Annotated in this window: 36 protein-coding genes and 3 pseudogenes (2 of these 39 only partly in view); 24 read left to right on the top strand and 15 right to left on the bottom strand. The window is 42.6% G+C overall.

Annotated features, from left to right (window positions below):
• Both SWP_RS13415 and SWP_RS13410 read left to right on the top strand, forming a co-directional pair.
• A protein-coding gene (locus SWP_RS13415; RefSeq protein ID WP_020913067.1) for a hypothetical protein crosses the window boundary here: on the top strand, positions 1-190 show its 3' portion. The gene continues 155 nt to the left of window position 1, outside the view; 190 of the gene's 345 nt are visible here — the last part of the coding sequence; the start codon falls outside the window, past its left edge; the stop codon is at positions 188-190.
• A gap of 146 nt (positions 191-336) precedes the next feature.
• Positions 337-1,875: a winged helix-turn-helix domain-containing protein gene (locus tag SWP_RS13410; protein ID WP_020913066.1), complete on the top strand. Its 1,539-nt coding sequence runs from the start codon at positions 337-339 to the stop codon at positions 1,873-1,875.
• A 24-nt stretch (positions 1,876-1,899) separates the two neighbouring features.
• Here the strand turns inward: SWP_RS13410 and SWP_RS23220 are convergent, their stop codons facing one another.
• Positions 1,900-5,847, bottom strand: coding sequence for a PKD domain-containing protein (locus SWP_RS23220; protein WP_020913065.1), 3,948 nt, complete (start codon positions 5,845-5,847; stop codon positions 1,900-1,902).
• Positions 5,848-6,253: 406 nt separating this feature from the next.
• Here SWP_RS23220 and SWP_RS13400 point away from each other — a divergent pair, with 406 nt between their 5' ends.
• From SWP_RS13400 to SWP_RS13390, 3 genes are all read left to right on the top strand, one after another.
• Positions 6,254-8,101 (top strand): hypothetical protein, encoded by a 1,848-nt coding sequence (locus tag SWP_RS13400; RefSeq protein ID WP_020913064.1) that lies wholly within the window; start codon positions 6,254-6,256, stop codon positions 8,099-8,101.
• Positions 8,102-8,391: 290 nt separating this feature from the next.
• Positions 8,392-9,069 carry a potassium channel family protein gene (locus SWP_RS13395; RefSeq protein WP_228371064.1) on the top strand — a complete coding sequence of 226 codons (678 nt, stop codon included), beginning with the start codon at positions 8,392-8,394 and terminating at the stop codon, positions 9,067-9,069.
• Position 9,070: 1 nt separating this feature from the next.
• Complete coding sequence (locus tag SWP_RS13390; protein ID WP_020913062.1) at positions 9,071-10,231, top strand: AI-2E family transporter; 1,161 nt, start codon at positions 9,071-9,073, stop codon at positions 10,229-10,231.
• Between the two features lie 78 nt (positions 10,232-10,309).
• Here SWP_RS13390 and SWP_RS13385 read toward each other — a convergent pair whose 3' ends face one another.
• From SWP_RS13385 to SWP_RS13370, 4 genes are all read right to left on the bottom strand, one after another.
• Positions 10,310-10,630 (bottom strand): YdbL family probable chaperone protein, encoded by a 321-nt coding sequence (locus SWP_RS13385; RefSeq protein WP_020913061.1) that lies wholly within the window; start codon positions 10,628-10,630, stop codon positions 10,310-10,312.
• 24 nt (positions 10,631-10,654) lie between these two features.
• Positions 10,655-10,819, bottom strand: a complete 165-nt coding sequence (locus SWP_RS13380) for a YnbE family lipoprotein (protein WP_143711249.1) — start codon at positions 10,817-10,819, stop codon at positions 10,655-10,657.
• A 116-nt stretch (positions 10,820-10,935) separates the two neighbouring features.
• Positions 10,936-14,082 carry an intermembrane phospholipid transport YdbH family protein gene (locus SWP_RS13375; protein ID WP_020913059.1) on the bottom strand — a complete coding sequence of 1,049 codons (3,147 nt, stop codon included), beginning with the start codon at positions 14,080-14,082 and terminating at the stop codon, positions 10,936-10,938.
• Positions 14,083-14,914: 832 nt separating this feature from the next.
• Positions 14,915-15,760, bottom strand: coding sequence for a D-hexose-6-phosphate mutarotase (locus SWP_RS13370; protein WP_020913057.1), 846 nt, complete (start codon positions 15,758-15,760; stop codon positions 14,915-14,917).
• A 206-nt stretch (positions 15,761-15,966) separates the two neighbouring features.
• Here SWP_RS13370 and SWP_RS13365 point away from each other — a divergent pair, with 206 nt between their 5' ends.
• Complete coding sequence (locus SWP_RS13365; protein ID WP_020913056.1) at positions 15,967-17,757, top strand: acyl-CoA dehydrogenase C-terminal domain-containing protein; 1,791 nt, start codon at positions 15,967-15,969, stop codon at positions 17,755-17,757.
• Positions 17,758-17,864: 107 nt separating this feature from the next.
• Here SWP_RS13365 and SWP_RS13360 read toward each other — a convergent pair whose 3' ends face one another.
• Complete coding sequence (locus tag SWP_RS13360) at positions 17,865-20,423, bottom strand: hypothetical protein (protein ID WP_044555917.1); 2,559 nt, start codon at positions 20,421-20,423, stop codon at positions 17,865-17,867.
• A gap of 709 nt (positions 20,424-21,132) precedes the next feature.
• On the opposite strand from SWP_RS13360, the gene SWP_RS13355 reads away from it, so the two are divergent.
• On the top strand, positions 21,133-23,142 hold the full coding sequence (locus SWP_RS13355) for a methyl-accepting chemotaxis protein (RefSeq protein ID WP_044555916.1): 2,010 nt from the start codon (positions 21,133-21,135) through the stop codon (positions 23,140-23,142).
• A gap of 128 nt (positions 23,143-23,270) precedes the next feature.
• Positions 23,271-23,948 (top strand): pyrimidine 5'-nucleotidase, encoded by a 678-nt coding sequence (gene yjjG, locus SWP_RS13350; protein WP_020913052.1) that lies wholly within the window; start codon positions 23,271-23,273, stop codon positions 23,946-23,948.
• Here the strand turns inward: yjjG and SWP_RS13345 are convergent.
• Positions 23,945-24,556, bottom strand: coding sequence for a DUF938 domain-containing protein (locus tag SWP_RS13345; RefSeq protein ID WP_020913051.1), 612 nt, complete (start codon positions 24,554-24,556; stop codon positions 23,945-23,947). The two genes, yjjG and SWP_RS13345, sit on opposite strands and share 4 nt — an antisense overlap.
• 234 nt (positions 24,557-24,790) lie before the next feature.
• On the opposite strand from SWP_RS13345, the gene SWP_RS13340 reads away from it, so the two are divergent.
• The 3 genes from SWP_RS13340 (at position 24,791) to SWP_RS13330 (ending at position 25,941) form a co-directional block, all read left to right on the top strand.
• A complete protein-coding gene (locus tag SWP_RS13340; RefSeq protein WP_044555915.1) occupies positions 24,791-25,156 on the top strand; it encodes a hypothetical protein in 366 nt (121 codons plus the stop codon).
• Positions 25,157-25,238: 82 nt separating this feature from the next.
• Positions 25,239-25,544, top strand: coding sequence for a hypothetical protein (locus tag SWP_RS23215; protein WP_020913048.1), 306 nt, complete (start codon positions 25,239-25,241; stop codon positions 25,542-25,544).
• 211 nt (positions 25,545-25,755) lie between these two features.
• Positions 25,756-25,941 (top strand): hypothetical protein, encoded by a 186-nt coding sequence (locus tag SWP_RS13330; RefSeq protein ID WP_020913047.1) that lies wholly within the window; start codon positions 25,756-25,758, stop codon positions 25,939-25,941.
• A gap of 70 nt (positions 25,942-26,011) precedes the next feature.
• Here SWP_RS13330 and SWP_RS13325 read toward each other — a convergent pair.
• From SWP_RS13325 to SWP_RS13305, 5 genes and pseudogenes are all read right to left on the bottom strand, one after another.
• A pseudogene (locus SWP_RS13325) lies at positions 26,012-28,100 on the bottom strand (bifunctional 2',3'-cyclic-nucleotide 2'-phosphodiesterase/3'-nucleotidase).
• Between the two features lie 663 nt (positions 28,101-28,763).
• Positions 28,764-31,835 (bottom strand): efflux RND transporter permease subunit, encoded by a 3,072-nt coding sequence (locus SWP_RS13320; RefSeq protein ID WP_020913044.1) that lies wholly within the window; start codon positions 31,833-31,835, stop codon positions 28,764-28,766.
• On the bottom strand, positions 31,832-35,125 hold the full coding sequence (locus SWP_RS13315; RefSeq protein ID WP_020913043.1) for an efflux RND transporter permease subunit: 3,294 nt from the start codon (positions 35,123-35,125) through the stop codon (positions 31,832-31,834). Before SWP_RS13315 ends, SWP_RS13320 begins: the two co-directional genes overlap by 4 nt.
• 13 nt (positions 35,126-35,138) lie before the next feature.
• The gene (locus SWP_RS13310) at positions 35,139-36,200 is read right to left on the bottom strand and encodes an efflux RND transporter periplasmic adaptor subunit (RefSeq protein WP_020913042.1); all 1,062 of its coding nucleotides are present in this window, start codon (positions 36,198-36,200) and stop codon (positions 35,139-35,141) included.
• A 445-nt stretch (positions 36,201-36,645) separates the two neighbouring features.
• Entirely contained in the window at positions 36,646-38,580 is a 1,935-nt protein-coding gene (locus SWP_RS13305) for a B12-binding domain-containing radical SAM protein (RefSeq protein WP_020913040.1), read from the bottom strand.
• Between the two features lie 552 nt (positions 38,581-39,132).
• Between SWP_RS13305 and SWP_RS13300 the strand changes: the two genes are divergently transcribed.
• Positions 39,133-39,519 carry a VOC family protein gene (locus SWP_RS13300; protein ID WP_044556445.1) on the top strand — a complete coding sequence of 129 codons (387 nt, stop codon included), beginning with the start codon at positions 39,133-39,135 and terminating at the stop codon, positions 39,517-39,519.
• Between the two features lie 112 nt (positions 39,520-39,631).
• On the top strand, positions 39,632-40,036 hold the full coding sequence (locus tag SWP_RS13295; protein ID WP_020913038.1) for a helix-turn-helix transcriptional regulator: 405 nt from the start codon (positions 39,632-39,634) through the stop codon (positions 40,034-40,036).
• A 374-nt stretch (positions 40,037-40,410) separates the two neighbouring features.
• Here the strand turns inward: SWP_RS13295 and SWP_RS13290 are convergent.
• Positions 40,411-40,572, bottom strand: a pseudogene (locus SWP_RS13290) (citrate/2-methylcitrate synthase); the annotation flags it as partial.
• A gap of 263 nt (positions 40,573-40,835) precedes the next feature.
• The gene (locus tag SWP_RS13285; protein ID WP_020913034.1) at positions 40,836-42,125 is read right to left on the bottom strand and encodes a citrate synthase; all 1,290 of its coding nucleotides are present in this window, start codon (positions 42,123-42,125) and stop codon (positions 40,836-40,838) included.
• A gap of 410 nt (positions 42,126-42,535) precedes the next feature.
• On the opposite strand from SWP_RS13285, the gene sdhC reads away from it, so the two are divergent.
• The 11 genes and pseudogenes from sdhC (at position 42,536) to SWP_RS13230 (ending at position 56,771) form a co-directional block, all read left to right on the top strand.
• Positions 42,536-42,931, top strand: a complete 396-nt coding sequence (gene sdhC, locus SWP_RS13280) for a succinate dehydrogenase cytochrome b556 subunit (RefSeq protein WP_143711248.1) — start codon at positions 42,536-42,538, stop codon at positions 42,929-42,931.
• Positions 42,925-43,272 (top strand): succinate dehydrogenase, hydrophobic membrane anchor protein, encoded by a 348-nt coding sequence (gene sdhD / locus SWP_RS13275; protein ID WP_020913031.1) that lies wholly within the window; start codon positions 42,925-42,927, stop codon positions 43,270-43,272. Before sdhC ends, sdhD begins: the two co-directional genes overlap by 7 nt.
• A pseudogene (gene sdhA / locus SWP_RS13270) lies at positions 43,273-45,040 on the top strand (succinate dehydrogenase flavoprotein subunit).
• Between the two features lie 12 nt (positions 45,041-45,052).
• Positions 45,053-45,760, top strand: a complete 708-nt coding sequence (locus SWP_RS13265) for a succinate dehydrogenase iron-sulfur subunit (RefSeq protein ID WP_020913029.1) — start codon at positions 45,053-45,055, stop codon at positions 45,758-45,760.
• Between the two features lie 204 nt (positions 45,761-45,964).
• On the top strand, positions 45,965-48,787 hold the full coding sequence (sucA, locus tag SWP_RS13260; RefSeq protein WP_020913028.1) for a 2-oxoglutarate dehydrogenase E1 component: 2,823 nt from the start codon (positions 45,965-45,967) through the stop codon (positions 48,785-48,787).
• Between the two features lie 32 nt (positions 48,788-48,819).
• A complete protein-coding gene (gene odhB, locus SWP_RS13255; protein ID WP_020913027.1) occupies positions 48,820-50,010 on the top strand; it encodes a 2-oxoglutarate dehydrogenase complex dihydrolipoyllysine-residue succinyltransferase in 1,191 nt (396 codons plus the stop codon).
• A gap of 81 nt (positions 50,011-50,091) precedes the next feature.
• On the top strand, positions 50,092-51,258 hold the full coding sequence (gene sucC, locus SWP_RS13250) for an ADP-forming succinate--CoA ligase subunit beta (RefSeq protein ID WP_020913026.1): 1,167 nt from the start codon (positions 50,092-50,094) through the stop codon (positions 51,256-51,258).
• Complete coding sequence (gene sucD / locus SWP_RS13245; protein WP_020913025.1) at positions 51,258-52,130, top strand: succinate--CoA ligase subunit alpha; 873 nt, start codon at positions 51,258-51,260, stop codon at positions 52,128-52,130. Before sucC ends, sucD begins: the two co-directional genes overlap by 1 nt.
• Before the next feature lie 663 nt (positions 52,131-52,793).
• Positions 52,794-54,809 (top strand): methyl-accepting chemotaxis protein, encoded by a 2,016-nt coding sequence (locus SWP_RS13240; protein ID WP_044555914.1) that lies wholly within the window; start codon positions 52,794-52,796, stop codon positions 54,807-54,809.
• Between the two features lie 495 nt (positions 54,810-55,304).
• Positions 55,305-55,613: a hypothetical protein gene (locus tag SWP_RS13235; protein WP_020913022.1), complete on the top strand. Its 309-nt coding sequence runs from the start codon at positions 55,305-55,307 to the stop codon at positions 55,611-55,613.
• A gap of 234 nt (positions 55,614-55,847) precedes the next feature.
• Positions 55,848-56,771, top strand: a complete 924-nt coding sequence (locus SWP_RS13230) for an AEC family transporter (protein WP_020913021.1) — start codon at positions 55,848-55,850, stop codon at positions 56,769-56,771.
• Positions 56,772-56,783: 12 nt separating this feature from the next.
• On the opposite strand, the gene SWP_RS13225 is transcribed toward SWP_RS13230, so the two are convergent.
• Positions 56,784-57,671: the 3' portion of an FMN-binding glutamate synthase family protein gene (locus SWP_RS13225; protein ID WP_020913020.1), read on the bottom strand. The gene runs 783 nt beyond the window's last position; 888 of the gene's 1,671 nt are visible here — the last part of the coding sequence; the start codon falls outside the window, past its right edge — the gene reads right to left on this strand; its stop codon occupies positions 56,784-56,786.

Genomic DNA, 57,671 nt, shown 5'->3' with positions numbered 1-57,671 from the left:
TTACCAAGCTAACCCGTGGGCTGCGTTTGGGGCGGTAGTCGGCGCTGCAATTGTAATTGACGCTGCAACAGGACAGCCTAAAGTTGAGGGTAAAGAGTCTATTGTGGTTGAAACTAAACTGATTGAAGCTGGCAAAGTCGATGTGGTTGATAAAGGCAATGAAGTGGTTTTCATTAAAGGGATTGGTTAATCGGTAACGTTTAATAGCGAGCATGCAGACTATGAGTTCCCAGGAAAGGTTTGAATACTCTATCTTCCTGGGGCTTAGATAGGTTATTGATTTTTCCTCAAAACCGCCTAGTATAACCCTAAAGAGACAGGACGTTAGGGCATTAGATGCACAAGCAAAGTTATAGAATCGATAATTGGTTTTTTGTGCCTCATGAAAATAGGCTTGTTCTCGATGAGCAAGAGATCCTAATCGACAATCGTTTATCCAACCTGCTACTTTTTCTTTGTGACAATCCTAGAACAACACTGAGTCGTGATGAAATAATCGATCATGTATGGAAAGGTTCTATCCTTACAGATCAAGTCATTACCCAAGCTATTTTTGAACTTCGAAAAATACTTAAGACTAATAATCAGCATTTACAAGGGTACATCATCACGGTCCCTAAGCGTGGCTATAAACTTGATACTGACGTGGAGGTAGTCAACGAAGTTAAAACTGCACCAACAGTCCTTAATGCGGCGCATAAAATAGTAGAGAGCAATGCCGAACAAAAGAGCAACTTTGCTGCTAAAGAAGCGACTAAACACAAGAAAGCTACTGAAAATGAGGAGCCTACTACTGCAGTAGAATCTGCAAAAAGTGTACGATTTTCTAGTTCATTGGCAATAGTAGGCGCTTTGATTGCTGTGGCGGTTTTGGTGGTTTTTTTCAATCGGGCTGATATTGGCAAGCAACCATCAGTAGAGCATGTTGTTTATGCTGATTTAGAGCCTAGAGTGATAGAAGCATCAATCGATAATTCACTCGCTAATGCCTCATTGCAGAATGGAGTTATCTTCAAAGTAATTGAATATCTTAAGTATAATGTTAATTATAGGGTATCATTTAACCCGAAAGATCATTTGATAGCAGCTAAAAAACTCTCTTTTATCGTCACTCGGGAAAACGGTATCGATTATGTGAATATTGAATACTTTAACAAAATCTCTAATTATCAACATTTAGATAGAAAGTACCCTATCAGTGAAAAGCACTTAAAACACAGTATAAAATTGATGATAGATGATGTGCTCGATGCTTTTAATATTGATATTGCTAAATCTGAAATAGATTTGGTTTTACGTGACATGCCCGAAGAGCCAGCAGCATTAGCGTTGTCACTTGAAGCTATTGGAACTTTACATAGTTATGATAAGCAGTTTGATGCGATTGATTTACTTGCGAAAGCGTTAGAAATCGACCCCACGAGCCATTACCTGTTATCAATGAATTATATATACAACATGACGATAGCCTATTTAGGTAAGTCAAATTTATCAATTGATAGTATTAATTCACTTAACAGTGATTTTGAACAGATTTTACCGCAGATATCTGAATCACCTGAATCTTTTAAGGTCTATGAAGCTATGGCCTTACATGCATTATCTAAAGATCTGCCCATCGAAGCGGTGCAGCATCTGAATCAAATCCCTCATACTCACAATACAATCATGACATATATTTTGAGGGCTAAATTGGCGGAGTCCTTTGGTAATCCTGCATCGGCAGAGGAGTTTTACTATCAAGCCTTGCATGAATCAGGTACACCTAGAGTGTTAGATTTCGCAGAAAGTCTGTTGTTCTATAGTGATTTGAGCAAAATGAGACTCAAGCTGCTAAGCCAGCTTGAGTCTGTCGTAGAAGATCAAAATAAATGACCCATTTATTTTTGTTGGTAACGATTACTGAGGATCAAGCCCCATTGCTTTGAGGGCTTTGACAAAATTCTCTTTACGTTTAGCTAACCCATCAACCGCACCACTGACGGGGCAAGTGGAGTCGGGACAACCACGATTAACAATGCCTGATACATCATCAATAAACTTGCTGCCCTTAAGTCCACCATCAACATACGCCTTAAGCTGTTCATGATAGTTCCATGATGCATAAGGGCCGCCAGTATTATCGTAGCCTTGAACCTCATTCATCCAGAAAAACAAACCTGCTATCCACTTAATCTCTTTGTGCTCTTGTGTACTGCAAATCAGTTGAGGGTTTGAACATAAATCAAGATCGGCATACAGTGGGTTACTAGGTGCTGCTTTAACTACCGTACCGTCAATGACACGACCAACTTTGTCCGCCGCGACATGACTTCGACCAATAAAGTGATTGAGCTTACCAAAATTAAGTCGTCCAGTGGTTTGAATAACGCCGCGGCCCCACCAGCCACAACCCTGTACAGATTTTTCTGCGCTGCCATCCCAAACAAATTTCCCCGCTTTTTGGCCGACGTAGGCTTTACACTCTTCACGTTGGTAGACTTGGGCATTAACATCTATCTCGGTAGGTGAAACATTACAATGCGTTTGATAGTCCCACCTACCAACATAGCCATTGACCAGCAGTCCTTGCTCTTGCAATACCGCATCTGGAGCGGTAAATAGTGGTGCAGGGGCTCCATACCACTTGGCGTGAGTGAGTGCGGAGATCTCCATTTTGTCGTTGCGTGGACAGGAGTAGGGGTTATCAATACCTTGGGCATTTGTGCCGTAGTCGGCGTAAACCTGACCTAGCTGGCCGCAAGAGGAAGAGAGAGGATAGTTAACAGGGTCACCAGTATTAATAGACCAGTTATTCTCATCACAAGCATTATATTGAATCGTCTCCTTCATGCTTTGCGCCAGAAATGCAGCAATTGCGACTTTTGCGTATTGGATATTAGTCGCGTCGTCGGCTGCAGGATCTGTAAGCCAAAACTTAACGTCGCCTATGCCGACGTTATGCATAGGGTTTAGTGCGGCTAAAAAGTCAGCCCATTTGTAAATAGTCGATGGAATCCAAGTACTTTCTGGCGTTTCATACAAGAACACTTCGTTATTCATTTTCGAAGATATTGCACTTAAATCAGCATTCAATTGCGCAATGGCAGTCAAAGGCTGTGAACTACTTGTTGACTGAGTATGATACAACGGAATTTTTCCTTCAGTTTTATAACTGATGATTTTGTCCCGTAGCCAGTTGTTGTCTCCATTACCATTGGTATTGATCGGTACGACCGCCGTTGTTGAGCCACCGCCCCATAAGATGGAGAACACATTGCTATAGGCACTTTGGCGTAATTGGTTTTGACTCCAGTCATAGTTTGCAGATTGATTAAGTAATGCCTCTACAGAAACGGCTCCCTCATATACCGCTGGATTCAAGGTTATGTTGAGTATTTCAGGTCGGATATTACTGACCTGGCTTCCAATCTGTGCATCGCCCATAAAAAAGCTTCCTGCACTTGATGCGCTGTTTTGAAGGTCATAATTGCCAATATCTTCGCCATTGGTTGGCATATGTCCACCGGGGATTTGCCATAGCATCGCGGGTGTATCTAAGTGATCTGTGATCTGCTTTACGTTGGTGAGCAGGTTTTGCCACTCTTTGGCGCCGAAGGCATAGTTTGCTCGGCCAATAGGTGAGAAGCCGTCTCGTTCATATTTATCAAAAGTGAGATAATCCGGTTGATAAGCGTTGTTGTCATATGCACCGATCCAATCAACAAATTTGGCTACGCTCATTGCTGCAGCATTCCAGACTGCTTGTTGACCAGAGTAGTCCTTATGCACCCAATTGGCGCTTCCTGGATTCCATAGGTTAACTAGCCAACTAAAGGATACATCGGGGCTAAAGCGCTTAATAATAAAGTTCTGTGATTGCACCCAGCCTTTAATATTATCCTCCATAGCAGTGTCTATTTCAGTTTTGAGTTGTTGTAGGTCATATAATGTATTTAGCGAGACAGTACCGCCGTTATTGTGATTGAGTTGATAATTGCTTTCTTTGGTTATTGCTTCTTTTAATGCTTGTTTAACGGCAATGTTTGTCCAGCCAGTGCTATCACCAAAGGCTTCCTTAAATTGTGTCGTTTGGCTTTTTTGCCATTCTCCAAAGAGATCGGCATTAAGGATGAGTGAAGCTGGGTAAGGGTGCTCATTATCTTTTTGGGCTTGGATCACCGCCGCTAGGCGAATAAGGTTCTGATAGTGCATGACTAGGTTGGCATAATCAGTAATATCTTCGGTTGCGACTCCGCCGCCACTAGCATTGGCAGTATAAACCACCATAGTGGGCATGACCTTACTACCGTTTAGTGCTTCAATTTGCCGAGCTTGCTTGATGGTCTGTAAGGTCACTGTAGGCTCAATAACTCTGCCTCGGTCACCCATACCATCACCACTATATTTAAAGATTGCATCCAAGTTAGCGCTAGAGAATGGTTGATTTAACGCTAAATTGTTATCGGTTATTGATCCCATCGCAAGGTAGTTGGGCCAGCCCTTAACCGCGAGAGCAACAGGGTCGGCTCTATTGGGAAGGCATGGATCTGAATCTTCGATATTATTACAAGCTGATGGCGCGGTGCCTCCGCCACTACCTGTGACCGTGACCACCAATGGATTACTCTGGCTACATATTTTTTCGGTGCTAACGCCATTGCAAAGGCTGACCACATAGCGATAGCTACCAGCTTTGGTGACGGTTACTTGAGTCGAGGCTGTTTGTAGGTTATTGCCATTAGGACTAATGCTGGCGTTGTAAACATTAGCGTCATTTTGCGACAAGCTCCAAGATGTGCCACTGATCCCCGAATACTTATTCCAAGTGATGGCGATTTCTGCTTTGCCGTTTGTAAGAGCGACTTCTGGTGTCCTCCATGCAATTTCTACCACATCTGGTTTTTCAATATTGTTTGTGTTTTCAACTGTAATTGAAACTTGATCAGAAGAGGTTAACTCTCCATCGTTAACCGTATATTCAAGTACATAACTGCCCAGAGTTGCCACATTAAAGCTTGGGTTCGCTGCAGTGTGATCACTGAAATTAACTGTTTCTGGGCCCGATATTTGGCTCCACAGGTGAGTGATCGGAGCTGATTTTCCATCATCGGTAAAACTTGATTGTAGATTTACAGCGCTCGCTACCGTAACTGTTTGATCTAAACCAGCATTTGCAACAGGGGGTTGGTTGGGTTGCTCTGGACTGACCGTTACCGTGACTTCATCGCTACTAGAAAACTCTGAATCATTTACGCTAAAGCGTAATGTGTAACTGCCTTGGGTATCAAAAGTCACTTTGGTAGTGGCTGCGCTACTATCTGTGAAGCTTGCCAAGCCTGGCCCTGAAACCATAGACCAAATTTGAGTTATAGGCGTTGATAAGCCATCGTCGCTAAAGCTTGCTGTTAATGTCGCTGATGCTGTGAGCTCAATGGATTGATCCGCACCAGCATTGACCACTGGGGCTTGATTGATAGCATCACCTGTAATGGTGATTGTTTTGATACTGCTAACACTGCATGATTCCGGTGTCACACTTGAATCACAGAGTTTTACTTGGTAGTCATATTGTCCTGCTGAAGAGTTTTGGACATTAAACAGGGCATTTTGAGCATTTTGCCCGTTAGCAGTAATAGTGGCACTATGGATCACACTATTATTTTCTAATAGATACCATGAGTTACCGTTAGTACCCCACCACATATCCCATTTTATGGCGTAGTTTGCAGGGGCTGCATAATTGGTTTCCATCCATGCGATGGTCGGTGTGCCCGGGGTTGCATGACTCGAGTGGCTAAACAGGCTACTGCATAGGACCACGCTACACGTTAATAAAGGGTAACGAATTAATGTTATAGATCTCATCTTGAATCACCAGTTCCATTTGATTATTCGATTAATTTGAGAACGTAATTACCTCGTTATCAGTTTTTCTAAATCCTTATTTACCTCATAAAGAAAATAATACAACAACAAAAACCGACATAGACTACGCCAGATTATTTGCGCTAATTTGTATACAATTTTGAATTGACAGCGCTGTCACAATTGTGCAACAGTTTAATAGAGAGTACAAGGGATTGTTGGGATCTCTTTATTAACCTTTAAATATTAAGGGGTTGTATTCAAAATAATGATTTAGCTATTGCTTAAGTGTTATTTTGTCAGTTTTTGTCTTGCTGTTATTTAAAGTGAAACTCTACCAGAACGGTTGATTGTTTTATGAGCAGTTTACGTTTGAGCGTTACTCACAAATAAGAGGAAGGACAAAATGAATCTATTGAAATCTAAAGTGGCCCAGGCAGTTATATTGTCGCTATGTTGTCAATCGGCAATGGCGGTACAGTTTATCACCGAAGAGGATTATCAAGCGCTATTACCAACCTTAAATGCCATTAACTCTGCAGCCCCCGATTACCAGATTCGATTAGCCGATAATGTAACCGTCAATTACCACTGTGAGATTATTGAAACTGCAGACGGTGGCTTCGATATTGACAGGGCTGGGTGTAATAATTCAGGTCAGTTTTATGAAATCAATTGGAAAGCTGAACACGCCGGTACGATTAACCTAAGTGTGCTTAACAACAGCAGTAGTGCCACCATAGAAGAACATAAGCTTTGGGCACTTGCTTTCGCGCACGCGAGTGCATCTAGTCGGGTGCAGATGCAACACGGTTTGAAAAAGGGCGTCAATGGTACGTTTGATTTAACCCGCAATTTTGCGACAGGTGAATCGTTTGGTAATTATTTTGAACGGCAGATGAACCCCAATTACTTTGTTTCTAAGGGCCTACAAGAAAGCTCGTTAGGTAATGACTTACCTGATGTACCGATGAGTAATGAAGCTGAAGACGATGGCGTATTACAGATAGAGTACCCAGGTTCTGCTTGGGCGGAATTACAGGGAGTCGTCGGTGGTGGTTTTCCAACCCCATACGCCGACATGGATCCTAAAGAGGTGCTTAGCTCAAACAATGGTCCTGCTAGCAATATACTTGGCTCTGCGATTAGTAGTGGATTTTATAATGGTTCTGCATTAGCAATCGTTAGTGGCTCGCTGCCGTGGAATCAAGGCTCAGACGCTTCGCAAGATTCTATGCACCTTTTTCTACAAGCTTCGCAAGATCCTGATGCTCTTTCAATGATCATGTCTTTTATGTATAACCGTGGCCCATACGCCGCTAAAGATCAGCTATTGAGAACTCAAGCTATTTTCGATCATTGTGTCACCATTACGGAAGATCTAGAAGATGATTGGACTTGTTTCCAAAAGCAGAATGATTTTGGTGCGCGCTATATTAGGCAGATCCCAGATGTCACCAATAAATTAACTGAAAAAGCGACATCGTTATCGACAAGTTATGACACGCAGCTCTCTTTAGCTGATATCAGCAATTATCTCTCGCTATTAGAAACCTATGGTTTTTACCCCGCTGGGATCATTGAGTTGGCTAAGCAAGCCGCGAGTAGCGAATTCGCCAAATTATCGACTAACGGTACGATTTCCTATCGAGATCAGTTTGGTAGAGTACTTGAAAAGGTAATTGTGCAATTACCTGTTTATGAGCTAGGTGAGGGCGGTCCTTACGATAACAGCAGCAAAAAAGAGCTCTACTTCTATAATTTTTATAATAAGACAAGCTTAGTGGTCACGAAAAATGCGTCGTCTCAGTCAGATGTCAATGAATATCTATTGCCACAAAACAGCTTGAAAATCGATCTTAATGGCAGTTTCGTTACATTAGACACCAGTGATGGTAACGCAAGTTGTGCTAATGAAGCGACGGCGGCACTGCAGGCGTTAGCCGCAGCTAAAGATAACACTTATATATCCCTGAGTGCACAAATGATCTTTACGGTTGATGCTAATGGTCAATGTCGCTTCACCACTGGAGAACACACTCCCCCAGTTGCCCCTTTAGAAGGGTATTGGGATAGTGCAAAACTTTACAGTAATCCAGGAGAGGTGGTTATTGATGGCCTAGATTGCAAGCAATATCGCAATGAATGGTATATTGCGGGAGGTCGTACACCGAGTATCGTCTTTGCGGCTGAGCCCTGGGGAGTGTGGCGACAAGTATCCGATGAACTCGCTGTTGGCTGCACTGTTAATTAATAAGAAGGTTGCTTGCGGCCCTAGTGGTGACTAGGGCTCGAGCAATAGCTTTCCATTTAAATTTATATGGTTTTCACACGGACTCATACTCAACTCGTTGTTTATCTTAAACTTAAAAGCTGATCCCATGTTAAATGGGGGAGGCTAACCCACCTATCTCTGCCATCGAGTTTGTTTTGATTATTCTTACATAAAAGTTTATTAAACATTGACCTATAAGATATTTGTGCGATGTTTAATGGTAAGCCAATAGTAGGCTCTTTTGCTCTAATCTTTAAGGACCGTTTAGCTTGATTGAACGAAAAATAAATAAAGATAACAATTTTTACTATATGACCGCTGCGCTGGTGATCATGCTGCTGAGCGCTTCGCTAATTAAAAGTGTGGCAGCGGGGATGGTGGAGTCTATCCTTGAGGGGATCATTGCGGTGACTTTTTTAGTCTGTGTGGTGAGTTTAGGGGTTGATAAGAGCTGGAAGCGCTTTATGCAGATGTTGATCGTCATATGGATTGCTTTGGTTATACTTAAAAAATTAGTGTTCATTCCTCACCTTAACTTAATGATGTTACTGCTAATGTTTGCTTTTTTTTGGGGTACATTTAGCTCTATTTGCAGACAAATTTTGTTTTCTGGCTCAGTCGATAGTAACAAGGTGGTAGGGTCGATAGCGTTATTTCTATTACTTGGATTACAGTGGGCTTTAGCCTATTTGTTGATACTAGCCTTTTCTCCAAGTGCATTTGGCGGAATAGAGCAAGTACCTTGGGGGCAAAACTTTTCACAGATGGTTTATTTTAGTTTTGTAACACTAACGACGTTGGGCTATGGCGATATTAGCCCAGATAAGCCTTTTGCACAGGTTGTTGTATATTTAGAAGCAATTGCAGGTGTGTTTTATATGGCAATTGTGGTGGCAAGTTTGGTGAGCGCTGGACTGGCTCAAAAAGTCTCAGAACAGGACCGTTAATATGGAAAATCCAATGCAGCACAGTCAAAGCAAGCTTTTTATAACTAATATGATGGAGTCAGCCATTCGTATCGGTTTGTTATTTATTTTAATCGTTTGGACTTATGACATTATTAAACCTTTCGTTATTCCAGTTTTATGGGGAGCGATTATAGCGGTAGCATTAATGCCGTTGACTCAAAAGCTCGAGCGGGCGTTAAAAGGGCGGCGGGGACTCGCAGCGACCATTTTGGCATTGGGCAGTATTATACTGCTTATAACGCCGTTTATATTAGTATCTAGTTCAATATTTGATGGCGTTAGTCATACTATTGCTGTTTTGCAATCTGGTGAAATTAGAATCCCTGGCCCAACTCAAAAAATTGCTGATATCCCTTTGATTGGCGATAAGCTGTTTGATGCCTGGGCACTTTTTTCAACCAATCTTGAAAAAGCAGTCATCCACTTTTTACCACAAATTAAATCAGCAGTTGGTACTATGGCCGGAGTTTTAGGCAGCGGTGTTGGCACACTAGTGATGTTTATTGTTTCGTTAGCAATTGCTGGTGGGTTTATGGCACATGCTGAGAAGTCTGCTGCTGCAGTGAGCACCGTGGCGGTTAAAGTCGTTGGCAAGCATGGCGAAGAGTGGACAACATTAACTGCAGCGACAATCCGGAGTGTGTTATTAGGTGTTGTTGGGGTGGCGTTTATCCAAGCGATATTAATTGGTTCGGCACTATTTACCTTTAGTATTCCTGCCGCGGGTTTATTTACCTTTATTGTTTTTATCTTGGGCATTGCGCAACTGCCACCGTTATTGGTCGTCTTACCATTAATATTTTTTGTTTTCTCAACACATGACTCTACCCCTGCGACAATATTTACCGTTTGGGTCATTATTGCAGGTGTCTCTGATAGCTTCTTAAAGCCAATGTTAATGGGGCGCGGTGTCGATGTACCTATGCCTGTAATTTTGATTGGTGCTATAGGCGGTATGATCACCGCTGGGATAATCGGCTTATTTCTAGGCGCAGTGGTGCTTGCTATTTGGTATGAGCTGTTTATTACTTGGCTTAAAAGCGAAGACGGTCGAGATAAGGACGCCTTAAGTAGTGATGAAACTAACAGCGAAACGAAACCTATGGTGAGTGCACCTGCTCATAGCGGTGCTGACGAGTAGTCTTCAAAATAGATGCATTAAAAAGCCCGTATTTAACGGGCTTTTTAATGACGGTATATGATAACCGAAGTCATTCGGTTACTTCTTGACCCACTTACCACTGGTTGTTTGAATGTATTGGCCTTTTTTGGTCCCCTTAATCGCTTTCTCAGCAGCTAGTTTCGCAACATCATTCAGTGAAATATTGTTTTTCTTCGCTATTTTCTGATAGTGAGATTTACGCTTAGCGTTAACCGAAATGATCAGCGTCTTTGCCTCCGCTGAAGCTTGAACAAGACCAAGATAACCATTGGTCTGCTCTCCCACTAACCCTTGTGCTTTGGCATCTTGCAGAGAAATAGCCAAGGCATTGAAGCTAAGTAACAGGCTAGCAAATAGAACTAGTATTTTAGATTTCATTAATCACTCCTTCTTATCCTTGGGTTAAAACAACTCATCATCGGCGAGAAGTTCGTCGAGCTCTTTGTCTACTTTAATCTTGATTTCATGCTCAATTTTTACATTGAGGTTTATCACTATAGGCTTATCTGGTGGCTCTATTTTAACAGTAGGGCTACAGCCAATTAGGGCATATATTGCAATGAGCATGCTCAGAGTTTTTTTCGGGATATTAAATATCTTCAATGACTTATCCTTACTTCGTGGTAATGGCAGCGTATTATAGAAGCCTAGAGTAAACAGGTTTAGCTATTTCGCCAATCAATTTATTGCTGTTGTATAGAGTTTTCAATTTGGTTTTGTAAGTTGTCACCAATCTGTAGGCTTCTTAGAAGTTGCAGCATGTTTTCCTCTTGAGAATAGTTTAGATGAATTGGACGCTCAATGCCTCGGCTACGACCTTTTACATTGACCTTAAGTATGGCATCACCGAGCGTGTTCATATCAAAACTACTGGAAAGTTGAGAATACTCTAAATGCTCCAACGCAGAGAAGGCGAATTCCAAGTAAGGCTGGCTCAAGCGCATTTGATCAACGGCGGGGTTACCTGAGACTGCAATCAATCCACCTGGCTGTCTCGCTGCTAATTGGCCTCCTTTTACCTCAGCTTTCCCATTTTCAATTGTTATGGGTAAAACGCCATCAAAGATTCCATCCGCGTATATGCCTACTTGTGGTTGAATTTCGAGTAGCTTTTCCAAGTTGATGTGTTGCAGAACGAAGTACGCCGAAGAGGGCTTTTTCAAACTTAATTTAAACTGTGGGATCAGTAATTGTCCGTCAAGTAGATCACCTTTGGCTGTCAGTCTCACTGAGGCTTGTTTAACTCCAAAAATTTCAGCTGGTAAGGCTAAATGATTGGCTTCATCAGTGCTGATAGAAGCCGTTGATAAACTCGAATCAGTACTAAATGATAATGTGGCTTCAGCTGCAATGTCGGTGATTAACACCCCAGGATTAAACGCCTGTAAAATCAGCTCTATATTGTCGCACTTAAAGCTGCTGCTATTTTTATTCAGCTCACGCTGCCATTGATAGCTACATTGAGTATTTAGAGAGCCGCCTTCAAAGGGTAAGTTGGCAAAGCTACCTTCTATATTGGTAACATTTGGCTCGAATGTTAGCAAAAATTGCGTATCGTTATCTTGTTTAAGCTGATAGTGCACATCAAGAGCAGTATTGCCATTAAGAACAATCGAGTCTGGGAGTGACTTCGTCTGGCTTAAGAAAGCGATGATCGGTTCAAATTCATTGTTAAATTGCCAATCTCCCTCGAGGTTAAAGCGATTAAGCTGACTATTTTTTGGTGAATAAGTGTGTTGGCTGGAAAGGTTTATATCATTAATCCACCAATCCTCCTCAGTGTAGAGTTTTGCTGTTTTAAGTTGTATAGATTGCGTCAAGTTCACTTGCGCTAAGTGCAACAGTTTTTTATCTACCTTTCGTTTCTTTTTAGCTGAGAAGATTACCGTAGACTTATCGAGTTCGACTTGATCTAGTGACCAATTGAGCTGGTTTGACAGTGTTTGATGCAATAATTGGTTGGCTAAAGTTTGTGACTTAGCAGGCGTCATTGTCAAGGTAGTAGGATTTTGTAACGCCACGAGGGCTGAGCCTACTTTCATTTGATAATGAGTTTTCTGCGAGTCTCTATATTGCTGCGTCAGAAGAGCATCCTCAAGCTTGTAGCGAATTTCAGGAATGGTTAGTGTCGTTTCTCCTTTCTCGAAATGGTACTCGGCTGCAGTCACTAGCTCCAATTCCGTTTTCTTTATGCTGGCGTTAACGCGAGGCATTGCAGCTGGTATGTTGTAGGCATTGTTAGACAGGCTGACTCCCTGAGTCAACTGCAATGCTTGTGGACCAATATTGACACTGTAGCTTGGTTTTCCATCGGTAACTGCAGCGGTAAATATCCCGTGAAGTTTAATTGCGGCATTATCAATAGCGATGTCGTAGGGCAGTGCCGTTAATGTTGGCCATAGGGAATTAAGCAGAATATTTTGCTGGTGGTTTGCCTGTATTTTCCAATTAAAGGCGGCTTGAAAATCATTTTTGTGTTGGGTGTCTTGGGGGAGAACAGAGTAATTGATATTTGATATATCCACATTTATAGCAAGTTTACTCTGCAATAAATTAATCGACATGAGTTTGGTCGATATAGACTTGTCCTGTAGCTTATAATCTATTGGGCTGTTTACTGCGATACGTAATTGCGGTGTGATGACGTTTGCTTGTTCATCTTTAAAGGACATCACTTTATAAAGGTTGCTCAGCGCATTTTCGAATGGTGAATCATTAAGCCGGTGCAATATTTCTGTCATTTGCTGCTGAGAAGGTGCGACGACGAGCTCAAAAGGTTGAACCCTTAGCTGCAGATCAGCGATGTGACCGTTTACAGCAAAAACCAGCGATTGAATTGAGTCATTGGGTATTGGTTTAAGGGGGAGCGGCTTAGGTTTGTTATTTATCTGCGAAGATTTATCTATCAAAGTGGAAGGTGCTAAAGTTAGCGCAGCAAGGCTTTTGAGCTCAACACTAAATTGACTCAACTTATGTGTAGATTGTAATTGCCCTGATTTTAATGCCAAACTCACCGTTGAGTCCAAGTGTCCGCTGAGGTTAATCTGCTGTGAGCGCAGCGTCTCTTGAAGTTGATATAAAGGAGCTAATAAACTGTTGGTATGAGGAGCATTTTCTGCCGCTATGCTACTATTTGTTGGAAACAGCTGAGACTCCGCGCTGTAGATATTTGCCGTTAATGCTTGTAATTCGTTAAAATTAATTTGGGTTTTAGCTTGCCAAAGGCTTGACGAAAGTTGCGCATCTAAACTGAACACTGAAGCATTGTTATGATCAATTTCGCTGTTAAAGTGGCCACTTTTATCAAGTGTTAGCTTGGATAATGACATGGTTAGCTTTTCGGCTGCTATTCCTTTTAGTGTGAATTGGGTTTGTTCTATTTCAATTTCAGGTAGTGCGGCAAAATCAAGTGCTATTGTCGGGTTTGAAACATCACTACTGGCCGTTGATTGGCGCAGTATATTTGGGCTTAGTTGCACGTCGACATTTTTGGCCGACAAGGATTGCAGATCATCAATACCCAAAGCTAATAGCTTTGTTTCTGGTAAAAGTGCTACCTCTAGCTCAGTTATCTTAATATCGCTGCCGTTGACTGTTAATGATACCTGTGGCGCCAGCCAGTGAGTCAACGAAAGTGGCTTAATATTCAGTTGTTTAAGCTCTATTTGATAGGGTTGCAGAAAGTGATTTGCCAGCGAAAGAGTTAACCGTTGGTAATTGAAGCTAATGTAGAACGCTGAGATGATAAGTACGCACAATATCATACCAAAGAAAATCAGTAATAAGCGTCGGGCTTTATGGTTAAATGTTTTTGTGGCGGCCTGCTGCACTTATTGCACTCTCTTAGGTTGATTTAATTGGAATTGTTATATGGTTTGTATCGTTGGTTTATTGGGCTGATTCTAGCACCTTATCTTAAGCTATGAACAGTTTATCAATGACTTAAGCGGCTACTTATTGAAATGACAGCTTTTGCTTTGTGAGTTATTTTAGCTTGTTAACAGCGATATGACTCGATAGAACAACTGAATGTAGCAGCTTCAGAAGTAGCGACATAGAGTCTTAGGCTTGTGCTAGAAGACGCAAAAAATCTTGCGTGTTAACTTCTTCTAGTTGGATAGATACAATTTAAGGATGATAGATAAGAGAATAAAGCGTTAATGGTGGCTGGTATATTAAATGTGACAGCCGCGATATTACATCTCTGATGTATGTTTGGTACCGCTTTTTCAGTGCAGGTGAGCAGATTGCCGTGATGGCGAGCTTGGCCGCACTATTGAATTTTGGTTTTGGAGTTCTGCAATTTGTTTAGTATTCGCTTTAAGGCAGGTTTGGTCTCGGTTGCCATTGTCTAGAGGGCGTTGATCTTTCTTAGTTGTTTTTACCGCTGTTTATTGGCTATTTTAACAAGGCAAAGGTTATACGGTTTAGTCATTCCCCACAAATAACTTGTAACGCAGTATAAATAGCCAAGCACCGTGGACACTCGGGTTCGTTTCAATGCTTTTATCATGGCGTTACGAGCTTTCACTTAGCTCGCTATGGGTCATCGCTCAAGACTTGCCCTAAAGGCATTGAATTCGAACAAAAACTAAGCTCAAAAGCCCTGATGTTATCGACATCGATAAGTCTAATTACTTTCGATGTCGATACTCATATTTGCTATTTCCAGCGAATGTGTGTTGTTAATGTATGACTTTCTTTTGGCGCAAGTGTCACTTTGTCTTCAAGCACATTCGCAGCCTCAAGGCAGACCATAGACAAGTAATCATCATCATTAAAGCGCGATAATCGTTGTGATTTATCTATCCATGGGTTCCATAATACCGCGCTATGACTATTCTCGCGGCTGACTTCTATAATCCCTTTACGGGTATGAAGTTGTTGTACTGGGCCTAGGTTGGTATAAACTCGGTCTGTTTCACGGTTAAAATCAACGTCATCCTGCGCTTGATTAAAAGGGCCTTTGCCAAATTCGATGTATTTTGAATCTGAAAACCCAGTTGCCGTTAATTGATGGATATCTTCAATAGGGAAATAGCTATGCAGCGCTTGGGTCAAACTGACTTCATAATCACCATGGTTAATATTTGTTAGGCTCACTGACAGGGTTTCGCTAAGGCGAAATAGCAACTCTACACTGGTATCGTGGGGCCAGTATTGCGTATCTGAGTCCGAAATTGGTAGGGTAAACTTGACCTCCACAGCCTCATCTAGCATTTTTACCGAGTCGAGTGTCCATATACTGGTTCGAGCAAATCCGTGCTGAGGAAAACCTGGATTAGGGCTCATACCAAACCATGGCCAACATACTGGTACACCGCCGCGAATACCACTTCCAACTTGATAATCATCGGCACTTGAAACCCATAACAGAGGTTCTTTTCCTACTGGTTCAAAGTAGTCAATTTGCGCACCCTGTAGAAAAATTCTAGCCTTGCATTGAGCTGTATTTATTTCAACATATTCAAGACCATTGGCGTGCTTTTTAGTGGTGACCGAACCCATTGGGAGATGTCCTCTCTGAGTGTAAACGCGATAGTTAGATTTAGCTTACCCCGTTTTGCAGGGTTAAATAAGGGCTATTTAGAATGATTTTACGGTAACGCTGTTCTGATGGATAAACAAAGCCAAAATAATGCTGAGTTTTTGCTCAAATTTGGTTAAGGTGGTCAGAGCAGTGACCATAAATAAAACAATTAAAGGGATGACGCATGCCAATTTATCAAGCTCCGTTACGTGATTATCAGTTTGTACTTAATGAACTGCTGGATATTTATAACCAAGATAATTTAGCAGGATTTGATGAGTTCGACCCTGAACTTATCGATGCGGTATTGCAAGGAGTTGCAGACTTTACCACAGATATTATGCTGCCATTGAATGGCTCTGGCGATGTAGAAGGCTGTAAGTTAATTGATGGAAAAGTGATTACGCCCAAAGGGTTTATTGATGCCTATCAACAGTATGTTGACAACGGCTGGGCGACTTTGACTTGTGATCCTGAATTTGGCGGCCAAGGATTGCCAGAAGTTGTTGGGATCTTTGCCACTGAGATGAAAACGGCGACAAACATGGCTTTTGCTATGTACCCAGGTCTGACTCATGGTGCTTACGCTGCTATTCATGTGCATGGTAATGATAGATTGAAACAAAAGTACCTAGAAAAATTGGTGAGTGGGGAGTGGACCGGCACCATGAACCTTACTGAATCTCATGCGGGCACCGATCTTGCGCTGTTGCGTACTAAAGCCGTTCCTGCCGGTCAGGATACGTTTGCTATTACTGGCGAGAAGATATTTATCTCATCGGGAGATCATGACTTAACCGACAACATCATACATTTAGTGTTGGCAAGGCTACCTGATGCTCCAAAGGGGGTAAAAGGGATCTCTTTGTTTGCTGTGCCTAAAGTAATGGTGAATGAAGATGGAAGTTTAGGTGAACTCAATAGCCTTTGTGCAGCAAGTTTAGAGCATAAAATGGGGATCCACGGTAACTCGACTTGCGTAATGAATTTTGATGGCGCTATTGGTGAGCTTGTTGGGGCACCGCATCAAGGTCTTCGGGCAATGTTTACCATGATGAACCAAGCGAGATTGGGAGTCGGAATTCAAGGGTTAGGTGTGTCTGATATCGCTTATCAAAATGCTTTGGCTTACGCTAAAGATCGTATTCAAGGTCGAGCATTAAGTGGTGTTAAAAATGCTAATTTAGCGGCCGATCCTATTTTGGTCCATGGTGATGTACGCCGTATGTTGTTGTCACAAAAATCCTTTAATGAAGGCGCTAGAGCACTAATGGGCCAACAAGCGCTTTGGCTTGATGAAGCGGAGCGGCATAACGATCCACAGCAACAAAAGAGAGCGGCTCAACTTGCAGCGTTATTTACGCCAATTGTAAAAGGGTTTGTAACTGACCAAGGCTTTAAGGCTTGTGTTGATGCACAGCAAGTGTTTGGTGGGCATGGTTATATTCATGAGTGGGGCATGGAGCAGTTTGTTAGAGACATCCGTATTTCGATGATTTATGAAGGCACTAATGGTGTGCAGGCATTAGATTTAGTCGGTCGGAAAGTAATGGCTGATAAAGGCGCTGCGTTAAAGTTGTGGTCTGAGGAAGTTAAAACCTTTATCCAAATTAATCAGGCCAAAGAAGCGATGAAACCTTTTGTTGCCGCTTTAATGGCTGCAGCAAATGACCTTGAAAAGGCTACGGGGTTGATAGCGACTGAAGCTGCCCAAAAGCCTGATACGATTGGTGCAGCTTCATTTGCTTATATGCAGCTTTTGGGTATTACAGCTTTAACTTGGATGTGGGCAAGGGTGGCTAATAAAGCGTTAGCTGCTATAGACTCTGGCGCAGAAAATGTCGATTTTTACCAAAATAAATTGAAAACTGCGGGCTTTTATATTGCTTACTGGACACCACAATCACGTGGTCTAGTTAAACAAATAGACTCGGCAAGTCAGATTATTTGTGATTTTGACAGCGCTGATTTTTAGTCGTAAGTTCCAAGTCAGTATAAAAAAAGCCTATTACGCAGAGGTAATAGGCTTTGTTATCTAAGCTTCAAAAACTTTCTGATGTGCAGCTACTTTCGGATAACACTTTATTTTTTAGCGACGAAAGGTAAACGCTTTCTTAGCGTAATAGGCTCACCGTCAACGTCGGCTATCACAGTGACTTCAAACCATGCATCATGCTTTATCAACTTAGCATCGATAGCGAAACTTTTGCTCAATGGTTTTTCTTCATACGGCTGCATAGTAAAAGCCTCGGTATGACGTTCACTTTCATTGCCATGAAACAGGTCATAAATTACGTGCCCCGATGTCGCACCTGCGAACGGACCATTTAGTTGACCTGATATGGTGAGTTCACCCTCAGCATATTGAGCACTGATCTGCGGTAATTCAAAACCACGATACTGTTTGGATTTTTGAGTAACAGATTGACTGATCTGTTGCTCATTCCATAAGTAGCTGATATTGGCTGTGATAGTGCTAGCTTCTTTAAGCAAACTTTTCTCGACTGGGATTTCCAGTCGCTGGCCAGGTTCAATGGTGATAGTTTGTGCTGCTGAGGACTTATCACCGCCTGTAACTGTTAGGCTGAACGTTATCGTGTCTGTACTACGGTTGGTTAAAATAACCACCTCTTCAAGAGATGTTAGACTTTGGCCAATCCAATCAACTTTTAGCTCTAGGCCAGAAAGTTCAGCAAGTGCATCATTTAACCCTGCGCCTGCTTTAGCAAGTGCAGGCAATTGCGCTACCACTATCGCTAGCTCTTTATCGGCAGAGTGACGATTTAGTGCAGCGCTATTGAGTGCGTTAAATCCATCTCTCCATGTTTTAGGTGTTTTATCACCTGCTTTCCATATCGCTCTAGCAAATCTAAGCGACAGAGAATCGCCTTTAAATGCCCATGCATTTGTTGGTGCCGATACTGTGTAGTCAATTTTATCGGGGTTTAAATCGCGACCATCATCAATAAAAGGGGTAATACCATGTTGGTTGTCCGTTGAGATTAAGCCAAACGGGTTATCAACTAGCGCTGTGTAAATCGTTGCTGAGATTGGCTGTTCTACACTAAAGGTATTTGCATTTTTAGCCTTTAAGGTATAGATAATTTGGTCATTCTGAATTTGAATTGAAACGCCTAGCTGCGGCTTGTCTTGGCTATTTATGCTTTTTACAATGTCTGCAGGCAAGGCTATCTTTTTAACCTCCATTCCAAGCGATAGACCATTAATTAGCAAGGTGTTACCGGTTGCTATTTCGACTCGTAATTGCGGGTCTGTATCGGTATTGGCACCTTTCCATCCAGAGAAACTCGCTAATTTAGCTTTGGTGTTTTCAGCGGTTGATTGCGCTCCTAGTGCCATCCCTATGCTGCCTTGGTCAATCTGCGTCTTGTCGAAGTCAATAACAAAAGCAAGGGTTGGTTCAGCAACGCCACGCTTTACGGGTAAGGTTAATGTACTTGCTGTAGCTTGCGGAAAATCTATTTGGAACGGGGTGAAACTAGGCACTTGCGCTGGCGTCATGTTAAAACCAAGGCGCTGTGGTCCATATTCATAGCTCGATTTGCGCTTGTAGAACATATTACCGTCCATTTCCCATTGACCGCGGGTGGCGACCTCATGGGTTTGAACAATATTTTCAGCCCACTGTTTGAAAGTACGCTCTAGCCCATCCCAATCTGGAACAATTTCTTGCAGTAAAGCTAAAGACTCAGTTCGGCTAGCTGTTTGACGTTTAACAATCTCTTGGTGATAGATCTTCATGTACTGCGAATATTCTGGGTTGTTATACATGAATTGTACAAACAGTACGTTAAGGCCGCGGTCAAATTTTGCTCGATTATGAATGTCGACTAATGTTGGACTTTCTTTTGAATAAACATCGATGCCTTGGCTTACTACATCGAAAATAGGCACATCATGTCCAAAAACTGCGAGTTGTTTCTTCTCACTATCGAACACATGATTGGCTAATGAATCACCTAACCCTTCGCCATGCCATGATGGTGTCCACGGGTAATTACCAACGGCCATTTGATAAGAGTGCATGGTTTCATGGATAGCAATATAGCGACGGTGCTGAGGCCTTTCGGTTGGGAAACTATAGCCAACTTGGTTGTAGTACATCGCTTCGCCGCCAGCATAGTGATGCACGCCGCGATTAAAGCCGTCATCGAACATGGCTAAACGCAATTCACCAACACTGGTAGCATAGGTAGATGCAATACGCTGGTTTTTAATATTTGCTGGCTCTAGCCCAAAAAACTCGACATAGTAGGGGTAGGATAACTCCAGTAGTTCTAAGAAAAATTTTGCACGCTCTGCAGGGTAATCCGTTTTCAATGCAAAATGTTTACTTACATACCAGTCAAAACCTTCTGTATTGGCAACTTTTCCCTCACTAAACGTAAAGGGTATTTGCTTACCAACAAAAGCCACATCAATATCGACAACAGTCGACGTTCTCGCATTATGGATCACCTCTGCCTTCATTGCTGTTGGGACTGGTATTGCCTGTACAATATCCAGAGAATAGCGTGATACTGCTTTATCTGAACTAGATGCTGACAGAGGGGGAGTACTTTGTGCACAAGCGCTCAAAATAATAGCGGAGGTTAACGCGTATATTAATTTCTTTTTCATACAATTCAGTTCCATAATATTAGAATGTATGGCAACGACTCAATAGCATGTTTAAAATAAGAGCTTGTTGGTTGTTCTTTTTCGTAAGCTAATTAGAACTAGTCTAAGCATGCTAGGTTGCCACTTATAAAGATTTTACAATGTGACGGTATTTATTATATTAATGGATGAAGCACTTTCTAGTGCTTATATAATAAATTCGGAATATATATTTTATCGTTTTGTTCAACTCATAATACTATTTGACAATCCTTTGTCAGGAATGTTTCTTTGTCATTTTTTTAACAATAGAGGATGATACTCGATATCGGGGATATTGTATACCTTTATTGTTAGTTTTTGAAATTCAATAAATAAAAGTATAATTATTCACTTTTTGCAACGATTTGATGTGGATAAACTGGAAAGTGGTACACGAGCAGTGCTAAAAACCAATCTCTGCTCGCAATATGAACCATAGGGAGGCGTTAGCTAAGCATTTTTATCGTTTTAAAACGTATTATTTTAAAATTTTATTTGGACTCAATTTCAGAGTCTTTTAATTGCTGTTTTTTTTGATATTATTATCCTTAATAATTTTCAAGTTGTTATGCTAACGTTTTTTGTAAGTGAGCCGATATTGGTTTATGTTAATTTGGCACTTGTGTTTATAAAGAAATCAGAATAATAAACCAATAAATGAATTGGAATCGTGATAATTGGGTATCCTATGAGTATTAAAAATTCGATAACAGCAAAAATAGTTGTTTCAACAGCCATTGTTGTCTCTCTAGTCCTCTTGTTAACCGCATTTTTTACCGTGCGTTACGTCGCTCAATCAGCTAGCAGCGAACTAGATGATTCGATGGCGGCATCAATCAAGCTGAATGCGACCGAAATTGAAAGTTACTTTAAACAACACGCAAATGGTGTAGACACAGTATTCAGAAACGTTGGTCTTATCGATTGGTTTGATAGTCATACTGTCAGCGGCGAAGGATTGCAGACGCCAGAATTTGAACGCGTCGTGAAAATCATGGACCGAGAAGTGAAGCACAGTAGCGATATCATCTCGATATTCTTTGGTTCAGGATTTACAGGAGAGTACTTTGCTGAAGAAGGGGTGTCTGTCATACCTGGTTATAACGTGCTTGAACGTCCGTGGTGGAATGAAGTTAAAGACACTAATAAGTGGAATGTTAGCCGTATTATCTTTGAGCCAAGATACAACGAATTTTATGTGTCCATTAATTTTCCAATTAATAATTTTGAGCAAGATTTTATCGGAGTGGGTGGTGTAGATCTCTATCTTACATCGGTAAAAGACATTGTTTCTGCCATCAATTATAAAGGCCAAGGCCAAGCATTTTTGTTAGACAATAATGGCGATATGGTGGTATTTCCCGATGAGCAGCTAGCTATTGTAGATGTTGAGAATCGCGAAACAGAAAACATCAAACTGGATACATTAGATCGGCAAAATGGCAATGAAGGCTTTATGCAGCTTGCGAAGCAAATGGATCGCGACAGTTATGGCAAGTCACAGATCACTTGGCGAGGTAATGACTACTATGTGCAGTTTAGTAACGTTGAGGTTACTCAGCTAGGCCTTGATTGGAAACTGGCGATCATGATCCCGCTAGAATACGCCGAAGCGCCAGTGAAGGAGTCTGTACAATCTTCAGCGCTGATCGTGCTGCTCATTTTAGTTGTCACTTTGGTCGCGGTTTATTTTATGACCTCTATGCTGCTTAAGCCACTTTCTCAGGTAAAGGAAGCCTTAGTCGAAATTGCAGAAGGTGATGGGGACTTATCTAAAACCATTTCGGTTAAAAATAATGATGAAATTGGCCAGCTATCGGAAGCATTTAATAGTTTCGTCAGCCAAATCCAAAATATTGTCAGTCATGTACAGGACAGTAGCGCCGAGTTAAAACAAACAACTGCCAACGTGAGTGACATTAGTCAGCTTGCCTCTAATAAAATTCAAGCGTCACAGCAAGAGGTGGCTTCAGCGGTTAATACTATCAACATGATGGCCGAGACAGCGCACGAGATTAAAGAGCAGGTCTCAAGCGCCCGCCAATCCGCAGAAGTGGCAAGCGACACTTCAAAGCAAGGCCAATCAGTCTTGAGTAACTCAATGGAGGGACTGTCAACGCTGAATGTAAACTTTGATAGTGCCGTTCATACCATTGAAGATCTGCGCATGAGCAGCCAATCGATTGGCGAAGTAATGGTGGTGATCCGCAATATTGCTGAACAAACTAACTTATTAGCGTTGAACGCAGCGATTGAGTCGGCAAGAGCTGGTGAGCACGGTCGCGGGTTTGCTGTCGTTGCAGATGAGGTGCGCCAATTAGCCAAACGAACGCAAGAATCGACTGAAAGTATCCAAAGCAGTATTAATGACTTGCAAAGTAAAGCGGTTGCAGCTGAAAGCAGTATGCGATCAACACGTGAGCAAGTTAATCAGTACATGGAAGATACTCAAGTTGTACATACTCAACTTACAGAAATTACCGTTGTCGTTGATGAGAACAGTGAGCATATGCAGGGCATTGTAAATATTACTCAAGAGCAAGATCAAGTCTCCCAGTCTATTCGAGATATGATGCAAGAGGTTAATAATATTGGTGAGCAAACTCAAAGTGAAGCTGGCAATTTAATGCAAAGCTGTACCGATCTTGAGACACAAACCGACAAACTGACAGATCTGGTGAGACGTTTTAAAATATAACCTCATGAAAAAGTGATTCAAACAGCTCATCAAGCACCTTGTCTAATCAACAAGGTGCTTTTTAGTTGTCTATTAGGGTAAAATTCGCAGCATTAAGAAAGCAATAAACCCATATAAAGGATAGTTACGTGAAGTACGATTGGATATTGTTTGATGCTGATGAAACCTTGTTTCACTTTGATGCTTTTAAAGGTTTACAGCTGATGTTTTCTCGGTTCAATGTAGATTTCACTGCTGAGGATTTTCAGCAATACCAATTGGTGAACAAACCTTTGTGGGTTGATTATCAAGATGGAAAGCTAACGGCTAAGCAGTTGCAAAATACCCGCTTCGAAATGTGGGCAGAAAAAATTAGAGTATCTACTCAACGGCTTAATAGTGAATTTCTTGCTGCGATGGCAGACATCTGTACATTATTACCAGGTGCTCAGGAGTTGATTGATGCTTTAACGGGCAGAGTTAATATGGGGATCATTACTAATGGCTTTACTGAGCTGCAAACCGTGAGGTTGGAGCGAGTGGGTTTAATCGATCGTTTTTCTCCACTGGTGATATCTGAGCAAGTGGGGGTCGCCAAACCAGATATTGGTATTTTTGACCACGCCTTTTCACAAATGGGTCAGCCTAAACGCGACACTATTTTAATGGTTGGTGATAATCCGCATTCTGATATACAGGGCGGCTTAAATGCTGGGATTGATACCTGTTGGCTCAATCGACTTGGTGAAGATAAACCTGACAATATCACCCCGCATTATGAGGTTGGTTCTTTAACTGAGCTACAGCAGTTGTTGAAGGCAGACTAACACTGTTTTTCAAAGTGCAGTAAACGGTTATTAGCTGGCATGCTAAAGTCAGCTATTAACTGTAAACCTTGCTCTTCTGCAAGCTGCATTATCCATTCAAAATCACGTATGGCACTTTGCGGATTTCTGTCTGCAAGCCAACGGTCAAAATTTCGATTACTTTCACTACTGTATTGTCCTTGGTAATTGAAAGGCCCGTAGATACATAACTGTCCATTTTCACTTAGGTGTCTGCCAACGCCGAAGAAAAACTGTCTAACCATCTCCTTTGACATGATGTGCAGCGTATTTGCGGTAAATATAGCATCAATAAATGGTTGCTCTAGTTGATCGATGGGCCATGGTTGCAATACATCTAGTTCAAGTGGTTTACGTAAATTGTCACTTGGAGATTCTGCTAGCCAAGCGTTAATCCCTGAATGATATTCCAACTGATCGCTAGTCTGCCATGTTAGGTGGGGCAGTAGTTTGGCAAAGTGCACAGCGTGTTGACCTGAGCCGCTACCAACCTCCAGCACATGTGATGATTGGCTAAAACTGTCTTGTAATATTGCAGCAATTGCCGCCTTATTATTTTCACATGATTGAGAGTAGGGAAGAGAGCTCAAAAATTTATCCTTTTTATCAATGTTACAAGCTGCCATTTAAATTGATAGGTAATGACGGGGCCAGTTTGATTTATAACAGTTATTTTTACTCTTTTATAGAACTAAAAACAACTCTATATAGCTTGTATATTAAATTAAAACAGGCAGATAGTCGTAGGAAGATTTTGTGAAAGGCGCTATTATCAAGCCTAAATCTTATGCCGTGTTTACGGCCATAATGAATAAGGAAGTAACGTGGCGATTGAACAACAAGAGATGATGGCAGTATTGAGCGAGCTTGAATGTCGTACTAACTTCACTCTCAAAAAAGTGACTGAATATATGTTGCCAAAACTTAAGGAGCCTTTCTATCTGTATGTTGATGGTAAGCAAGCTCAGTTAGTGATTAGGCCCGCTTACGAAGTGTTTAAGGCTGATTTGGCAGCACTTGAAGGGGTTCATGCTAAAGAACAATATTGCCATTATTCTGAAATGACACGGTTTCCAAAGAGAGTACAAAAGAGTGTTAATGGTATTCACTATGGATTAGCGTTCAGTTTTGACAATGTCGATTCGGTAAAAGGGTTTATAGCTAAATTACTCATTATAAATCAAGGCTAATTTGGTGAGTTGATTGAGGTTAAAGTCGTAAGCGCTAACCGTTACATCTGACATATTTGAATGCGCTAATATTGAGGTTGTAGTGAGAAAAAGTGACAAAAAAATAGAGAATACTATCCGGATGGTATTGACTGAAGTGTGTGAGCGGTTAAAAGGGGAAGTTGTTGGCTTTGAATGGTTGACTCATAAAGTGAATTTCAACAATGTAAACCAGACTTTAACGATTACCTTTATGTTTGATTCTTTCGCATCCCTAAGAAGCGCTAAGGCCGCGTTGAAAACCGATGAAATGGCAAAAGAGGCGGCTAATGCTTTAGCTAAACAGAATATTCACCTTAAAAATTTTGTTAAACAATGTCATTTCGATACAGACGAACGTAATGGATAGAGTGCATCGAAATATTCTTTGTAAAGATGCTATTATCTGCAGTTTTTTTATCTGTTTTTCTGAGTTTACTGGGATGTAGACAAGGTCGTTGTCGATTTGATGGTATATGGTAAACATTTTGTAGCAAGTAATCATTGGCGTTAATCGCAATTGCCAGCCATAATTCGGCGATAAGGATATCTAGAGTTAACGACAGGGAGTTGAAATCAATATGGATACTAATCAAGTGACCCATCAACAGGATCAGATTGATTGCGATGACGATATCGAGATGTTGTCTCAACTTAATCGGAAAAGACTTAGATTCTTTGGCTTAATGTTAGGCATTATAGCAGGCTTACCGGCAGGCTTTTTTGGCGCACGTTGGGTTTACCAATGGCTCTTCCCTGTCAGCTAGTCAAGATAACGCAATAAAAAAGGCTCCTTTAAGGAGCCTTTTTAGTGGATTAAAACTTAGTTACTAGCGATTACTTTGCAGTAGGCTCTGTAGTTAAGTCTATGCTGTAAATAGCAAAACCAGCAACTGTGTTGTCATCTTTAGCAAGCTTAACCATTGTACGCTGTTGGTTTTCTTTGATGAACGTATCAGCAAGTTCACTATCTTGAGTTTCAAAGCGAACATCAAGTGCTACGTTGGTCGTGATGGTTTTGAAATCCCAGTTGTAGTCAGCTGAAGGATCAACAGCGCTGTTGTATCCGCCTGAACCATCTGGCTGTGACTCTGCAGTAATATACTGAGATAGTGCTTCGCGGTTCTCATCAGGCAGTTCAAGTACTACGTGATCAGGACCTGTTCCTGCAAATGCGCCGCCAAAGGCGCGGTAGTTATTTGATGCAACAACAAACTCTTTTTCGTTAAATTCGGCACCGGTAAAGACTTTGCCATCGGCATCGGTGTAAGCTAGATCTACAATACGATTTGCATCAGCATTAACTTCAGCGCAGTTACGGTCAAACTTTGACGGCTGAGTAACATCAACTTTGTAAGTTAAGCCATCAAGTACATCGAAGTTATAGGTTGGGTGACCTGCACGGTTAATGAGGTTTTGAGGCGCAGTGCTTGTTGGATCAATTTGGTTAAACTGATTTGCACTACACTCTAGCCAGTCTTGTAGCTCAGCACCGGTCGCTTTTACTGCAACCATAGTGTTTGGATACAAGTATAGGTCAGCTGCGTTACTGTAAGTCAGCTCGCCTGCTTCAACCATGACAAATTGGCTAGCATCACCTTCTTCATAACGCCCACCGGCTTTAAATGGTGCTGATGCTGACAATACTGGTAGTTTCTTCAGTTCTTCATCTGTACCAGCTTGAATTTGCTGAGTCACTTTAGCAATCTGTGCATCAGAAACAATCTGTACCGTAGGATCATCTTGAACCAGAGTTAAGAAGCTATACATGTCAGAGGTTGCAACACCGATAGGCTGGTTAACAAATTCTAAAGTACCTTGGTGTTCAAGCTCAACTGCGTCACGGATTGATTGCTCACCTGTAACTAGCTCTTCTTTGTTGGCTGTATCATAAACTGGGCGTGCTTCAGTTTGCGACTCTTCATGGTAAACATTCCATTTACCGTCTTCTTTGCGAAGTTTAAGGTCAACAATACCTAAGTTGTCACCCCAGCGACCAGGCATGACTGCTGGTACACCGTTCAATAGACCCTTTTCAACGTCAGTGTTAGGTAAATCAGCGTACTTAGCATCAGGGAAGATCGAGTGACTATGGCCAAACATGATGGCATTAATGTCTTCAACATGAGTTAAAGCATAAGTTGCGTTTTCTGCCCAAGCATCACCTGGGTTATCGCTAGAACCAATACCTGAATGCGGGATGGCGATAATCACATCGGCACCTTCAGCTTTCATTTGCGGGATGAACTTTCTCGCAGCCTGAGTAATACCAAGCACTTCAACTTCACCATCTAGGTTTGCTTTATCCCACTGCAGAATTTGTGGCGGAACAAAACCGATGTAACCAATTTTGATTGTGTGTTCATTACCATTACTGTCGACAACCACTTTGTCGGTAATAAGGTAAGGGGTGAACATGTTGTCTGCAAATTCTACTTCATTCCAGCAACCGTCTTTTTTAGCACAGATAACGTTAGCGTTGATGTAAGGGAAATCCGCACCAGCAATGGCTTTTTCTAGGAATTCTAAGCCGTAGTTGAATTCATGGTTACCAATATTACCAACTGCGTAATCTAAGGTGTTCATCGCTTTATAAGCAGGATGAGTATCGCTTAGGCCTGCGCTAGCAATGTAATCACCCATTGGGCTGCCTTGCAGTAGATCACCGTTGTCGACAAGCACTGAGTTTGCTTTTTCTGCACGGGCCTGGCTGATCAAGCTAGCCGCTCTTGGCTAAACCGATTGTTGGATCTTCTTTACCACTGTAGTAGTTAAAATCCATGATATTAGTGTGCAGATCTGAAGTTTCAAGAATTCGAAGATCAACCTGAACCTCACTGACTTTGTTGTCATCATCGTCTGAGCCACAAGCCGTTAGACCAAGTGATGCTGCGATAACTACTGCTAAAACTTTTTTGTTTAACATATCCATTCTCTTATATTTGTTTAGACCCCAAGAAGCCATTGAGCGCTTCTTAAACTGCTAACAGGTTTATTTTTGGCATAACTCACTGATAGCGGCTGTGATTATAGAGGGTATTTATGTGACTTTTGTGATCTAAGGCTGACTTCTGGTGTATCAATTTGTGACAAGGGGAACCTTTAATTTATTGGCTGTTTTATTAATCAATCCATCATTTTATTGTTACTATTCGGGGTGTGTTTTTAGGTTTATGTTGAGCTGCTGATCCCTTTGGTAACATTTGTGCTGATAGGGTTTTCCTAAGGTCGAATGATTGCGACACTTAGGTTTTTAAAGTGGGTGATTTGTAATCGTTATTAGGGTGGGAGCTTAGTATTTATCTGAAGGGCTGCGCTTCTTGGCAATTTTTATTAAGTGGTAGGTTTTAGTGGAAAATAACTAAACCGCTTAAGCTTGGCCTTGCCAAAATGGCGAATAAATTGCGGCAAAAACAACCGGTATAGATCAACGGCCCTCAGGCTTAGAAACAAGAACAGTTTGGTGGATTAAGCGATGGGGTAATTTCAGAGATTGCTATGACAGCTAAGGCTTGATTGAGCGCGTCGCGAACAAAAAATCGAGCCGTGAAAAGGCTCGATTTTTTAAGTTAAGTACTTATCTGTTTGGCTAGTTCATCCAAGGTAGCATGCGACGTGAAAACCGATCTGCTTGTCCGAGGCGAATGGCAGATTGATGACGCATTCTATATAGCGCTTGGTAGCACAGTGGTACCAGATATAAACTGGTAACGGTAGAGAACGTTAGTCCACCAATAATTGCAATCGCCATCGGTGAGTATGACGGGCCGCCGCCCCCTAGCTGAGTATCGCCCATTGCTAACGGAACCAGACCTAATACTGTGGTGCCCACCGTCATTAATACAGGACGTAATCGGGTATTACACACTCGACTGATGGTTTCTGATAATTTGTCGAGCTCAGGGTTAAGTTGGTTTATTTGATCAACCAATACAATACCGTTGTTGACCACAATCCCCATCAAGATCAAAATCCCTATCATTGCCATAATCGACATTGGGGTGCCGGTAAATAGCAGTGCCCAAAATACCCCCGTAATCGAAAATAGGATGGAGGTGATAATCGCTGTGGGTAACAGTAGTGACTCAAATAATGCTGCCATCACTATATAAATCATTGCGATAGCTAAAATCATGTTGGTTGCCATGACCGCCTCATCTTCATCTTGCTTTTGGAAACCTCCACGTAGTGAATAGCCATAGCCAGCAGGAAAATTAATCGTCTCCATGACTTGGGTGATCTTTTCTTGCGCTTCTTCGGTGGTGAGGTCATCGAGGTTGGCCCCAATCGATAACGCGGTTTGCCTGTCGTAATGGCGAATCGTGTCAAATCGAGGTTGGATCTCGATATTAGCCAGACTGTCTAACGTATATACGCGATTGTTGATACGGATGATAGGCAGCTGTTTCAGCTTCTCCAGTGACAAGCGCCATTGTTGCTCGTAGGCCATTTCTATCCGAAGTTCTCCATTTGGATCATGACGGAATGAGCGCAGTTGAGAGCCTCTAAGTGCCATAGAGATACTTGATGCCACTTCATTCAATTTAAGATCGAGCCTTGCCGCCATTTCACGGTCAATTCGGATCACCACCTCTTGTTGTGCACCGCTGAGCTCCGAGCGGACATCGGTTAGCCCTTCAACAGCACTAAGCAATGGGATCACTTGCTCACTGATATGAATGAGCTCAGTGGTTGAGCGCCCTGTGAGAGAGATGCGAATGCCGTTATTTTCTCCGCCCCAGCCAAATTGCGGTTTCGCAATAGCAAATTTTGGGAAACCTTCACGGATCATTTTTTTCAAGGCTTTCATATCAATCTCTATATCTTCTTTTAGCAGTAAGGTCGATTGACCTCTGTCTGCAGAAAAGTAGCTATAAACCGAGTCGATGTAGAATTTGTCTTGGTTGGCGTATAGATAATCCTCCATTTTGTCGATCATCTTCTCGGTGACATCTAGGCTATGGCGCCCCTCAACTTGGTAATTGATGTAAAGGCGGTTGTTGCCTTCGCCATCAGATTGGTCTTGTTTCACCATTGATAGGGGTAGTGCGGTAGATCCAAGTAAAATTAATGCGATAACCCCAGAGGTTTTTGGTTTGGATAGTATCCAGTTAAGACTATTAAGATAACGCTGTTGTAACGTACTTATGTGCACTTTTTCCGGCAGGTTGAACTCCATTTTACTAAGCATCAGTGGTAATAGCGTCTTGGCCACTAATAGTGATGCCGCCAGGGAAATACAGATAGCAATTGCGACATGCTCAAGGAAGATAGTTAGCTCAACCTTCACCCCAAAAATATTAGGTAAGAAAACGATAGCAGTGGTCAAGGTACCTGCTAGTACTGCCAACGACACTTTATCAACACCGTTTAGTATCGCGCTATTATCACCAGCTTTAGTTTTCTTGGCGCTTGGATCTGACTTTTGCAGCTGCTTTTCTTGCAGTACGCTTTCAGTGACGACCACAGCGTTATCAATCAGCATACCGACGGCGAGTAATAACCCCATCATAGAAAGGATGTTCAAGCTGTAACCGAGTAGGTACATAGCAGCAAGCGTCATACAGATGGCAATCGGTACCGATGATACGATGACCAAGGTCATCTTAAGGTTACGCAAAAACAGATACAGCACCACAAAAGAGAGTAGGGCACCAATCAAGCCCGCGGTTAGCAAGTCGCGTAATGATGAGGTCACACCGTACGCTTGGTCTTCCATCACAAACAGCTTAACGCCTTGAAACTGAGGATCTTGCTTGGCGTTTTCAATCACTTTTAATACCCGCGTAGAGACATCAACTAGGTTTGCGCCGGACTCTTTAAATACATCGAGTCCTACCGCATAGTTTTGGTCTAGGTGGCGACCATCTAAACGCTCAGGTAACGAGAAACTCACTGTTGCTATATCACCGAGGGTAATTCCTCGGGTCAATATTAGCGAGTTTATTTCATCGAGATTCCTAAACTCTCCTTTAGGCGACACTTGATAGACTCGGGAATCTGTCTTTAACACGCCAGCACTAATGACAAAGTTCTCTTGTTGCATACGGCGTGTCAATTCTCTAATCGAGATATTACTGGCGGCCAGTTTGTCAGCATTGATACGGATCTCTATCTGCTTTTGCTCAACACCATAAAGAGTAACTTGAGATACACCTTCAACACGTTCAAGTGGTCTTTTTAGCTGTTTATCTAATAAGTCAAAAGCGCCTGATAACTCTCTATCACTCGAAATTCGCAAATTGAGAACTGGCATATCGGCGGTGCTAAACTGCCTGATAAATACCCTTTCTACATCTTTAGGAAGTAGATGACGAACAGAGTCCACTTTCTCACGCGCTTCTAAGCTTTTAGTGGCAACATTTTCTCCCCACTTCATTCTTAGCTCAATTTCGGCGCCATTTTGTGAAGAGCTTGAACGCAGCTCTTCAATGCCGCCCATAGTGGCTAATGTCTCTTCGAGAACCGCAGTGATGTCACGCTCGACTTCAGAAGGTGTTGAACCCTTATATGGCACCTCTACAATAACCTGTGGAATATCAATGCCTGGAAACATCTCTAATGGCAACAAGCGGCTAGAGGCGAGGCCGAATAGTAATATGGCGACAAAGAACATCGCCGTGGTGACTGGCCGTGCGATAGCTAGGCGGGTGATGTTCATGCTTGACCCCCTTCGATAGCGGGCTCATTAGCACTTTCCTGCTCTACTGCATTGTTTGCATAATCTTTGCGGTCAAATAGCGCGTAGAGCACTGGGATCACCACTAGAGTAAGTAACGTTGACAGCGATAGGCCAAAAATAACAGTTATGGCCATTGGTGCCCGTACCTCACTGCCATCACCTAATCCAAGTGCCATAGGAGACAGACCCAGAGCCGTTGTCATCGTGGTCATGATGATAGGGCGCAGGCGTGACTCGGCGGCGTTGGTGATTGCGGTTAGCTTATCTTGCCCCGATTGACGTAGCTGATTAATCCTATCGACGAGTACAATTGCATTGTTAACCACAATACCGGCCAGCATAATCAGTCCAATAAATACCACCACACTTAAATGTGTTTGGGTAATGTAAAGTCCTAAAATACTGCCACCAACCGCCATTGGTACAGCGATAAGAATGAGTAGCGGGTGTAATAGAGATTCAAACTGGCTAGCCATGACGAGGTAAACCAAAAACACTGCCAGCACTAAGGCAATCTGTAATGACTGGAATGAATGCTCCATCTCTTCATTCTGGCCGCCAAATCGAGCTTGAATCGAAGTCGGCAGTGTTTGATTAGCTAATATGTCACGTGCTGTTAATACTGCGTCATTCAAGTCACCATAGGCTAAGTTAGCAGACACAATCGCAACTCGCTGTTGGCTAATTCTATTAATCGCCGATGGGCCAAGTTTTAGGCTGACATCTGCGACAGCACTGAGTGAAATCGGGTGACTACTGTTTGGATTAATAATCATCGAATCGATATCACTAATTTGGTTGCGCTCATCAAGTTCACTGCGTACCAAAATGTCGATTTTACGGTCACGGACTGTATATTGGCTAGCAACGGTGCCGCCGATGCGCTGTGCGATTCGGTTAGCAACCGACGGTGCATCCATGCCCAAGGCCGCTAAACGTTGATGATCAAATCGAATACTCAGTTCTGGCTGTCCATCTCTTAGGCTGGTGTTGATGTCTGCAAAGCGGTCAGAATCAGATAGTGCGTCCACTAGGTTATCTGCAGTGGATTTAAGCTGTGCCAAATCGTAACCAACCAGCTCTATCTCCAATGGAGTTTTAAAGCTAAACAGCTCAGGGTGCTGAATTTTAGCTTCAAGCTCTGGGATCCGCATCGCTGTAGAGCGTAGTTTCTGAGTGACAGCATCAAATGCACTGTGATCGGCTAACACAACTTGCAGACGCCCCCAGTTTTCCCCGCCTCGTGAGGTGTCAGATGTCATCAATCCGCCGCTTCCCGCTTGACTATAAGCGTGCTTAACATCTGCTCGGTCTTTAATAGACAGTGCCAGTGTACGCAGAACTTTATCGGTTTCTGATACTTCAGTTCCAGGTGGTAGTAACACTTCGACATAGAACTCACCTTGGTTCATCGGTGGAATAAGCTCCATACCGAGTCTAGGCACCAACAGGGCTGCGCCAGCTGTAATGGCGATAGCAATGGATAAGGTCAACACTCTAAATTTAAGCGCTCCAGCTAATAAGCGGTGATAGCCACTCTCAAGCACACTATAGACCCAATTAAAGGCACTACTTAGTGGACGCATAACCAGCCCGACAAGCCAAGAAAGGCTGCGGCCAATAATCAGTGCTAGCGCTAACAGGGCACTCGGTAGATAGTTAAATAGCAATACGAATGGGAACGAGAACACGGTAGCGCTGTAATGCTTAAGCTTACCAAGCTTGGTTTCTGGCTTTTGTTTCTCTGTTTTGGCCATAAGCGGCGGTAGTGCTTTAAAACCTTCACGTGATGCAAGCATTGGAATCGTGGTCAGTGCGACAAAAAGTGATGCCAATAGCGCAAAGGTGACGGTTAGAGCTTGGTCAGAGAAAAGCGCACCTGCAACGCCATCAACAAACACTAAAGGCACGAAAACCGCAAGCGTTGTCAATGTCGAAGCAAAAATAGCCCCCGATACTTCTTTCGTCCCCGTTACAGCTGCATCGAGTTTATTCATACCCAGTGATTTACAGCGGTCGATATTTTCAAGTACTACAATGGCATTATCAACTAATAAACCGACGGCTAGCGCAATTCCCCCAAGAGACATGATGTTTAGGCTGATATCGGCAAAATACATCATGTTAAAGGTAGCAATAACAGAGAAAGGAATAGAGATTGAGATAATCAGTGTCGGTATAATATCTCGTAAAAATAGATAGATAACTAACATAGACAGTAAGCTACCGATAAGCGCTGCTGAGGTGACTTCATTTACGGCACTTTCGATAAATTCTGATTGGTCATAAATAACCTGCAGTTCAGCTTTTGGACTGTTTTTATTAAGTTTGCTGATCTCCTCTGTGACTTTACGTGCCACAGCGACAGTATTAGCATCACCCTCCTTGTAAATGGCGAGCTCAATCGACTCTCTGTCACCTATACGAGTAATATCGTTGCGCTCTTTGTGAGCGTCGACAATCTCAGCAACTTCAAAGAGTCTGACTAAGGTCTGTGCATCACGATAAATAACAATTTGTCCCAGTTCTTCAAGCGAGTTGAATTGGTTTAGGGTTCTAACTAAATACTCTTTATCGCCTTGGATAACTTTACCGGCGGAAAGGTTAATGTTCTCTTCTGCAATACGGCTGCGAATGAGATCTGCGCTCAAGTTAAGCTGAGTCAGCTTTTGCTGGTTGAGCAGTATATGTACCTCTTGCTGTAACCCACCAGATAGCCGTACAGCTGCCACGCCCGATAGAGACTCAAGCTGTCTTTTAAGCTCCTCTTCCGCATAGGTACGCATCTGCTTAAGATCGCTATTGCTTGCTGATGTAGCCACATCACCGTCAACGCTTGGAACTGAGAGCGCAAGGCGAACGATGGGATCAAGGTTTGGATTAAAGCGCAGCAGTAATGGTTTTTTTACATCCAGCGGCAATTCAATGGTATCAAGCTTTTCTCTCACATCGAGACTGGCCATATCCATATCTGTACCCCACTCAAATTCGAGCACCACATCAGACATACCTGAACGAGAGATAGAGTTTATTTTACGTAAGCCTTTGACAATTCCAGCCGCTTCTTCGATGGGTTTTGAGACTAACTGTTCAACTTCAACGGGTGCTGCACCCACATATTGAGTACGAATCGTAATGGTTGGATAACTTAAATCAGGCAGTAGTTTCACCGCAAGGCGTGAAAACCCGACCATACCAAAGAGAATCACGGCAAACATAAACATCCACACTGTGACAGGACGGTTTACCGAGGTTTTTATTATCGACATAGCGCGCTCCGGTCTATTTAGCTGATGCAATATCTAATGAACCGATCACTTCAACCAGTGACTGATCTTTAAGATTTTGATGACCGCGGATAACGATTTGTTCTCCTGGCTCTATACCTGCCACAACTTCAACTGTATCAGCCTCACGGTAACCTAAGGTCACTGTACGTCGATTAGCGTTAGTGCCGTCAATGACATATAGCGCAAACTCATTGTCTTGATTAACAAGCGCATTATAAGGCACGGTAATGACGTTATTGTGGGTGTCATAACGCAGTTCAACACGGGTGAACATGCCAGCTTTTAACGTGGCTTTTTGGTTGGGGACTGACAGCGTCACTTTAAAAGTACCGCTTTGAGCATCAACAATCGGACTGATACGTAAAACTGTTGCGTGGGTGGTGTCTTGAGTGTGTTTATTAGCAAAAATCTGCGCATCTTGGCCCAAGCGAAGATGTTGCAATTGCTGCTCGGGTAGATGCACAATGCCGTATAGCTCATCTTGATTGACGATATAGAAAAGCTCATCAAACTCTTTAGCCATGTTGCCAGACTTAACGAATCGAGTTGCAATAACGCCGTCAATCGGTGAACGGATCATGCTTTCTTGCACATAAAGAGCCGCTAAATCACGCTTAGCCATAGCCGCTTGCAGGTTGTATTCAAGTTTTGCCATGGAGTCGGCACTGAAGAACTCTTTATTGCTGATTTTTTTGAGACGATTAAGCTCTTGCTCAATAATTTCAACTTCCGCTTGTGAGCGGTCTAAATCAAATTTTTGCCTTTTAGAGTCAATAACTGCAAGTAGTTGCCCCTTAGTAACGCGGTCACCTTCCTCAACACTAATGGATTGGATAAGTCCAGCAACACGAGTAACGACTTTTGCCTCTTCAGGCGCTTCAAGTGTCGCGGTAGTGCTGTAAAAAGAGGATACGTCGCCTTGGATAACGGTTGCGGTTTCTACTGGGACGGCATATTTTTCTTCTTCCTTTGCCTCTTCTTCTGCACCACATGCAGAAAGTAGTGCAGCAAGAATGATTGGTAGGATGATTTTGTTGTTATTAAGTGCTTCCATGTCTTTAAACCCATTTAAGTTGTTTCATTCCCCGTTACAAAGCATTATGTGTGCCAATATTTATATTCCTTTAAATACAGTGTCTTATACTTACTTGTGATGCTTGGGTTGGTTGTTTGATTAACAAATGTAGTGAAAAGGTTTAATTGTTGCGGTTTTTAACAATTTGTAGTGGAACTGACTTGCTGTAGGAGGTAGTCAAAGATATCAAGCTTGATATTGACTTGGGAACGCAGACTATGCAGCGTGTTCGCGGTTGATTTCAGCTTATAGCGGCCATGTAGAGCGAAAATTAGTGTTGTTAAATAAAGGTGTGCACTTTTTCAATCGAGTAAAAGGTGGCGGAAGGTGTAATATTCAAAAAAATTAAATGATTTGACCACTTTCTAGTGCAATAAAAAGTGGCCTTTATAGCGGTAAATGCTATTGGATTGCTTTGTGCTGCTTAGCCATTATTGCAGGTGATGAGGTTACTTACCGCTCTTGAAACAAAGTCTTTTCTCATGCTGGTTGGTTTAACATCTTGATTAAACCAGAAGCTCATCGGCTGATCAAAACCAATGCCGTGCATATAATTATAGATAGCTTTTCTTAGGCCTTCGCCAAGCATGTCGTGATTGGTGCCGGTTGGATCGGTAAAATCGACATCATTTTCAGCAAATAAAATCTCTGGTCTCTCAGCAAGGGTAATACCAAAATTTTCAGGGTTTAAACCAATAGGGCTATGAATGGTCGCCACAAAGCGGTGCCAGTAGGCGGATTGGAAGCAGCCTTGCTGCATCATCTGTCTAACCATTTCTAGCGAGTCAACGGTTTCTTGCTCAGTTTGAGTTGGGAAGCCATACATCAGGTAAGCGTGTACTAAAATACCGGCGTCACTGAAAGCTTTAGTGACTTGCGCCACTCGTTCAACACTGACCCCTTTTTTCATCAGCTTTAATAGTCTATCTGATGCGACCTCTAGACCACCACTGACCGCAATACAGCCCGAATCTGCTAATAGCTGGCAGCGTGCTTCACTAAAGGTGCGTTCAAAACGGATATTGCCCCACCAACTGATCACAACTCCTCGTTCGATGAGTCTTTTAGCAAAAGTAAATAATAGTTTTGGCGGCAGTGCCTCATCGACAAAATGAAAACCAGTCTCGCCAGTCTCTTCAATAAGCTGCTCAATTCTATCGACTAGAACATCAGCACTCGCGGCATCAAAACGGTCGATATAATCTAGGCTAACGTCGCAAAAACTACACTTTCGCCAGTAACAACCATGGGCAATGGTGAGTTTATTCCAACGCCCATCGCTCCAAATGCGGTGCATTGGGTTAAGCATTTCGCATAGCGATAGGTAATCTTCTAGTGGCAGGCCATCGTATACTGGTGCTCCAACTTCTGTTTGTGGAATATCTTGTAGTTGGTCATTCTCATTGAAATGGACATAAGGCTCACCATTTTCATCTTCGGCAAGAAAATAGGTGCGTACTAGATCATCCACTTCACGTTGGCCTTGAAAATATTCCAGCAAGGTAATAAAAGGGCGCTCACCGTCATCAAGACAGATAAAATCAATAAACTCGAACACGCGAGGATCTTTAAGAGCACGCAGCTCAGTATTGATAAAGCCGCCGCCGACCACAATAGGGATGTCAGGGTTAATGGCTTTACAGGTCTGCGCAATGCGCAGCGCACCAAGCATATTGCCAGGGAAGGGCACTGTAAGCGCCACAACGCTAGGTTGAGTTTCTTCCAAATAATGCTCGACTAGCTGCTCTAAGATCTCCGAACTAAAACTCGGCTCACCCATTAAGGTGTCATAAAGGTTGTCAAAACTTGGGTTGGCAGCTGCTAATTGTTCGCCATAGCGGCTCACTTCAAAGTAAGGGTCAACACCTTGAGTAATAACACTCGACAGATCGTTAATAAATAACGTTGCCAGGTATTTAGCTTTATCTTGCACACCGAGGTTACCAAAGGCTGCTTGTAACACATCGCCGGATACAGCTTCCATTTGGCTGATAGCATCGAATGCAGGACCTTCCGGTAGAAAACGACGCGAGTTAATTCGCATCGCAAGGCTTGGATCTTTACCCTGTAAAAACCGAATAGCGCTCTCAACGGTAAGGTGATAGCGGTCAAACTCGGCTAAAAAATTAAAAATAGCTTCAGGCAGTTCATTATCTTCAAAATGCTCGAAGTTTTCTTCTACATGTTGGCGAATGATTTCTAGTGCAGGGGCCGTCATCATCTCTAAGAAAAGTTCAATAGCAGGATCTCGCTGCACCGCCTCATAGCCTTGGGAACGTAAAAATCCCGTTAAATACGCCGTTGCCGGATAAGGCGTATTGAGCTGTGTCATCGGAGGGGTCATTAGAAGAACGGTCATAGCCTGCCTTTAATTAGTAAAACTTAGTTTCTTTGAGTCATGCCCAAGAGTCATTAAGTATGGCAATGAATAGGACTGCCATAAATCAACAGGCGATTCTAACAAATGCCGTAGATAAAAACCCGTAAATTAGCCAATAACAGACGTTTCTTAACACCAGAATGCGCAGCATATGTCCATTTTATATCTGTGAGTGTGCTCCTGCCCTAAGTGAGTAGGCTTTAAGTTAAAGCTGGTTGAGCTATGCTCATGTAGATTGAGCTTGTACTGTGTTTAAACAGGTATTATTAAAAGTGAGCAACATCACTCTATATGGCGTAAATAAAAATGCCAAAAACCGTGCTATTAGGCATCGATAATTTTTAATTTTACTTGGGAAGTAGGTGATAATTTGCCTACTTCAGTAAATTAGTCACCATTTTGAGCACTAAATGCATGGCTAAATCTGGTGATATGACCCTAAAACGTCGTCATTTCAAGCAAGGTAGAATAAGTTTTTTCGCCAAAGCTTGGCTACTATATGTTTATTGCAAACAACAAAGGTCATTATTAATGAAAATATGCGTGACAAGTGTACCGGTGGAAGATCAAGACACAGCACTTGACTTCTATACCAATGTACTAGGGTTTATTAAGAAAACTGATGTACCTGTAGGAGAGTATAAATGGCTAACAGTCGTGTCTCCTCAAGAACAATCTGGTGTTGAATTGCTACTTGAGCCAATGGCTTTTGAGCCAGCTAAACAATACCAGAATGCCCTAAAAGAAGCGGGGATCCCGTGGACATCGTTTGCCGTTGATGACATTAATAAAGAGTACCAAAGGCTTTCAGAGTTAGGCGTTCATTTTTCAATAACCCCAAGAGAAGCTGGCAATGTCATGATTGCAGTCCTTGATGATACCTGTGGTAACTTTATTCAATTGATGCAGCAGCTGTAGCGTTTTAGTCATACATATGGATAAAAGGTGGTATCAAAGGTATCACCAAAACCGCTATGTTTGATTTCATGTTAGTATAAAATGCATCCGCTTAATATTCTGATGATTTGATATGCCGTCTCCCCCTAAGACATTCTATGAATTAGAGCTTGATCGTTTGCATCGGGATATATCACTCCCTGCCAAACAATTTATGCTTATTCGACAATCGAAGAAGTTCATGGAAACGTATTACTCCGAAAAAATTGAGCTAAACGATCTAGCCGAAGCGGCTTTTATGTCTCGATTTCATTATGTTCGAGTGTTTAAGCAGGTTTACGGCATCACACCTCGAAGTTTCTTGAGAGATATGCGGATCTCAAAAGCCAAACTGTTTCTTAAAGAGGGTCTTTCAATAACAGAAAGCTGTTACAAAGTTGGCTATGAAAGTTTGGCAACTTTTTCTAGTACATTTAAAAAGAGTACTGGTTATTCTCCGAGGGAGTTTAAAGATTTTTATAAGAATATTAAGGAGTAACCATTTGTCTATCAGTGGGTCTTAAATGGAGAATCTGTGGGGTTCTGAAAAGGTAAAAGGCTTAATGCTACCGCTGTTAAGCATGGTAAAGCGGATGCTAAAACGAGCATATATTTATCCAGTCAATACTAAAGAACAACGACTAATTTGGGTTATTAGTCGCGTTTGTCGTTAGCAACAAAGCTACGCTCTGCATCACCGGTATAAAGCTGACGCGGACGACTGATCTTGTGACCAGGCTTATCTAGCATCTCTTTCCAATGTGCAATCCAACCGACTGCGCGCTATAGCGAACCATAACCGGGTGAACATGGCTATGTTAGCCAATAAAAACGGCACTCAATGAGTGCCTTTTAGTATAAAGAAACTGGCTATTAGCCGCGTTTATCTTTTGCGACAAAGCTACGCTCTGCATCACCCGTGTATAGCTGACGCGGACGGCTGATCTTGTGACCAGGCTGATCTAGCATCTCTTTCCAATGTGCAATCCAACCGACCGTACGCGCAAGGGCGAACCATAACCGGGTGAACATGGCTATGTTAGCCAATAAAAAAGGCACTCAATGAGTGCCTTTTAGTATAAAGAAACTGGCTATTAGCCGCGTTTATCTTTTGCGACAAAGCTACGCTCTGCATCACCGGTATAAAGCTGACGCGGACGGCTGATCTAGCATCTCTTTCCAATGTACAATCCAACCGACTATACGCGCAAGGGCGAACCATAACAGGGTGAACATGGCTATGTTAGCCAATAAAAAAGGCACTCAATGAGTGCCTTTTAGTATAAAGAAACTGGCTATTAGCCGCGTTTATCTTTTGCGACAAAGCTACGCTCTGCATCACCGGTATAAAGCTGACGCGGACGGCTGATCTTGTGACCAGGCTGATCTAGCATCTCTTTCCAATGTGCAATCCAACCGACCGTACGCGCTAGGGCGAACAGCACAGTGAACATGCTAGTTGGAATACCAATAGCCTTCATGATGATCCCTGAGTAGAAATCAACATTTGGATATAGTTTCTTAGAGACGAAATACTCGTCTTCAAGTGCAATACGTTCAAGTTCCATTGCAACATCTAACAATGGATCGTTTACGTTCAGCTCAGCTAGAACTTCATGACATGTTTCACGCATCACTTTTGCACGAGGGTCGAAGTTCTTGTAAACACGGTGGCCAAAGCCCATTAGACGGAAAGGATCTTCTTTATCCTTCGCACGTGCAATAAACTCTGGAATACGGTCAACACTGCCAATCTCTTCTAACATGTTTAAGCAAGCTTCGTTCGCACCACCATGGGCTGGTCCCCAAAGAGAGGCGATACCTGCTGCGATACAAGCAAATGGGTTAGCCCCAGATGAACCTGCTAAACGTACTGTTGAAGTTGATGCATTTTGCTCGTGATCGGCATGTAGGATAAAGATACGATCCATTGCACGTTCAACGATAGGGTTAACCTTGTACTCTTCACATGGCACTGCGAACATCATGCTTAGGAAGTTACCTGCGTAGCTTAAATCGTTACGTGGGTATACAAACGGTTGCCCGATAGAGTACTTGTAACACATCGCAGCAATAGTCGGCATCTTAGAAACCAAACGGAAGGCTGCAATTTCACGGTGACGTTCGTCATTCACATCCAAAGAGTCTTGGTAGAATGCCGACAGGGCACCTGTAACACCACATAGCATCGCCATTGGGTGAGCATCACGTCTGAAACCTCTGAAGAAGGCTGCAAGTTGCTCATTCACCATAGTGTGGTTTTTAACTGTGTGTACGAAAGTGTCGTACTGTGCTTTGTTCGGAAGCTCTCCGTAAAGCAACAAATAGCATAGATCTAAGTAATCAGAATCTACGGCCAGCTCGCCAATTGGGTAACCGCGGTGAAGCAGGATCCCTTGTGCGCCGTCGATATAAGTAATTGCTGATTCACAGGAGGCTGTTGCGAGAAATCCTGGATCGAAGGTAAAGTGCCCTTTGCTACCTAGTTTACTGATGTCAATTACATCAAATCCTGCCGTTCCTTTTTTGATCGGCAAATCGATTGAATCATTCCCTGGTAGTTCTAACTTGGCTATATTTTCAGCCATACCCCATTCTCCTTACTTCATTCTTATTGAGTGCGGCTTATCAAACGCCAATACTTTACAGTGGATCTGGGTCACATTTCAATTTAAATAAGCGTTTAAATTTCTTAGACCATGGTCTTATTCAAGTGTAACCACTTGTTGCAACAGCCACTTGGCAGATTTTTTTACCAAAAAAACTATATTTCCATAATGTGATGTTTGTATTTGACATTTCACCCACGTATACTTGCTGCGGCTCAGATGAGCTGCAGACATTAGCGAATAGTTATCACTTTTTTACATACTTAATTAGTGCTCACTAAACTGTTAAATGTTTGTTTAAAGTTTTCTTTTGTGAAGGGCGTAAACTGTGACCTAGTTCACGGATGAAGATCCAAGCAGAAGCGGTTCGTATAACAAAAATTAGCTCAATTGAGCAGAGTGAGCAGAACGTGAAAAAGCAAAGACCTGTCCATTTAGATCTGCAGACTGTAAAGTTTCCTGCAACGGCCATCGCGTCCATCCTACATCGTGTATCGGGCGTTATTATGTTGTTTGCTGTCGGTATCCTTATCTGGTTGCTTAATGAGTCATTAGCATCCGCGGAAAGTTTTGCTGGCGTCCAATCTCTTTTTGATAGCTTTATCGTTAAGTTTATCGTTTGGGGAATTCTTACTGCACTGGGTTATCACTTGATAGTGGGTTTGCGCCACTTAGTGATGGATGCCGGTTACTGGGAAGAACTCTCTTCAGGATTAGCTTCAGCTAAAGTCGCTATTGCATTGTCAGTAGTGTTTTCAATCATTGCGGGGATTTGGGTATGGTAACAAATGCAGCAAGTCTTGGTCGCAGCGGTGTCCATGACTTTATTCTTATACGTGCAAGTGCAGTAATTCTAGCCTGTTACACTATTTTTATGGTTGGTTTTATCGCATGTAGCTCTCCACTGACTTATGATGCATGGCACGGATTGTTCAGTGCTCTGCCAATGAAAGTCTTCACACTTCTCGCACTGGTTGCGATTCTAGTCCATGCATGGATTGGTATTTGGCAGGTACTTACCGATTACGTTAAGTGTGTGTCTCTACGTGGTGTACTTCAGTTTGTTTTTGTCGTAGCAGCCTTTTCTTATTTGGCAGCAGGCATTTTGATAGTGTGGGGTGTTTAAGTGGGTATTCCAGTTCGCGAATTTGACGCGGTTGTTATCGGCGCTGGTGGCGCAGGTATGCGCGCGGCACTACAAATTTCTAAAGAAGGTAAGAGCTGCGCGCTATTATCTAAAGTTTTCCCTACTCGTTCTCATACAGTATCTGCGCCAGGGCGGTATCACCGTAGCGCTGGGTAATGCCCATGAAGATCACTGGGAACAGCACATGTACGATACTGTGAAAGGTTCTGATTTTATCGGTGACCAAGAAGCTATCGAATTTATGTGTAAAACCGGACCGGAAGCGGTTATCGAATTAGAGCAGATGGGCCTACCTTTCTCTCGCTTCGAAAACGGTACTATTTACCAACGCCCATTCGGCGGTCAGTCTAAAAACTTTGGTGGCGAGCAAGCTGCACGTACCGCAGCAGCGGCTGACCGTACTGGTCACGCGCTTCTTCATTGCTTATACCAGCAGAATGTTAAACATAAGACTGAGGTTTTCTCTGAGTGGTACGCACTCGATTTAGTTAAAAACGAAGACGGTGTCATTGTTGGTTGTACTGCAATCGAAATTGAAACTGGCGAAATCGTTTACTTTAAAGCAAAAGCAACCATTCTAGCGACGGGTGGAGCAGGGCGTATTTACGCATCTACCACTAACGCACACATTAACACTGGCGACGGTGTTGGCATGGCGATGCGAGCTGGCGTGCAAATGCAAGACATGGAAATGTGGCAGTTCCACCCAACGGGTATTGCTGGCGCAGGTGTACTTGTTACTGAAGGTTGTCGTGGTGAAGGCGGATACCTGCTTAACAAAGACGGCGAACGCTTCATGGAGCGCTATGCGCCTAACGCTAAAGATTTAGCATCTCGTGACGTGGTAGCGCGTTCAATGATGACTGAAATCCGCGAAGGTCGTGGTCTTGACGGTCCATTAGGCCCGCACTGTTTATTAAAACTGGATCACTTAGGTAAAGAAACTCTAGAAGCACGCCTTCCTGGTGTTTGTGAATTGTCTCGTACATTTGCGCATATCGATCCAGCTGATGGTCCAATTCCTGTATTGCCAACTTGTCACTATATGATGGGTGGCTTGCCAGCTAAAGTCAGTGGTCAGGTTCTTCGTCAAAATGACGATGGTACTGAAGAAGATATTGTCGGTTTATTCGCTGTGGGTGAGATTGCTTGTGTATCAGTACACGGCGCTAACCGTCTTGGTGGTAACTCATTGCTCGATTTAGTGGTATTTGGACGTGCAGCTGGTCAACACTTAGGTAAAGCACTTGATGCGACACCTAACCCAAAAGATGCATCTGAAGCTGAAATCGAATCATCTCTTGCTCGTTTGAATCGCTGGGAAAGCAACAAAGACGGTGAAGATCCTGCGGTTATCCGTAAAGATCTACAGCTTTGTATGCAGCTTAACTTCTCAGTATTTAGAAGTGGCGACGCAATGGCTGAAGGCCTTAAAGAACTTAAAGCGATTCGTACTCGTTTAGAGAATGCTAAGCTGTCTGACAATTCATCTGAGTTCAACACTCAGCGCATTGAATGTTTAGAGCTTGATAACTTGATGGCGACAGCGATTGCTACTGCAACCGCAGCTAACTTCCGTACTGAAAGTCGTGGTGCACATTCACGTGAAGATTTCCTCGACCGTGATGATGAAAACTGGTTATGCCACAGCGTATATGACCCAGTTACCGAGCTAATGACTAAGCGTGATGTAAATATGGAGCCTAAGCTTCGTGATGCATTCCCGCCTATCAAACGTACTTACTAAGGAGTCGAGACGATGAAATTGGAATTTGCAGTTTATCGCTACAATCCTGATGTAGATACTAAGCCATACATGAAGGATTACACTTTAGAAGTGGATGAAGGTACCGATATGATGGTCCTTGATGCACTGATGAAGCTGAAAGAATTAGATTCAACATTGTCATTTAGACGTTCATGCCGTGAAGGCGTGTGTGGTAGTGACGGTGTGAATATGAATGGTAAAAACGGATTAGCGTGTATCACGCCTGTTTCTACCTTCAAGAACAAGAAGATTGAGATCCGCCCGCTACCAGGTATGCCTGTAGTGCGCGACTTAATCGTCGACTTAACTCAGTTCTACACTCAGTATGAAAAGATTAAGCCGTACCTGATTAACGATGAAAAAACGCCTGCGCGTGAACATCTGCAATCACCTGAAGAGCGTGAGCATTTAGATGGACTCTATGAGTGTATTATGTGTGCATGTTGTTCTACAGCTTGTCCGTCATTCTGGTGGAACCCTGATAAGTTCATCGGTCCAAGCGGCTTGCTACACGCATACCGTTTCTTGATCGACAGTCGTGACACCGCGACTGAAGAGCGTTTGTCGGAGCTTGATGATGCATACAGTGTATTCCGCTGCCACGGCATCATGAACTGTGTTGATGTTTGTCCTAAAGGGCTTAACCCGACAAAAGCAATTGGACACATCAAGTCTATGCTTCTGAAGAGAGCCGTTTAATGCAGTTTAAAGAGCCGATATTGATATAGCTCTATGAGAGTCACTTTCTTTATTGGAAGTGACTCTTTTTGTGTCACGGAAGACAATATAAAGATAAATCTGGAACTCTAGGGGCTACAGAGATTACAGAAAATTTGGGTTTGCTCGAAGGTTCTGTATTTATGACTTTGGCTAAGCACGTGTATAAGTTTGAAAGGAATAGAAATGCACCAAGGCATCATGAAAGCCTGGCTTGAATCGTCTCATCTAAATGGCGCGAATTCGACCTATGTAGAAGAGATGTATGAAGCCTATCAAGATGACCCACAGTCAGTAACAGAAGACTGGCGAGTCGTGTTTGATAACCTCCCTCTAGTGAATGGTACCTCTAGTGAAGTGCCTGAAGCTGCCCACTCTAAAGTACGTGACTATTTTCGTAGTCTTGCATTAGACGGACGTCAGAAAGGCTCACCAAAAGTGACCGATCATGAAGTCGATGCAAAACAAGTTAAAGTCCTACAGCTAATTAACGCGCACCGTTTTCGTGGTCACCAGAACGCGAGCTTGGATCCGCTAGATATTTGGAAACGCGATACCGTTTCTGAATTAGACCCTGCTTTCCATGGTCTAGATAGTGACGATATGCAGCGTGAATTCAATACCGGTTCATTTGCTCATGGTGGTGACACTATGAAGCTTGTTGATCTGGTTAAAGCCTTGAAAGCGACCTATTGTGGCTCGATTGGCGCTGAGTATATGCACATTACGGACACAGATGAAAAGCGTTGGATCCAGCAACGTCTTGAGCCATCTTTAGGTTCTGCTAATTACTCAAAAACTGATAAAACTCGAATTCTTGAAGGGCTTAATGCCGCAGAAGGTATGGAAAAATACCTTGGTGCTAAGTTCCCAGGTGCAAAACGTTTCTCACTGGAAGGTGGTGATGCGCTTGTTCCTATGATGCGTGAGATTATCTATCGTGCAGGTGATGCGGGTACCAAAGAAGTGGTTATCGGTATGGCACATCGCGGTAGACTCAACGTATTAGTTAACATTCTGGGTAAGAAACCGTCAGAACTGTTTGATGAATTTGCTGGTAAGCACAGCGATGCGCTTAATGGCAGTGGTGATGTGAAGTATCACCAAGGTTTCTCATCTGATTTTGAAACCCCAGGCGGAAATGTCCACCTTGCACTTGCTTTTAACCCATCTCACTTAGAGATCGTCAATCCAGTGGTTATTGGCTCTGTACGTGCTCGTTTAGATCGACGCCAATGTGATACTGGCCTGCAAGTGATGCCAATTACCATTCATGGTGATTCAGCAATAACGGGTCAAGGCATTGTTCAAGAAACCTTTAACATGTCACAAACTCGTGGCTTTAAGGTTGGCGGTTCAATTCGCATTGTGGTCAACAACCAAGTTGGTTTCACCACTAACTTAACTGAAGATGTTCGTTCTACAGAGTACTGTACTGATATCGCTAAGATGGTACAGGCCCCTATTTTCCACGTGAACGCTGATGACCCAGAAGCGGTAGCTTTTGTGTCGCAACTGGCCGTTGATTACCGTAACGAATTTAAGCGTGATGTGGTGATTGATCTGGTTTGTTATCGCCGTCATGGTCATAACGAAGCCGATGAGCCGAGTGCGACTCAGCCATTGATGTACGCGAAAATTAAGAAGCATCCTACGCCAAGAAAGATCTACGCCGACAAGCTAATTGCAGAAAATGCAATGGGCGCCGATGACGTAACCTCGATGGTGAATGCTTATCGTGACGCGTTAGATGATGGTGATTGTGTCGTTAAAGAGTGGCGTCCGATGACGTTACACTCCGTCGACTGGACGCCTTACATTGGCGCGGAGTGGAATGATAACTACGACGCGCAGATGTCGATGGACAGGATCAAGAACCTAGCTGACAAAATTAGTTATGTTCCTGAAAGCCATAAGCTGCAATCTCGCGTTGCCAAAATCTATAAAGATCGTTTATTGATGGCATCAGGTGAGAAGTTGTTAGATTGGGGCTTTGCTGAGACATTAGCATACGCATCAATTCTTGAAGATAAGAAACGTATCCGCATTACTGGCCAAGATTCAGGCCGTGGTACTTTCTTCCACCGTCACGCTGTTTTGCATAATCAAAATGACGCTACGGCCTACATGCCACTGCGTAATATCGCTGATGATCAAGGTCCAATCGATCTGACTGATTCTGTGTTATCAGAAGCATCAGTGCTTGCATTTGAATATGGCTATGCAACGGCAGAACCTGGTGGACTAACGCTTTGGGAAGCGCAGTTTGGTGATTTTGCTAACTGTGCACAGGTAGTGATTGACCAGTTCTTGTCATCAGGTGAGCAAAAGTGGGGCCGTTTATGTGGGCTTACAATGCTATTACCTCATGGTTATGAAGGACAAGGTCCAGAGCATTCAAGTGCACGTCTAGAACGTTTCTTACAGCTTTGTGCTAACCATAATATGCAGGTTTGTGTGCCATCTACACCGGCGCAGGTTTATCACATGTTGCGTCGCCAAGTTGTGCGTCCTATGCGCCGCCCACTTGTGGTTATGTCACCTAAGTCACTGCTTCGTCATCCGTTAGCGGTTTCGAGCATGGAAGAGCTTGCTGAAGGGACATTCCAGAATGTTATCGGCGAAATTGATGAACTAGAAAAGAGTAAAGTCGACAGAGTCGTATTCTGTAGCGGTAAAGTTTACTTTGAGCTGTTAGAACGTCGTCGCAAAGAAGGCCAAGACAACGTTGCACTTATTCGTGTGGAGCAGCTTTATCCGTTCCCACATGAAGAAGCTGCCGCTGCACTTGCTGACTATAGCCATGTTAAAGATTTCGTTTGGTGCCAAGAAGAGCCTCAGAACCAGGGGGCTTGGTATTGTAGCCAGCATCACTTCTGGAGCGTAATACCTGCAGGAGCTCAACTGAGTTATGCCGGTCGTGAAGCTTCAGCTGCGCCAGCATGTGGTTACCCTGCATTGCACGCTCAGCAACAAGAATCGTTAATTAGCAGCGCATTAAAGCTGTAGTAATAGACATTATATAAAAAGGATCGTTATCCATGAGTATCGAAATTAAGGTACCCGTACTGCCAGAATCTGTTGCTGATGCAACTATTGCTACTTGGCACGTTCAAGCTGGCGAGCAAGTTTCTCGTGATCAAATCCTTGTTGATATTGAAACTGATAAAGTAGTACTTGAAGTTGTTGCACCTGAAGATGGTCAGATTGCTGAATTCCTTGCGGAAGAGGGCGATACAGTCTTAGGCGAAGCGATTATTGCTAACTTTGTTGCTGGTGCTGTTGCTGGTCAAGAAGTGACTAAAGCAGAAGCTGAAGCGGCAACACCAGCAGAAGCTGAAGAGACAAGTGATGCGCTAAGCCCATCAGTACGTCGCTTAATTGCTGAGCATAATATTGATGCTGCAGCGGTTAAAGGTACAGGTGTGGGCGGGCGTATTACTAAAGAAGATGTTGAAGCCTTCGTTAAGAATGCTAAAGCAGCTCCTGCACCAACAAGTGCTCCTGCTGCTGTAGCTGCGCCGCTTGCTGAACGTAGCGAAAAGCGTGTACCGATGACACGTCTTCGCAAGACGATTGCTAATCGTCTGCTAGAGGCTAAAAACTCAACTGCGATGCTAACGACGTTTAACGAAGTTAACATGAAGCCAATTATGGATATTCGTAAGCAGTATCAAGAGATTTTTGAGAAGCGTCACGGCATCCGTTTAGGCTTTATGTCTTTCTACGTTAAAGCGGTGACTGAAGCACTTAAGCGCTTCCCTGAAGTTAACGCTTCAATTGATGGCGATGAAATTGTTTATCACAACTACTTTGATGTCAGCATTGCCGTTTCAACGCCACGTGGCCTTGTAACACCAGTACTACGTGATACCGATAAGATGAGCCTTGCCGATATTGAACGTAATGTTCGTGAATTAGCACTTAAAGGACGTGACGGTAAATTAACCGTTGCTGACATGACTGGTGGTAACTTCACTGTGACTAACGGCGGTGTATTTGGTTCATTGATGTCAACTCCAATTTTGAACCTGCCACAAAGCGCGATTCTTGGCATGCACGCCATTAAAGATCGCCCTATGGCAGTTAATGGTCAGGTTGAAATCCTGCCTATGATGTACCTCGCACTTTCTTACGACCACCGTATCGTAGATGGTCGTGAGTCGGTTGGTTATTTGGTTGCCATTAAAGACTTCCTAGAAGACCCAACTCGTCTGTTACTTGACCTTTAAGGTTAAGGCAGACAATACCCTCGTTGCAGGCCCAATAGGGCCTGTTGAAAAATTGACAAGAAGTATAATGGATAGATCATCATGAATTTGCATGAGTATCAGGCAAAATCTTTATTTGCCGAATATGGTTTACCAGTGTCAGAAGGTTTTGCATGTGATACAGCTCAAGAAGCTGTTGAAGCGGCAGGCCATATTGGCGGTGATATGTGGGTTGTTAAGTGTCAAGTACACGCAGGCGGCCGTGGTAAAGCAGGTGGCGTTAAAGTCACTGGCGATAAAGAAGAGATAAGAGCATTTGCTGAAAATTGGTTAGGTAAGAACTTAGTGACTTACCAAACTGATGAGAAGGGCCAGCCAGTTGCTAAAATCTTAGTAGAAAGCTGTACTGACATTGCAAATGAATTGTACCTAGGTGCTGTTGTTGACCGTGCAACACAACGTGTTGTGTTCATGGCATCAACTGAAGGCGGCGTTGAAATTGAAACTGTGGCAGAAGAAACGCCAGAGCTCATTCACAAAGCAATTATTGATCCGCTAACAGGTCCCCAGCCATACCAGGCACGTGACCTTGGATTTAAGTTGGGTCTAACTCCAACTCAAATGAAGCAATTCACTAAGGTCTTTATGGGCTTAGCGAAAATGTTTGAAGATCATGATTTCGCACTGCTAGAAATCAACCCGCTTGTAATCACAGACGAAGGTAACATTCACTGTCTAGATGGCAAGATCGGGATCGACGGTAACGCACTTTTCCGTCAACCAAAAATCCGTGAAATGCACGATCCATCACAAGATGATGCTCGTGAAGCTCACGCGGCTAAGTTTGAGCTTAACTACGTAGCACTAGACGGAAACGTTGGTTGCATGGTTAACGGTGCAGGCCTTGCTATGGGTACGATGGATATCGTAAACCTACATGGCGGCAAGCCAGCTAACTTCCTAGACGTTGGCGGCGGAGCAACTAAAGAACGTGTTGCTGAAGCATTCAAGATCATCTTGTCTGACTCTAATGTTAAAGCGGTTCTTGTGAACATCTTTGGCGGTATCGTTCGTTGTGACATGATTGCTGAAGGCATCATTGGTGCTGTTAAAGAAGTTGGCGTTGAAGTACCTGTAGTTGTTCGTCTTGAAGGTACTAACGCTGATCTTGGTCGTGAAGTTCTTGCTAATTCTGATCTAGACATCATTGCTGCTACAAGTCTGACTGATGCGGCTGAGCAAGTAGTTAAAGCTGCGGAGAGCAAATAATGTCTGTATTAATTAATAAAGATACTAAAGTAATCTGTCAGGGTTTCACTGGCGGTCAAGGTACTTTCCACTCTGAGCAAGCTATCGCTTATGGTACTCAGATGGTTGGTGGTGTGTCTCCTGGAAAAGGCGGTCAAGTTCACTTAGGTCTTCCAGTATTTAATACTGTAAAAGATGCTGTAGCTGAAACTGGCGCAACGGCAACGGTTATCTACGTTCCTGCACCTTTCTGTAAAGATGCAATCCTAGAAGCAATTGACGGTGGCATTGAGCTAATCGTTTGTATTACTGAAGGGATCCCAACGCTTGATATGCTTCAAGTTAAAGTTAAGCTTGAAGAAACTAATGTTCGTATGATTGGTCCTAACTGTCCAGGTGTTATCACTCCTGGTGAGTGTAAGATTGGTATCATGCCTGGTCACATCCATAAGCCTGGTAAAGTGGGTATTGTTTCACGCTCTGGTACATTAACGTACGAAGCGGTTAAGCAAACTACTGATGAAGGTTTTGGCCAATCTACTTGTGTAGGTATTGGTGGTGACCCGATTCCAGGGACTAACTTCATCGACGTATTGGAAATGTTCCAAAACGATCCACAAACAGAAGCAATCGTGATGATTGGTGAAATTGGTGGTACTGCTGAAGAAGAAGCGGCTGAATACATCAAAGCTAACGTCACTAAGCCTGTTGTTTCATACATTGCTGGTGTTACTGCACCTGAAGGCAAACGTATGGGTCATGCTGGCGCGATTATCGCTGGCGGTAAAGGTACGGCTGAAGATAAGTTTGCAGCTCTAGAAGCTGCAGGTGTGACGACTGTTCGCTCTCTTGCTGACATCGGTAAAGCTCTGCGTACTAAAACAGGTTGGTAGTAACTGTTTTTAGTTCAAAAAAACCGCTCTTCTAAGAGCGGTTTTTTTATGGTTTGCTGGAGCTATCGTCTTAACTTGTCTCTATATCAAACGATTAAAATTTAAATCGTTTCTGAACGTATAACGCTCCAAAGACTAAACCCATAAGTTCTCAAAGCTTCCTTTATCTGAGCCTATTCTTAAGCATATACCTCCACTTCTAAATTCAGAAACATTAATTGCGTTGTGATCCGCCAAACTGAGGCTGATTTATACAGCGTATTTTTAGTTTAATTGACAACATCAGCGTCTGAATATTGCCTTTGCACTGACTGGCTAGTTTATTTCACACTATTTGTTGCTGAGGTTTTCGAGGAAAACACTAGTCGCTACCGAGTCTCTAGCGCAGTTACCTGATTTAATTTCATCTGGAATCATTAAATATTGATTTAGATTCAATCGTATAGCAATTTTGGTTGGTGACTAGCAACATAAAACTACAGCGGGTATATTGTATTCTATAGTTGTATTTTTTTATTGTACGTTCAGTAGGTAAAGATGAAATCTTGCATGATGGTAGCGAGATTCAAAATAGCGGTAGGTTTGTAGATGGTTCAAGCGGTTCATCTCATTAGACACTGTTAATAAGAATTCTAATAATGATAATGACGGAGATCGAAAGGCATGGTTTTTCTTCAACAGAGTATGGCGCGGCAGTTTATCGCAGGACTATTGCTAACGCTGACCTTGATAACACTTGGTAGCTTAATACTCAAAAGTTACCAGGTTCGACAGGAGTCTGCGGCTGTACTGAGTGAAGAAGTTGATAGAGTATTGCAACAACTTACCGGTAAAATCGATCATATGCTGTATTCGCGCAATAACCAGTTAGATGCAGTGTTTACCCACCCCAGTACCACAGCTGCAATAAAGTCGATTCAAGAGCGTGGCATCGATTATGAAGACCACCAAGCGTTAAAACCAGTCAGTAAGTATTTCCAATCATTAATAAAGCTTGATCCTTCATTAGTCAGCCTTTTTTTTACTACCACAGCAACATGGGAATATTTTGACCATGATAGTAAGAATAAAGATCCTGATTACTACATAAACAAGCGTCCATTTTGGCAAGAATTTCTTAGCCAAATGAATCATTATGTTAATGATCCCTACTTAGATGCTGATGGCGAAATTCTTTTAACATTTAGAGCGCCAGCATTTGACCAACAGAGTAATCTTATTGGAACCGTTGGCTTAGATTTGGATTTAGAGCAGGTTAATCAAGAGTTTGCGGCTTTACAGAGTGTATATCCTGGACTCGATGTGTTTGTGGTAAGTGATAGTGGCTTGTTAGTTAATTTTCCTGACATGGTCAATCAAATGGTTACTAATGGCCTAAGCACATTGGATATGGCTGGTATCGATCAAAACTATAGCCAGCAAGGCGCACAAGGCTTTGGCCTTATGTGGCAGGACTATAAGAATAAAAATATGACTGAACATCATGTGCAGTGGAAGAACCAGCAATATCGCGTTTTTATACAAGCCTATGAGCGAGCGCTACCAGAAGTTCACTGGAACGTCGCGGTTATGTTGCCAGAAAGCGCAATCACTGCGCCTATAGATACCGCTATATGGGATAACATTTTAAATTCTATCGTTTTCAGCTGTGTCATTGCACTGTTTATGTGGTTGCTCATCAAATGGCAGCTAAAGCCGTTTCAACAGCTGCAGCAAGCGATGCATTCAATCAGTCAAGGTGATGCGGATCTAACCCGTCGGCTTAATATCAATCGACAAGATGAACTCGGAAAATTGTCAGATGCTTTTAATGATTTTGTCAGCAAAATTCAATTGATGGTTAATGAGTCCAGTTCTATGGCGAATAAGTTCTATCAGAACTCGCAGGAGAGCCTACAATCTACAACTGAAACTAACGCCATTGTAGGGCAGCAAAAAACACAACTTGCGAGTGTAGCTAGTGCATCTGTGGAAATGGCACAGACTAGCGAACATGTAGCGGGTCGTGCACAAGATATCTCTGCCATCGCATCTGAAACTAAGCAAGGGGTTGTCAGTGGGGTAGCAAATATTGAAACAGTTAATGAAAGGATGGGCGTTTTAGCTGATCAGATCCAACAAGCAACAGACGTCGTTGCGGCATTAGAGCAAGATACTAGCAAAATAGGTGAAGTGGTTAATGTTATTGGCGCAATTGCTGAGCAGACGAATCTATTAGCGTTAAATGCGGCTATTGAAGCCGCAAGAGCTGGTGAACAGGGGCGCGGTTTTGCTGTTGTCGCTGACGAAGTTCGCAACTTAGCTTCTAGAACTCAGACTTCAACGACTCAAATTCACGATATCGTTGCCAAGCTGCAAAATACGGCTAAAGATGCGGTAGATGTAATGAACCAAGGGTTAGAAGAGACTAAAGTCAACAAAGCTGCGACGCTTGCAGTTATTCCAGAGTTTGAAACTATTTTGACCTCGATGGAGCAACTTGAACAGCATATGGTCGATATTTCCTCAACAATCACCCAGCAATCAAGCACGGCAATACAGATGAATCAAGAGATTATAGAGATTGATGAAATGGCTTCCGGTACGGTGACTCAAACACAATCTTTAGCTGTAACCATTCAGGAGACTGAATCTCAATCTTCAGAGTTGATAAATGCGATGGCTCGCTTTAAGTCGTAAACGCAAGGGCGTTAGTTGTATAAATTATCGCTATATGAGGACAAACTCTCGAGTTTTACTAGAGGTTGTTGAGCGTTTTAGCTTGTTTTTTGTTCAAATTCAATGGCCTTTTTGGGCAAGTCTTGAGCGATGATGCATAGCGAGCTGAGTGAAAAGCACGTAACGCAAGGATAAAAGCATTGAAACGAACCCGAAAGGCCGCGCAGCTTAGCTATTTATACTGCGTTACAGGTGATTTGTGGAGAATGATTAAACCGCATAACCTCTGCCTTGGCAAAATAACCAATAAACTGCGGTAAAAACAACCATGAAAGAACAACAACCCCTAGCGCGTTTCTAAGTATTTGCCCTCTTTTTTTTATAGTTTAATGTTTATACCTAAGAAGCAATTAGAATGATTGGTGATAAAAATCGAAAAACAACGCCAAAATATGGCGATGTAACAGCGATCTGTTATACCTAATTTATCTATAGAGGAACTTGTAGGTAGATTTTATGTCTATGGTCAGCGCAAAAGAGTTTTCAGATTGGTTAAGGTTAAGGTTCGAAGGACTCAATGAAGGGGTATCTTTAACACGTAAAGATATCAATCAGCTAACAGGGCGGCAGAATTTTTCAGCCGATTTTGTTAACGACATTCATTTTGAGCTAATGCGTCATGATATGGCTTTTGTCACGGATACATCTAGAGAGAATTTTTTTCTGGTGCCGATTAATAAACAATCATGGAGAGATAAGCTTGAGCAGCAGTTTGAGAAAGAGATTTTTTGCAATATTATTCCTTTGAATATTTCTAGCAATTAGAGTCCGACAAAGGGCGTTTGTTTGCAGGTTTTAAAAATTTTTTTATAGCAGCGGATGCTTATTTACCAGCCTTGTTAATGACTGCCATACCGATAAAAGATCATATCGTTTTTTTTAAAATAATCTCTTAACTTGTCTGATTTCCCATATTAATTTGATATAATTACTAATCTTTATACCTTATATTCTATCAAGGTAATTCCTGTTATCTTTTCTAGGAAAAATTAAACCTGTATGGCCATTATTTCAATTGTTTTTCCACTCCTATTTATGGCCGTATTAGGTTATATACTCACCACGAGATCCGTTTTTTCAAAAGAGCAGATAGGTGGGATAAGTTTATTCACTTTTTACCTCTGCATTCCTGCTTTTTTATTCATCAATATGTATCAGGCCGACCTAAATAAAAGCTTTAATATTAATGCTTTAATTAGTTTTTACCTACCAGTGTTAGTTGCTTACGGCATAGGCTTTTTACTCTTCTACTTTGTGCGAAGAGGGCATCAGCAACGTATAGGTAATAGTGCTGCTTATGGGTTAGGTTGTAGTTACTCAAACACTATTTTAGTGGGGTTACCTATTATCGTTGGCGCGCTAGGTCAGGAGATGATGGGCAATGTGTTTATTATCATTACCTTTCATAGTGCATTGCTTTTTTCATTGACCTTTATTTTGGCTTTAAGCAGAAACAAAGCAGAGTTTAAAGCCGGACCATTTATAAAAGGCATCGTGTTTAACCCTATTGTTATGAGTATCTCACTAGGTCTAGCATTCAATCTATTGCAAATCCCTTTAGCTGATAACTTAGCAAGTGGTATTGATTTATTGAGCCAACCAGCATTAGCATGTGCGCTGTTTGTATTAGGTGCTAACCTGAGCTTTTATAAAATAGCTAAAGATTGGAAATTGGCTATAATGGCCTCATTGGTCAAATTGATTTTTCTGCCAGCGCTAGTCTATGCCCTAGGCTCGATGTTCAGGCTAGAAGCTAATTTATTAGCTGTATTGGTATTGCTCAGTGCCTCCCCGCTTGGCATTAATGCTTATCTTGTTGCCATGCAAGTTCAAGCTCAACAGGCTGTCATTGCCAGCACTGTGGTTCTTTCCACAGCACTGTGTGTGTTTACGATGAGCTTTTGGTTATCGGTTTTATTATGATTAAAGCAACATTTATCTAGGCTTAAGCTTACTACTGCTATGTTTGGCGCGTGAAAACTCTGCCGGCGATAGGATATAGGTATCCTCACTATAGAAATCATCACTTCTTGCCATATGCCACCAGTCGCTCCAAGGTCCCTCAATATGTTTCTCTTGCAGTAATTCGTTTTCTTTTAATGGCTCGATGAGACTGCCTACTGACATTAATAGCCCATATGGAGTGCGCTTTTTCAACATATGAGGCAGTAACTTGGCTGGATTGTCCAAGCCCATACTGCCAACCAGTTCAAAAAAACTTTCTATGGTGTTGTGGTGGTAGTTTTTTACCCGTTCACTTTTTTCTATAACGTTTACGGCTTTGCTTCTAGCTGGGTCTTGAGTGGCTATACCTGTAGGGCACATATTGGTATTACAGTGGCGAGATTGAATGCAACCAAGTGACATCATCATGGTACGGGCAGCATTGACTGAATCGGCTCCCATCGCTATTTTGGCCAAAAGATCGAAACTTGATGCTGTCTTGCCTGAAGCGATAATATTAATTTTATCTCGTAACCCTGCGCCTATAAGCGCGTTATGAGTAAAATATACTCCCTCTAAGCACATCATACCTAAACGATTGGAAAACTCGACTGGTGCAGCGCCAGTACCGCCCTCAGCACCATCTACCGTAATAAAGTCGGGCGTTATCCCTGTTTCTAACATTGCTTTACACAAACCTAAAAATTCTACCGGATTACCGATACAGAGCTTAAATCCAATGGGCTTCCCTTCACTTAGTGTTCTCAGCTTGACGACAAAATTAAGCAGATCTTTTGGTGTGGTGCATTCAGGATTTACCGCGGGTGATACACAATCCTTATCTTTAGCAATGTGCCTAATTGTAGCAATTTCATCAGT

Origin of the sequence: Shewanella piezotolerans WP3, assembly GCF_000014885.1 — a bacterium.
GTDB lineage: Bacteria > Pseudomonadota > Gammaproteobacteria > Enterobacterales > Shewanellaceae > Shewanella > Shewanella piezotolerans.
The sequence above is the reverse complement of the archived record's forward strand: the minus strand, read 5'-3'. Positions and strand labels throughout refer to the sequence as shown.

Excerpts from the sequence above, each read along its gene's own strand:
- SWP_RS13380 (WP_143711249.1), bottom strand. The coding sequence starts at position 10,819 with ATGCTCATTGCAATATATGCCCTAATTGGCTGTAGCCCTACTGTTAAA.
- SWP_RS13360 (WP_044555917.1), bottom strand. The coding sequence starts at position 20,423 with ATGAAAAAGAAATTAATATACGCGTTAACCTCCGCTATTATTTTGAGC.
- SWP_RS13235 (WP_020913022.1), top strand. The coding sequence starts at position 55,305 with ATGTCTATGGTCAGCGCAAAAGAGTTTTCAGATTGGTTAAGGTTAAGG.
- SWP_RS13370 (WP_020913057.1), bottom strand. The coding sequence starts at position 15,760 with ATGGGTTCGGTCACCACTAAAAAGCACGCCAATGGTCTTGAATATGTT.
- SWP_RS13295 (WP_020913038.1), top strand. The coding sequence starts at position 39,632 with ATGCCGTCTCCCCCTAAGACATTCTATGAATTAGAGCTTGATCGTTTG.
- SWP_RS13285 (WP_020913034.1), bottom strand. The coding sequence starts at position 42,125 with ATGGCTGAAAATATAGCCAAGTTAGAACTACCAGGGAATGATTCAATC.
- SWP_RS13390 (WP_020913062.1), top strand. The coding sequence starts at position 9,071 with ATGGAAAATCCAATGCAGCACAGTCAAAGCAAGCTTTTTATAACTAAT.
- SWP_RS13305 (WP_020913040.1), bottom strand. The coding sequence starts at position 38,580 with ATGACCGTTCTTCTAATGACCCCTCCGATGACACAGCTCAATACGCCT.
- SWP_RS13400 (WP_020913064.1), top strand. The coding sequence starts at position 6,254 with ATGAATCTATTGAAATCTAAAGTGGCCCAGGCAGTTATATTGTCGCTA.
- SWP_RS13355 (WP_044555916.1), top strand. The coding sequence starts at position 21,133 with ATGAGTATTAAAAATTCGATAACAGCAAAAATAGTTGTTTCAACAGCC.
- SWP_RS23220 (WP_020913065.1), bottom strand. The coding sequence starts at position 5,847 with ATGAGATCTATAACATTAATTCGTTACCCTTTATTAACGTGTAGCGTG.
- odhB (WP_020913027.1), top strand. The coding sequence starts at position 48,820 with ATGAGTATCGAAATTAAGGTACCCGTACTGCCAGAATCTGTTGCTGAT.
- SWP_RS13385 (WP_020913061.1), bottom strand. The coding sequence starts at position 10,630 with ATGAAATCTAAAATACTAGTTCTATTTGCTAGCCTGTTACTTAGCTTC.
- sucA (WP_020913028.1), top strand. The coding sequence starts at position 45,965 with ATGCACCAAGGCATCATGAAAGCCTGGCTTGAATCGTCTCATCTAAAT.
- sucD (WP_020913025.1), top strand. The coding sequence starts at position 51,258 with ATGTCTGTATTAATTAATAAAGATACTAAAGTAATCTGTCAGGGTTTC.
- SWP_RS13310 (WP_020913042.1), bottom strand. The coding sequence starts at position 36,200 with ATGGAAGCACTTAATAACAACAAAATCATCCTACCAATCATTCTTGCT.
- SWP_RS13240 (WP_044555914.1), top strand. The coding sequence starts at position 52,794 with ATGGTTTTTCTTCAACAGAGTATGGCGCGGCAGTTTATCGCAGGACTA.
- SWP_RS13330 (WP_020913047.1), top strand. The coding sequence starts at position 25,756 with ATGGATACTAATCAAGTGACCCATCAACAGGATCAGATTGATTGCGAT.
- sdhD (WP_020913031.1), top strand. The coding sequence starts at position 42,925 with ATGGTAACAAATGCAGCAAGTCTTGGTCGCAGCGGTGTCCATGACTTT.
- SWP_RS13365 (WP_020913056.1), top strand. The coding sequence starts at position 15,967 with ATGCCAATTTATCAAGCTCCGTTACGTGATTATCAGTTTGTACTTAAT.
- SWP_RS13410 (WP_020913066.1), top strand. The coding sequence starts at position 337 with ATGCACAAGCAAAGTTATAGAATCGATAATTGGTTTTTTGTGCCTCAT.
- sucC (WP_020913026.1), top strand. The coding sequence starts at position 50,092 with ATGAATTTGCATGAGTATCAGGCAAAATCTTTATTTGCCGAATATGGT.
- SWP_RS13300 (WP_044556445.1), top strand. The coding sequence starts at position 39,133 with ATGAAAATATGCGTGACAAGTGTACCGGTGGAAGATCAAGACACAGCA.
- SWP_RS13265 (WP_020913029.1), top strand. The coding sequence starts at position 45,053 with ATGAAATTGGAATTTGCAGTTTATCGCTACAATCCTGATGTAGATACT.
- SWP_RS13315 (WP_020913043.1), bottom strand. The coding sequence starts at position 35,125 with ATGTCGATAATAAAAACCTCGGTAAACCGTCCTGTCACAGTGTGGATG.
- SWP_RS13320 (WP_020913044.1), bottom strand. The coding sequence starts at position 31,835 with ATGAACATCACCCGCCTAGCTATCGCACGGCCAGTCACCACGGCGATG.
- SWP_RS13230 (WP_020913021.1), top strand. The coding sequence starts at position 55,848 with ATGGCCATTATTTCAATTGTTTTTCCACTCCTATTTATGGCCGTATTA.